General features: G+C 40.0%; 57 protein-coding genes and 1 other RNA gene (2 of these 58 only partly in view). 28 read left to right on the top strand and 30 right to left on the bottom strand.

The genetic code is table 11. The features are described 5' to 3' along the window. The 3 genes from alr to AC1M86_RS11680 form a co-directional block, all read left to right on the top strand. Positions 1-356 carry the final stretch of an alanine racemase gene (alr, locus tag AC1M86_RS11690; protein WP_481608027.1) on the top strand. It extends 748 nt beyond the left edge of the window, so the window shows 356 of its 1104 coding nt (coding positions 749-1104); the start codon falls outside the window, past its left edge; the stop codon is at positions 354-356. Between the two features lie 56 nt (positions 357-412). Further along, complete coding sequence (locus AC1M86_RS11685) at positions 413-772, top strand: RidA family protein (RefSeq protein WP_035268302.1); 360 nt, start codon at positions 413-415, stop codon at positions 770-772. Positions 773-906: 134 nt separating this feature from the next. Further along, complete coding sequence (locus tag AC1M86_RS11680) at positions 907-2328, top strand: amino acid permease (RefSeq protein WP_092768649.1); 1422 nt, start codon at positions 907-909, stop codon at positions 2326-2328. Positions 2329-2381: 53 nt separating this feature from the next. Here the strand turns inward: AC1M86_RS11680 and AC1M86_RS11675 are convergent, their stop codons facing one another. Beyond that, entirely contained in the window at positions 2382-2834 is a 453-nt protein-coding gene (locus AC1M86_RS11675) for a CopD family protein (protein WP_481588043.1), read from the bottom strand. Between the two features lie 28 nt (positions 2835-2862). Continuing rightward, complete coding sequence (locus AC1M86_RS11670) at positions 2863-4092, bottom strand: beta-ketoacyl synthase N-terminal-like domain-containing protein (protein WP_035268310.1); 1230 nt, start codon at positions 4090-4092, stop codon at positions 2863-2865. Between the two features lie 275 nt (positions 4093-4367). On the opposite strand from AC1M86_RS11670, the gene AC1M86_RS11665 reads away from it, so the two are divergent. From AC1M86_RS11665 to rimI, 7 genes are all read left to right on the top strand, one after another. After that, complete coding sequence (locus tag AC1M86_RS11665; RefSeq protein ID WP_481608026.1) at positions 4368-5795, top strand: EcsC family protein; 1428 nt, start codon at positions 4368-4370, stop codon at positions 5793-5795. A gap of 171 nt (positions 5796-5966) precedes the next feature. Then, complete coding sequence (gene rpsL, locus AC1M86_RS11660; RefSeq protein ID WP_004648013.1) at positions 5967-6341, top strand: 30S ribosomal protein S12; 375 nt, start codon at positions 5967-5969, stop codon at positions 6339-6341. Positions 6342-6521: 180 nt separating this feature from the next. After that, entirely contained in the window at positions 6522-6992 is a 471-nt protein-coding gene (gene rpsG, locus AC1M86_RS11655) for a 30S ribosomal protein S7 (protein ID WP_004648014.1), read from the top strand. Positions 6993-7123: 131 nt separating this feature from the next. Further along, positions 7124-9259, top strand: a complete 2136-nt coding sequence (fusA, locus tag AC1M86_RS11650) for an elongation factor G (RefSeq protein ID WP_035268315.1) — start codon at positions 7124-7126, stop codon at positions 9257-9259. 92 nt (positions 9260-9351) lie between these two features. Next, entirely contained in the window at positions 9352-10542 is a 1191-nt protein-coding gene (gene tuf, locus AC1M86_RS11645) for an elongation factor Tu (protein WP_481592547.1), read from the top strand. Positions 10543-10750: 208 nt separating this feature from the next. Next, positions 10751-11632, top strand: a complete 882-nt coding sequence (locus tag AC1M86_RS11640) for a metal-dependent hydrolase (RefSeq protein ID WP_035267371.1) — start codon at positions 10751-10753, stop codon at positions 11630-11632. Between the two features lie 104 nt (positions 11633-11736). Beyond that, the gene (rimI, locus tag AC1M86_RS11635) at positions 11737-12195 is read left to right on the top strand and encodes a ribosomal protein S18-alanine N-acetyltransferase (protein ID WP_481591951.1); all 459 of its coding nucleotides are present in this window, start codon (positions 11737-11739) and stop codon (positions 12193-12195) included. 14 nt (positions 12196-12209) lie between these two features. On the opposite strand, the gene AC1M86_RS11630 is transcribed toward rimI, so the two are convergent. The 3 genes from AC1M86_RS11630 to trxB all read right to left on the bottom strand — a co-directional run bounded on the left by AC1M86_RS11630 (position 12210) and on the right by trxB (position 14837). Beyond that, positions 12210-13025, bottom strand: a complete 816-nt coding sequence (locus AC1M86_RS11630; protein WP_481608025.1) for an arginyltransferase — start codon at positions 13023-13025, stop codon at positions 12210-12212. Positions 13026-13042: 17 nt separating this feature from the next. Then, positions 13043-13774, bottom strand: coding sequence for a leucyl/phenylalanyl-tRNA--protein transferase (gene aat, locus AC1M86_RS11625; protein ID WP_481587889.1), 732 nt, complete (start codon positions 13772-13774; stop codon positions 13043-13045). Between the two features lie 115 nt (positions 13775-13889). Then, positions 13890-14837, bottom strand: coding sequence for a thioredoxin-disulfide reductase (trxB, locus tag AC1M86_RS11620; protein ID WP_035267378.1), 948 nt, complete (start codon positions 14835-14837; stop codon positions 13890-13892). Positions 14838-15098: 261 nt separating this feature from the next. Between trxB and AC1M86_RS11615 the strand changes: the two genes are divergently transcribed. Further along, positions 15099-18251 carry a DNA translocase FtsK 4TM domain-containing protein gene (locus AC1M86_RS11615; protein WP_481608024.1) on the top strand — a complete coding sequence of 1051 codons (3153 nt, stop codon included), beginning with the start codon at positions 15099-15101 and terminating at the stop codon, positions 18249-18251. 45 nt (positions 18252-18296) lie between these two features. On the opposite strand, the gene AC1M86_RS11610 is transcribed toward AC1M86_RS11615, so the two are convergent. Next, entirely contained in the window at positions 18297-19394 is a 1098-nt protein-coding gene (locus tag AC1M86_RS11610) for a helix-turn-helix transcriptional regulator (RefSeq protein ID WP_481589490.1), read from the bottom strand. Between the two features lie 239 nt (positions 19395-19633). Here AC1M86_RS11610 and AC1M86_RS11605 point away from each other — a divergent pair, with 239 nt between their 5' ends. Further along, positions 19634-22018: a YadA-like family protein gene (locus AC1M86_RS11605; RefSeq protein WP_481608023.1), complete on the top strand. Its 2385-nt coding sequence runs from the start codon at positions 19634-19636 to the stop codon at positions 22016-22018. Positions 22019-22130: 112 nt separating this feature from the next. On the opposite strand, the gene AC1M86_RS11600 is transcribed toward AC1M86_RS11605, so the two are convergent. The 6 genes from AC1M86_RS11600 to AC1M86_RS11575 form a co-directional block, all read right to left on the bottom strand. Then, positions 22131-22418 carry a PA4642 family protein gene (locus tag AC1M86_RS11600; RefSeq protein WP_035267385.1) on the bottom strand — a complete coding sequence of 96 codons (288 nt, stop codon included), beginning with the start codon at positions 22416-22418 and terminating at the stop codon, positions 22131-22133. Positions 22419-22606: 188 nt separating this feature from the next. Then, a complete protein-coding gene (minE, locus tag AC1M86_RS11595) occupies positions 22607-22879 on the bottom strand; it encodes a cell division topological specificity factor MinE (protein ID WP_035267388.1) in 273 nt (90 codons plus the stop codon). A gap of 2 nt (positions 22880-22881) precedes the next feature. Then, positions 22882-23694: a septum site-determining protein MinD gene (minD, locus tag AC1M86_RS11590; protein ID WP_035267390.1), complete on the bottom strand. Its 813-nt coding sequence runs from the start codon at positions 23692-23694 to the stop codon at positions 22882-22884. 61 nt (positions 23695-23755) lie between these two features. Beyond that, positions 23756-24469: a septum site-determining protein MinC gene (gene minC / locus AC1M86_RS11585; RefSeq protein ID WP_180000266.1), complete on the bottom strand. Its 714-nt coding sequence runs from the start codon at positions 24467-24469 to the stop codon at positions 23756-23758. 116 nt (positions 24470-24585) lie between these two features. Further along, positions 24586-25635: a preprotein translocase subunit SecA gene (locus tag AC1M86_RS11580; RefSeq protein ID WP_481608022.1), complete on the bottom strand. Its 1050-nt coding sequence runs from the start codon at positions 25633-25635 to the stop codon at positions 24586-24588. A gap of 23 nt (positions 25636-25658) precedes the next feature. Then, positions 25659-26588, bottom strand: coding sequence for an acyltransferase (locus tag AC1M86_RS11575; RefSeq protein ID WP_481608021.1), 930 nt, complete (start codon positions 26586-26588; stop codon positions 25659-25661). Positions 26589-26832: 244 nt separating this feature from the next. Between AC1M86_RS11575 and AC1M86_RS11570 the strand changes: the two genes are divergently transcribed. From AC1M86_RS11570 to AC1M86_RS11535, 8 genes are all read left to right on the top strand, one after another. Next, positions 26833-27486 carry a YiaD family glycine zipper/OmpA-like lipoprotein gene (locus tag AC1M86_RS11570; RefSeq protein WP_092768184.1) on the top strand — a complete coding sequence of 218 codons (654 nt, stop codon included), beginning with the start codon at positions 26833-26835 and terminating at the stop codon, positions 27484-27486. Between the two features lie 139 nt (positions 27487-27625). After that, positions 27626-29665 (top strand): UvrD-helicase domain-containing protein, encoded by a 2040-nt coding sequence (locus AC1M86_RS11565; RefSeq protein ID WP_035267404.1) that lies wholly within the window; start codon positions 27626-27628, stop codon positions 29663-29665. A gap of 24 nt (positions 29666-29689) precedes the next feature. Then, positions 29690-30142, top strand: coding sequence for a dUTP diphosphatase (gene dut, locus AC1M86_RS11560; protein WP_035267418.1), 453 nt, complete (start codon positions 29690-29692; stop codon positions 30140-30142). Positions 30143-30337: 195 nt separating this feature from the next. After that, positions 30338-31762 (top strand): phosphomannomutase/phosphoglucomutase, encoded by a 1425-nt coding sequence (locus AC1M86_RS11555; protein ID WP_481608020.1) that lies wholly within the window; start codon positions 30338-30340, stop codon positions 31760-31762. Positions 31763-31805: 43 nt separating this feature from the next. Beyond that, complete coding sequence (argB, locus tag AC1M86_RS11550; RefSeq protein ID WP_035267425.1) at positions 31806-32711, top strand: acetylglutamate kinase; 906 nt, start codon at positions 31806-31808, stop codon at positions 32709-32711. 172 nt (positions 32712-32883) lie between these two features. Next, on the top strand, positions 32884-33732 hold the full coding sequence (locus tag AC1M86_RS11545; RefSeq protein WP_035267429.1) for a class II glutamine amidotransferase: 849 nt from the start codon (positions 32884-32886) through the stop codon (positions 33730-33732). Between the two features lie 109 nt (positions 33733-33841). Beyond that, positions 33842-34924, top strand: a complete 1083-nt coding sequence (locus tag AC1M86_RS11540) for a hypothetical protein (RefSeq protein ID WP_481596562.1) — start codon at positions 33842-33844, stop codon at positions 34922-34924. Then, complete coding sequence (locus AC1M86_RS11535) at positions 34921-35244, top strand: RnfH family protein (RefSeq protein WP_481608019.1); 324 nt, start codon at positions 34921-34923, stop codon at positions 35242-35244. The genes AC1M86_RS11540 and AC1M86_RS11535 overlap by 4 nt, the downstream gene beginning before the upstream one ends. Positions 35245-35289: 45 nt before the next feature. On the opposite strand, the gene AC1M86_RS11530 is transcribed toward AC1M86_RS11535, so the two are convergent. Next, positions 35290-35688 carry an outer membrane protein assembly factor BamE gene (locus AC1M86_RS11530; RefSeq protein WP_092768200.1) on the bottom strand — a complete coding sequence of 133 codons (399 nt, stop codon included), beginning with the start codon at positions 35686-35688 and terminating at the stop codon, positions 35290-35292. A gap of 112 nt (positions 35689-35800) precedes the next feature. On the opposite strand from AC1M86_RS11530, the gene fur reads away from it, so the two are divergent. Continuing rightward, positions 35801-36238, top strand: a complete 438-nt coding sequence (fur, locus tag AC1M86_RS11525) for a ferric iron uptake transcriptional regulator (protein WP_035267453.1) — start codon at positions 35801-35803, stop codon at positions 36236-36238. Between the two features lie 55 nt (positions 36239-36293). Here the strand turns inward: fur and AC1M86_RS11520 are convergent, their stop codons facing one another. Together AC1M86_RS11520 and AC1M86_RS11515 are read right to left on the bottom strand one after the other, a co-directional pair. Beyond that, complete coding sequence (locus AC1M86_RS11520) at positions 36294-37418, bottom strand: PilT/PilU family type 4a pilus ATPase (RefSeq protein WP_481587875.1); 1125 nt, start codon at positions 37416-37418, stop codon at positions 36294-36296. 34 nt (positions 37419-37452) lie between these two features. Further along, positions 37453-38490, bottom strand: a complete 1038-nt coding sequence (locus tag AC1M86_RS11515) for a type IV pilus twitching motility protein PilT (RefSeq protein WP_092768204.1) — start codon at positions 38488-38490, stop codon at positions 37453-37455. A gap of 122 nt (positions 38491-38612) precedes the next feature. Between AC1M86_RS11515 and AC1M86_RS11510 the strand changes: the two genes are divergently transcribed. Continuing rightward, the gene (locus AC1M86_RS11510; RefSeq protein ID WP_180028751.1) at positions 38613-39299 is read left to right on the top strand and encodes a YggS family pyridoxal phosphate-dependent enzyme; all 687 of its coding nucleotides are present in this window, start codon (positions 38613-38615) and stop codon (positions 39297-39299) included. A gap of 116 nt (positions 39300-39415) precedes the next feature. Continuing rightward, on the top strand, positions 39416-40213 hold the full coding sequence (locus AC1M86_RS11505; protein WP_180028750.1) for a thioesterase family protein: 798 nt from the start codon (positions 39416-39418) through the stop codon (positions 40211-40213). A gap of 44 nt (positions 40214-40257) precedes the next feature. Here AC1M86_RS11505 and AC1M86_RS11500 read toward each other — a convergent pair whose 3' ends face one another. The 3 genes from AC1M86_RS11500 to AC1M86_RS11490 all read right to left on the bottom strand — a co-directional run bounded on the left by AC1M86_RS11500 (position 40258) and on the right by AC1M86_RS11490 (position 46344). Further along, positions 40258-43857, bottom strand: coding sequence for an AAA family ATPase (locus AC1M86_RS11500; protein ID WP_481608018.1), 3600 nt, complete (start codon positions 43855-43857; stop codon positions 40258-40260). A 9-nt stretch (positions 43858-43866) separates the two neighbouring features. Then, the gene (locus AC1M86_RS11495; protein WP_481608017.1) at positions 43867-45114 is read right to left on the bottom strand and encodes an exonuclease SbcCD subunit D; all 1248 of its coding nucleotides are present in this window, start codon (positions 45112-45114) and stop codon (positions 43867-43869) included. 225 nt (positions 45115-45339) lie between these two features. Then, the gene (locus AC1M86_RS11490; protein ID WP_481608016.1) at positions 45340-46344 is read right to left on the bottom strand and encodes a hypothetical protein; all 1005 of its coding nucleotides are present in this window, start codon (positions 46342-46344) and stop codon (positions 45340-45342) included. Positions 46345-46708: 364 nt separating this feature from the next. Between AC1M86_RS11490 and AC1M86_RS11485 the strand changes: the two genes are divergently transcribed. Both AC1M86_RS11485 and AC1M86_RS11480 read left to right on the top strand, forming a co-directional pair. After that, complete coding sequence (locus AC1M86_RS11485) at positions 46709-47161, top strand: ABZJ_00895 family protein (RefSeq protein ID WP_481587870.1); 453 nt, start codon at positions 46709-46711, stop codon at positions 47159-47161. Between the two features lie 64 nt (positions 47162-47225). Next, the gene (locus AC1M86_RS11480; protein ID WP_481608015.1) at positions 47226-48137 is read left to right on the top strand and encodes a TIGR01777 family oxidoreductase; all 912 of its coding nucleotides are present in this window, start codon (positions 47226-47228) and stop codon (positions 48135-48137) included. Here the strand turns inward: AC1M86_RS11480 and thiO are convergent. Both thiO and hemB read right to left on the bottom strand, forming a co-directional pair. Further along, positions 48134-49240: a glycine oxidase ThiO gene (gene thiO, locus AC1M86_RS11475; RefSeq protein WP_481587868.1), complete on the bottom strand. Its 1107-nt coding sequence runs from the start codon at positions 49238-49240 to the stop codon at positions 48134-48136. The genes AC1M86_RS11480 and thiO overlap by 4 nt on opposite strands. A 200-nt stretch (positions 49241-49440) precedes the next feature. Continuing rightward, on the bottom strand, positions 49441-50451 hold the full coding sequence (gene hemB, locus AC1M86_RS11470) for a porphobilinogen synthase (RefSeq protein WP_180000234.1): 1011 nt from the start codon (positions 50449-50451) through the stop codon (positions 49441-49443). Between the two features lie 108 nt (positions 50452-50559). Here hemB and AC1M86_RS11465 point away from each other — a divergent pair, with 108 nt between their 5' ends. After that, positions 50560-51057: a thioesterase family protein gene (locus AC1M86_RS11465; protein WP_035266285.1), complete on the top strand. Its 498-nt coding sequence runs from the start codon at positions 50560-50562 to the stop codon at positions 51055-51057. 52 nt (positions 51058-51109) lie between these two features. On the opposite strand, the gene glpK is transcribed toward AC1M86_RS11465, so the two are convergent. After that, positions 51110-52594 (bottom strand): glycerol kinase GlpK, encoded by a 1485-nt coding sequence (gene glpK / locus AC1M86_RS11460; RefSeq protein WP_481587867.1) that lies wholly within the window; start codon positions 52592-52594, stop codon positions 51110-51112. Positions 52595-52726: 132 nt separating this feature from the next. On the opposite strand from glpK, the gene ssrA reads away from it, so the two are divergent. Continuing rightward, positions 52727-53087: a transfer-messenger RNA gene (gene ssrA / locus AC1M86_RS11455) on the top strand. Positions 53088-53284: 197 nt separating this feature from the next. After that, on the top strand, positions 53285-54430 hold the full coding sequence (locus tag AC1M86_RS11450) for a tyrosine-type recombinase/integrase (RefSeq protein WP_481608014.1): 1146 nt from the start codon (positions 53285-53287) through the stop codon (positions 54428-54430). Here the strand turns inward: AC1M86_RS11450 and AC1M86_RS11445 are convergent. The 9 genes from AC1M86_RS11445 to AC1M86_RS11405 all read right to left on the bottom strand — a co-directional run. Further along, the gene (locus tag AC1M86_RS11445; protein ID WP_481608039.1) at positions 54427-54684 is read right to left on the bottom strand and encodes a DUF551 domain-containing protein; all 258 of its coding nucleotides are present in this window, start codon (positions 54682-54684) and stop codon (positions 54427-54429) included. The two genes, AC1M86_RS11450 and AC1M86_RS11445, sit on opposite strands and share 4 nt — an antisense overlap. Beyond that, positions 54684-54857, bottom strand: a complete 174-nt coding sequence (locus AC1M86_RS11440) for a hypothetical protein (protein ID WP_481608013.1) — start codon at positions 54855-54857, stop codon at positions 54684-54686. Before AC1M86_RS11440 ends, AC1M86_RS11445 begins: the two co-directional genes overlap by 1 nt. After that, on the bottom strand, positions 54854-55162 hold the full coding sequence (locus AC1M86_RS11435) for a hypothetical protein (protein ID WP_481608012.1): 309 nt from the start codon (positions 55160-55162) through the stop codon (positions 54854-54856). Before AC1M86_RS11435 ends, AC1M86_RS11440 begins: the two co-directional genes overlap by 4 nt. After that, a complete protein-coding gene (locus tag AC1M86_RS11430; protein ID WP_481608011.1) occupies positions 55162-55362 on the bottom strand; it encodes a hypothetical protein in 201 nt (66 codons plus the stop codon). Before AC1M86_RS11430 ends, AC1M86_RS11435 begins: the two co-directional genes overlap by 1 nt. Continuing rightward, complete coding sequence (locus AC1M86_RS11425; RefSeq protein ID WP_481608010.1) at positions 55355-55579, bottom strand: hypothetical protein; 225 nt, start codon at positions 55577-55579, stop codon at positions 55355-55357. Before AC1M86_RS11425 ends, AC1M86_RS11430 begins: the two co-directional genes overlap by 8 nt. Then, entirely contained in the window at positions 55576-55974 is a 399-nt protein-coding gene (locus AC1M86_RS11420) for a hypothetical protein (protein ID WP_481608009.1), read from the bottom strand. The genes AC1M86_RS11425 and AC1M86_RS11420 overlap by 4 nt, the downstream gene beginning before the upstream one ends. Continuing rightward, a complete protein-coding gene (locus tag AC1M86_RS11415; RefSeq protein WP_481588325.1) occupies positions 55974-56213 on the bottom strand; it encodes a hypothetical protein in 240 nt (79 codons plus the stop codon). Before AC1M86_RS11415 ends, AC1M86_RS11420 begins: the two co-directional genes overlap by 1 nt. Before the next feature lie 130 nt (positions 56214-56343). After that, positions 56344-56961: a lambda exonuclease family protein gene (locus tag AC1M86_RS11410; protein WP_481608008.1), complete on the bottom strand. Its 618-nt coding sequence runs from the start codon at positions 56959-56961 to the stop codon at positions 56344-56346. After that, positions 56942-57671: the 3' portion of a RecT family recombinase gene (locus AC1M86_RS11405; RefSeq protein ID WP_481608007.1), read on the bottom strand. The gene runs 110 nt beyond the window's last position; the window shows 730 of its 840 coding nt (coding positions 111-840); the start codon falls outside the window, past its right edge — the gene reads right to left on this strand; it ends in the stop codon at positions 56942-56944. Before AC1M86_RS11405 ends, AC1M86_RS11410 begins: the two co-directional genes overlap by 20 nt.

Below are 57671 nucleotides of genomic sequence, written 5' to 3'. Positions count from 1 at the left end.
TTAATCCTCAGCAAAGTATTGGCTATGGATCGACATTTTTTGCAGAACAAGCTATGAAAATTGGCATTGTCGCTTGTGGATATGCAGATGGATATCAACGGATTACTCAATCTGGCACAACAGTGCTTGTGAATGGACAAAAAACTTCTTTGATTGGTCGTGTAAGTATGGACATGCTAGCTGTTGATATCACGCATATTGAAGATGCAAAAATTGGCAGTGAAGTCGTACTGTGGGGCGTCTCAAAGTACGGAAGTTTGTTACCGATTGATGAGGTCGCTGCAGGAGCGAGTACTGTGGGATATGAGTTAATGTGTGGCGTAACGACGCGGGTTCCATTTGTTGTAGAAATTTAATGTTAAAAATTCAACGATCAACACTAGGATCGATACTGAGTAATCAAGGAATTAATATGCAAAATCAGGATATTCAAAAATTCAATAGTAATGGCGTGATGAGTGCAGTTACAGTCTTTAATCAAGTGGCTTATCTTTCTGGTCAAGTACCTAAGATTACGACGCCTGATATCGCCTTACAAACGAAAGATGTGCTGAATACGATCGACGCTCTTTTGGCTCAAGTAGGCACAGATAAATCTCGTTTATTGTCAGCACAAGTTTTCGTGAAGAATCTGGAAGATTTTCAAATCTTCAATCAAATTTGGATTGAATGGATGGAGGATTCAATACCACCATCACGAGCAACCATTCAGGCTGACCTCGTTAATCCAGAATGGTTAATTGAAATCGCAGTGATTGCTGCATTGAAATAACTGAATATAAGTAAGACTTCACGAGGAAGAGTCATTTATGGCTCCTCTCATAATAACAAAATCTCTCGAATCTCAGTTTGAAGCGGAATTTAGGCTGATCGATTAGATTAGATGGTGTAAAAGGATGTTGAATAATGACAACCACAAATATTGATGAACAATCATCTCCCAATGAATTACAGCGTAAGCTTTCAAATCGACATTTACAACTCATCGCCATCGGTGGAGCGATTGGTACAGGGTTGTTTATGGGCTCAGGAAAAACGATTTCACTTGCAGGACCTTCAATCATCATCATTTATATGATTATTGGTGCCATGTTTTTTTTCTTGATGCGTGCCCTTGGTGAAATTCTTTTATCTAATCTGCACTACAAATCATTTATTGATATGGCACATGATCTCATTGGACCAGGTGCAGGGTATTATATTGGTTGGTCCTATTGGCTGGGATGGATTTTGGTCGGTATTGCTGATTTAGCAGCAATTATCAATTATCTCAGTTTTTGGTTACCTCCAGATCAAATGTTTACCCCAATGGGGCAAGCAGCGATTAGTGCAGGATGTGTCTTATTCATACTCGCAATTAACTTAGTCACTGTAAAACTTTTTGGTGAAATTGAGTTTTGGTTTGCATTAATCAAAATTCTAGCCATTATTGGATTGATCTTGGTGGGTGCCTTCATGGTGTTTACGAGTTTTCAGTCACCAAGTGGTGCTGTTGCAAGCTTCAGTAACATTTGGTCTCATGGTGGAATGTTCCCGAAAGGAACCATGGGCTTTTTGGCAGGCTTTCAAATCGCAATGTTTGCCTTTGTTGGTGTAGAGTTACTCGGGACGATGGCTGCGGAAACCAAAGATCCTGAAAAAAATTTACCAAAAGCGGTTAATGCTATTCCGACACGTATTATTATTTTCTATGTGCTTTCGTTGATCATGATTATGTCTGTGACACCTTGGATCAATATCCCAGCAGATCAAAGTCCATTTGTCACATTATTCTTATTTGCGGGTATTGGTTCAGCTGCTGTGATTATGAACCTAGTGGTTTTGTCTTCTGTGATGTCTTCCATGAACAGTGGTGTCTTTTCTACCAGTCGAATGTTATTTGGATTGGCCCGTGACGGCCAAGCCCCTCAAAAGCTAGCAGAACTTTCAAGTCGTGCCGTACCTGCTAAGGGATTAATCTTTTCATGTACATTTATTATGGCCGGTGCAGCATTTCAGTATTTTGTGCCAAATACGATGGAAGCTTTTACATTAGCAAGTTCGCTGTGTGTGATTCTTTTCATTAGTATTTGGGCGATTATCATGGTGTGCTATATACGCTACCGTAAATTGCGACCTGAGCTACATGAAAAGTCGAATTTTAAAATGCCGGGTGGAGTGGCAATGTCATACGTTGTATTGGCATTTTTGCTATTTGCATTAATCATTTTAAGTTTAGAGCCAGACACGCTTAAAGCTTTGATGATTAGCCCAATCTGGTTGATTCTGTTAGCTGTAACATACCGTGTTCTTTATAAACCACGTATGCGTAAGCGTAACCATAATTAATTTTTAGAGAAAGAAAAAACCTCCACGAATGGAGGTTTTTTTATATTCTTTAGTTAGAATGTAGGTTTGACCACAACTAAAATTACAACTGCGAATAAGATCAATGTGGGCATTTCGTTGAAATAGCGCCAGAACTTATGACTTTTATAGTGTGCATTATCAATGAGTTTTTTACGGTAATATCCACACACTAGGTGGTATATGACCAGTAATCCGACTAAACCAACTTTTAAATAAAACCATAAAGCTTCATGATAATGTCGAGTTGCATCACCCCAGTCCACTAAAAAATGTGCAGTGATCAATGTTGCGATCATCGCAGGCCACATAATGCCACGATAAAGCTTACGTTCCATGACTTCAAAGCGTTGATGACTTATGGCATCGTCACTCATCGCATGATAAACATAAAGCCGTGGTAGATAGAACAAAGCAGCGAACCAACATACCACAGCAATAATATGTAATGCTTTTACCCATAGGAAAGCATCTGAAGGAGCATCCATCTAATCACCCATTATGGGCGGAATTAAATTAGCCTTCCCATTTCTTGAAAATGAGGCAGGCATTTACGCCGCCGAAACCAAAACTGTTACTCATTACAGTATTCAGTTTTGTATCGCGTTTTTCAAGTACGATATCAAATGGTTTTGCACCTTCATCAAGCTCAGTAACGTTGATATTTGGTGCAATAAAGTCATTCTGCATCATGAGAATAGAGTAAATCGCTTCTTGTACACCTGCAGCGCCTAAGCTATGACCTGTCATAGATTTTGTTGAACTTAAAGGTGGTACTTGACCTTCACCGAATGCGCGTTCCATTGCTTTCAATTCAGTCACATCACCAGCTGGTGTAGATGTGCCGTGTGTATTTACATAATCAATTTTCTCAACACCATGCTGTTTTGCTTCATCAAGTGCCATCAAGATGCAACGTGTTGCACCTTCACCTGATGGTGCGACCATATCAGCACCATCAGAGTTGGCTGCATATGCAACGACTTCAGCAAGAATATTTGCACCGCGCGCTTGAGCATGCTCAAGAGATTCAAGTACCACGAAACCACCGCCGCCAGCAATGACAAAACCATCACGATCAGCAGAGTAAGGGCGAGAAGCGGTTTCTGGTGAGTCATTATATTTTGAGCATAAAGCACCCATTGCATCAAATAATAGACTTTGTGACCAATGGTCTTCTTCACCACCACCAGCGAGCATTAGATCCTGTTTGCCAAGTTGAATCAGGTTGTATGCGTAACCAATGGCATCAGCTGAGGTTGCACAAGCACTTGTAATAGAGTGAGCGATACCTTGTAATTTGAATGCCACACCAACGTTAGCTGTAATAGTATTTGACATATTGCGTGGAACAAAGAAAGGGCCAATTTTACGTGCGCCTTTCTCTTCAAGAAGTTCAATCATTTCAGCGACAGAAGCTGTAGAGTTGCCGCCTGAACCACCCGCAATACCATAACGAGGATTGCCCGCAAGATCTTCAGCGGTTAGACCCGCATTTTCAACCGCAGCGACTGCAGCGTTATAGGCATACATCGCACATACACCCATAAAGCGTTTCAGTTTACGGTCAATACCGTCAAAATTTTGTTCTGCTGCAGCACTAACATGACTTTTAAAATTAAGTTCAGCATAAGTTGGGTTAAAACGTGTGCCTGAAATACCATTTTGTAAGGCATGATTTACATCTTCTAATGTATTACCAATGCATGAGTTAATGCCCATACCAGTGATTACAACACGTTTCATTTACAATTCCCTATTATGGTGAAGTCATTTTATGGAAAAATTCACATCGATGATTTGATTGGATGTAAAAGTCCATAAGATCTTGTCAAAAATTCGTATCATGATATCAGAATCTATTTTAAATTCTTATGGCAAATCAATATCGCAGCGTTAAAACGCTTATTGGCAGATATGTTCACTATATTGCAACCGAATAAAACACGATAAAGTTGAGATAACTCTTGACTGCGCATAGAATTTTAAACATAAGTGATAAATGCGAAGGAGGGTTGTAAATGGCAAATTCTAATAATAAGCAATCTAGCGGACTGGTATTAAAAGCATTTGGAGTGGCTAAAAAGCTCAGTGCAACTGGATTTGAACTGGCACAACATGTTGCACCAGGATCAATTGCGAAATTGACGCAACAACCTGATCCACAAAAAATTATTGACATAACTTTAGATGAGAGAAAAATGACTGAACAAAAAAAGTACGAAACCCCTCAACAATTATTTCGTGATCATGTCCCTCAAGTTTCTCAAAAAATTTTTGGTCGTCATTACAGTAAATTAAATAATGTTGCTTCTTTTATCTCTCCGGACTTAAACAACAAAGTTGCAGATTATTTTTTTGATAAATTGAATGATTTTGTTTCTGAGTTAAGTTCAGTTGAGCATGTATTAAAGGAAGTTGGTGCAAAAAGCTTGGATGAACTTAAATCAAGCCCTGATCGTGCGAATCGTATCGGTGAAGCATTAGCCAATCAAAATAAGTTGATTGCAGCGGTTCAGGGGGCAGTGTCTGGTGCGACAGGCGTAGTTGGTACGGCCATCGATATTCCTTTCTCGTTGGCATTTACGTTGCGTAGTATTTACCAAGAAGGGCGCGCGCACGGTTTTGAACTTAATCATCGTCAAGAGCAAGAGATCGTTGAGTATGTATTCAAACAAGTCGATTTAGGTGTTATTGCGGAAAAGCAAACACTTTTAGTGGCATTAAGAACAGTCGCAAATTTATTGGAAACACAAGATACTCATCAGCTACAAACCCTATTGGGCTCTAGTAACGACTTCACGGCTTTAAAAAATTGGCTGAGTAATCCTGAAGGTGGTTATAAATGGAATTGGTTGAATCAGATTCCTCAAATTTCAATTTTATCTAAATTAGCACCTTTGGCTGGTGCTGGTATTGGTGCAGTATATAGCTGGCGTTTGGTGGAAGAGGCTCATACTAAAGCTAGAGCTGTTTTTTCAGGAGCACAGAAGTACATTCTCCAACATCCAGATGAGCAGGTATCTGTTCAGGAGGCCTTTGAGCGCGGTACAGAATTATTAAAGCAATCTTCACTCGCATTGAATTCCGCAGTGTCAATCAATAATGAGTTAGTGGTTGAGGTTGAAGAGTTTGCAAAAAAACTTGAAGGAGAAGAGTCTATTCAAGTTGATGAGTCTGCAGTTCATAATGATTCAATTTCAGCAATTAAAATTGAAGCAAAATCTACCGAGTCTGAAAAAGAAGAAGTGGTCAGTGTTGAGGATGGTCTTAAGGCCTTAGCTGAAAAACATGTGGAATCGGCTTCTAATGAAAGTGTTCAAGACGCTGATAAAGACCAGCCTCAAGGCGAACCTATTGTGCAGGTAAAAGTGCCCCCTAAGCGTCGTAATTCAAAAAAGAAAGACGAAGCAGCAAACTCACTACCTACTTCACAGAAAAAACAATAAATTTAGTTATGAATGGTTGATCAAATCATTCTGAAAATTTCGTTGTAAGCACACAATGGTCAATATTTGATGTCATGTTGAATGTTGACCATTTTTACTTCTTGGCTTACAATTGCATGCCCTCAAAAAGTAGTATTTTTTGGGGCTTTTTATTAACGGGAGAATTGCCACATGGCAACAACAAATCAGTTGATCCGTAAGGGTCGTACGACTTTGATTGAAAAATCAAAAGTTCCTGCGTTGAAGGCTTGTCCACAACGTCGTGGTGTTTGTACACGTGTTTACACAACTACACCTAAAAAACCTAACTCAGCAATGCGTAAAGTTTGCCGTGTTCGCTTAACTTCAGGTTTTGAAGTATCTAGCTATATCGGTGGTGAAGGCCATAACCTACAAGAGCACAGTGTTGTTCTTATCCGTGGTGGTCGTGTTAAAGACTTACCAGGTGTACGTTACCATACCGTTCGTGGTTCTTTAGACTGTGCTGGTGTTAAAGATCGTAACCAGTCTCGTTCTAAATACGGTACTAAGCGTCCTAAGAAATAATCTAACTAGATCATTTTCTTAAACGTATAGAACTGCAATCCTTTATCGTCTCGCTTGTCTGATTTCTGCATTTAATTTTGTGAAATTCAAGCGACGTGTAGTAAGGCCAGCGAATAGTACATGACACTTTGTACTGCTGCTGGATAAACCTGAAGTGTCATATTTATAGGTAGTATTAAAATGCCAAGACGTCGCGTAGTCGCTGCTCGTGAAATCCTTCCGGATCCTAAGTTCGGCAGCCAAACAATCGCTAAGTTCATGAACCACGTAATGCAAGATGGTAAAAAATCTATTGCTGAAAGTATCGTTTACGGTGCTTTAGACCGCGTTCAAGAAAAATCTAAAGTAGACCCAGTTGAATTTTTCGAGACTACTCTTGAAAAAGTTCGTCCTATGGTCGAAGTAAAAGCACGCCGTGTTGGTGGTGCTACATACCAAGTTCCTATGGAAGTACGCCCATCCCGTCGTACTGCTTTAGCGATGCGTTGGTTAGTAGATGCTGCTGCTAAGCGTTCTGAAAAAACTATGGCGTTACGCCTTGCTGGTGAGTTGCTTGACGCAGCTGAAGGTAAAGGTTCAGCGATCAAGAAACGTGAAGATGTGCATCGTATGGCTGAAGCCAACAAAGCCTTCTCTCACTACCGTTTCTAAGCGGATAAAACAGCCCCTATTCAGGAGGGTGGTAAGTCGGGTTTCACTGATTTGTCATCGAATCGCTTTAAGCTGCTCAGCAGCTTAAAGCGTCCTGTTTTAAACAACAAAATTTAGGAATGCAAGAAATCATGGCTCGTCAAACCCCAATTTCTCGTTACCGTAACATTGGTATCTCAGCACACATTGATGCTGGTAAAACAACGACTTCTGAACGTATTTTGTTCTACACAGGTGAGAGCCACAAACTAGGTGAAACTCACGAAGGTTCAGCAACAACTGACTGGATGGAACAAGAGCAAGAACGTGGTATTACTATTACTTCAGCAGCAGTAACTTGCTTCTGGAAAGGTATGGGTAACCAGTTCGAACAACACCGTATTAACGTAATTGACACACCGGGACACGTTGACTTCACGATCGAAGTTGAGCGTTCTATGCGTGTTCTTGACGGCGCGTGCATGGTTTACTGTGCTGTAGGTGGTGTACAACCTCAGTCAGAAACTGTATGGCGTCAAGCAAATAAATATAAAGTACCTCGTATTGCGTTCGTTAACAAAATGGACCGTACTGGTGCAAACTTCTTCCGTGCTGTTGAACAAGTGAAAACACGTCTTGGTGGTAATCCAGTGCCAATCGTGATTCCTGTTGGCGCAGAAGAAAACTTCCAAGGTGTAGTAGACCTTATCGAAATGAAAGCGATTATCTGGGATGAAGCATCTCAAGGTATGAAGTTTGAATACGGTGAAATTCCTGCTGACCTTGTTGAGCTTGCTCAAGAATGGCGTACGAACATGGTTGAAGCTGCTGCAGAAGCATCAGAAGAACTCATGGATAAGTACCTAGAAGAAGGTGATTTGACTAAAGAAGAAATCATCGGTGGTCTTCGTGCACGTACATTGTTGAATGAAATTCAACCAATGCTTTGTGGTTCAGCATTCAAAAACAAAGGTGTTCAACGTATGTTGGATGCTGTTATTGAATTCTTACCAGCACCTACTGACGTTGAAGCAATTAAAGGTATCTTAGACGACAAAGATGAGACAGAAGGTTCTCGTGAAGCGTCTGATGAAGCACCGTTTGCTGCGCTTGCGTTCAAAATTATGAACGACAAATTCGTTGGTAACTTGACATTCGTTCGTGTTTACTCAGGTGTTCTAAAAGCTGGTAGTGCAGTTTATAACCCTGTTAAATCTAAACGTGAACGTGTTGGCCGTATTGTACAGATGCACGCTAATGACCGTCATGACATCGAAGAAATTCGTGCGGGCGATATCGCGGCATGTGTAGGTCTTAAAGATACGACTACAGGTGATACACTTTGTGATGAAAACAACGTGATCACATTGGAGCGTATGGAATTCCCAGAGCCAGTAATTGCACTTGCAGTTGAACCTAAAACTAAAGCTGACCAAGAAAAAATGTCAGTTGCTTTGGGTCGCTTGGCGAAAGAAGATCCATCATTCCGCGTTCGTACTGATGAAGAATCTGGTCAGACTATTATTGCTGGTATGGGTGAGCTTCACCTTGACATCATCGTTGACCGTATGAAGCGTGAATTCGGTGTTGAAGCGAACATTGGTAAACCAATGGTTGCTTACCGCGAAACGATTAAAAAATCTGTTGAGCAAGAAGGTAAGTTTGTTCGTCAAACTGGTGGTAAAGGTAAATTCGGTCACGTATATGTACGTTTAGAGCCAATGGATCCTGAAGCTGGTAAAGACTACGAGTTCGCTGAAGAAGTTGTTGGTGGTGTTGTACCTAAAGAATTCTTTGGTGCTGTAGACAAAGGTATTCAAGAACGTATGAAGAATGGTGTCCTAGCTGGTTACCCAGTTGTTGGCATCAAAGCGACATTGTTCGATGGTTCTTACCATGATGTCGACTCTGACGAATTATCGTTCAAAATGGCGGGTTCTTACGCATTCCGTGATGGTTTCATGAAAGCAGATCCTGTTCTTCTTGAACCTATCATGAAAGTTGAAGTAGAAACTCCAGAAGACTACATGGGCGATATCATGGGTGACTTAAACCGTCGTCGTGGTATGGTTCAAGGTATGGACGATTTACCTGGCGGTACTAAAGCAATCCGTGCTGAAGTTCCACTTTCTGAGATGTTCGGTTACGCAACACACATGCGTTCTATGTCTCAAGGTCGTGCGACTTACTCTATGGAATTTGCTAAATATGCTGAAACTCCACGTAACGTGGCTGAAGGCATCATTGCTAAGTTCCAAGCTGGTGGTAAAAAAGGTGACGACGAGTAATCTTTCGATTACTATAAGCCCAACTAATTCATAGTTTAAAACCAAGTGCTCATGGAGTGATCCTCCATGAGTAGTTTAAAAAGGAAGATCTCATGGCTAAGGCTAAGTTTGAACGTAATAAGCCACACGTTAACGTGGGCACAATCGGTCACGTTGACCATGGTAAAACAACTTTAACTGCTGCTATCGCAACTGTATGTGCGAAGAAATTCGGTGGTGAAGCGAAAGACTACGCTGCAATCGACTCTGCACCAGAAGAAAAAGCACGTGGTATTACAATTAATACATCACACGTAGAATACGATTCTCCAACTCGTCACTACGCTCACGTAGACTGCCCGGGCCACGCCGATTATGTTAAAAACATGATTACTGGTGCTGCTCAAATGGACGGCGCGATCCTTGTATGTGCTGCGACTGATGGTCCAATGCCACAAACTCGTGAACACATCCTTCTTTCTCGCCAAGTAGGTGTTCCATACATCGTTGTATTCTTAAACAAATGTGACCTTGTAGACGACGAAGAGCTTCTTGAGCTGGTTGAAATGGAAGTTCGTGAACTTCTTTCTACTTATGACTTCCCAGGTGATGACACTCCAGTTATCCGTGGTTCTGCTCTTGCTGCACTTAACGGTGAAGCTGGTCAGTTCGGTGAAGATGCAGTTGTTGCTCTTGTTGAAGCGCTTGACACTTACATCCCAGAGCCAGAGCGTGCTATTGATAAAGCATTCTTAATGCCAATCGAAGACGTATTCTCGATTTCTGGTCGTGGTACAGTAGTAACTGGTCGTGTAGAAGCTGGTATCGTGAAAGTAGGCGAAGAAGTTGAAATCGTAGGTATCAAAGACACAGTTAAAACTACAGTAACTGGCGTTGAAATGTTCCGTAAACTTCTAGACGAAGGTCGTGCGGGCGAGAACTGTGGTATCTTATTACGTGGTACTAAGCGTGAAGACGTACAACGTGGTCAAGTACTTTCTAAACCAGGTGCGATCAAGCCACACACTAAATTTGATGCAGAAGTATACGTACTTTCTAAAGAAGAAGGTGGTCGTCACACTCCATTCCTTAACGGTTACCGTCCACAGTTCTACTTCCGTACAACTGACGTAACTGGCGCGATTCAATTGCAAGAAGGCGTTGAAATGGTTATGCCTGGTGACAACGTAGAAATGTCAGTAGAATTAATCCACCCAATCGCAATGGACCCAGGTCTACGTTTTGCGATCCGTGAAGGTGGTCGTACAGTTGGTGCTGGTGTTGTTGCTAAAGTAACTGCATAAGTATTGATTGTGTGAAAGAAACGCCCCTTTGGGGCGTTTTTTTTATGGAATCTATAAAATTGTTAGACAATAAGAGTTGTAAGCTGTCCTTAACTGATAATGATGTGACCTATAAGGCATTTATCATAAAAATAATAAATCACTAAGATGAAGTAATGAAAAGAATCATAAAACTAGATTTGGATAGATCCCGAATAGGAGTCCAGCAATGAATGCTAAAGTAAATATTACAAATCGTGCCGGTGCATCATTTCCAGTACGTCGTATGCAATTTGATTTTGATCACGTACCAGAATATTGGATGAATGGTTCAGCAGGATTAACTCATTTCATGACAGCGTTATCTGCATTATTTCCTGCAGGTGAAAAATTCTTTATCGATTCAGTGCGTGCAGTTCGCCAACATCCAGCCATTAAAGATAATGAAGATCTCCAAAAAGAGATTTCAGCATTTATTGGTCAGGAAGCAATGCATACACATGAGCATGCTGGCTTTAATGCATCAGCACAAAAATTTGGTCATGATGTTGCTGCACTTGAAAAAGCCACAGATACGGTCATTCAAACTTTTCGCAAGTCAGCTAGCACCGTTATGAAACCATTTGGTATTTCACAAGAAATGATCGATCTGATGGGAACGACTGCGCTAGAACATTTTACAGCAACCATTGCCTCAGAATTATTGCGTAACGAACATATTCAAGCATTAATGACTGATGAAACAATGGCGACGATGTGGGCTTGGCATGCCATTGAAGAAAATGAGCATAAGGCTGTCGCATATGATGTATTTGAAGGTGTGTTCGGTAAAGGAATCAAATCTTATCTTGCTCGAACATCTTCTTTAGTGGCAGCAATGGTTGTGCTATTCATGGTGCAGACTTATTTTGTAGCGCGTTTATTGAAAGACGATAAACAGTTAAATATTGCATCTTTGAAAGATATTTATACCTATGGATATAGTCCATCTAAAGGCATTATTTCTGGTATGGGTAAGGAAATGTTGGCTTATTTTAAACCAGGCTTCCATCCGAATGATTTGGATACCGTGGGTTTATTGGCAACATGGAAAGCAAAACTCGGTTTTTAAGTATTTACTTTTGTGCATTCGGGCAGCGTAAGCTGCCTTTTTTTATTTCATTTATTTTCGAACTTTCTATAATGTACTAACTTAAAAAATGCAATGTAATGATTATGATTCGACCGATGCTGACATCAGATGTTGAGGTGGTATATGAAATTGAAAGTTTGGGGCAGACGCATCCTTGGACAAAAAAACAATTTTCAGAAGCGGTTGATTCATATCAATCCACAGTGATTGAATACCAGAATCGTGTTGTTGGTTTTTGTATTTTACAGCCTGTATTGGATGAAGCAAATTTGCTGTTGATGGCAGTTCATCCGAAAATGCGTGGAAAAGGGTTGGGATATCAATTGCTTGAAGCTTCAATGGCTCAACTCAATAATGATCCCGTACAAATCTTTTTAGAGGTCCGAGAAAGTAATAAGGCTGCGATTGCACTATATGAGAAATCCGGATTTCATCAAATTGATATGCGTAAAAACTATTATCCAACATTAGATGGTGGAAAAGAGCATGCCATCATTATGGTAAAGGCATGCAGTGATAATTTTGCAGATTTATTCAAGTGACAAAATTCAATACCCTACTTTACAATAAAGTTATTCCATTCAGAGGGAAGTGTCGTCATCAGCATATGACCTAATTGATCGATTTCTTCGTTGCTGAGCATTTTATTAACACGTCGCCATTGACCATCCAGTAATAATTCAAAAGGCGCATATTGGGACTTATAGTTCATTTTGAATGAATGGGGTACCCAATATCCTAAATATACAAACTCTTGATTGTGCTGCTTTACATATTCAATTTGCTTAAGGACTGCAAAAACACCTAAAGAACGTTTGGATTCATCTGGATCAAAAAATGTATAGACGGCGGATACTCCATCATCTAATACATCGCAGGTTGAGACACAAATGAGTCGATTATCTTTCCAAAGTTCTATAAAGAAACTATTGCTACAACTGTGAATCAAAAACTTCTCGAATTGATCATAGCTAGGGGGGAACATATCTCCATCTGAATGACGCTCATTGATGTAACGTTCATAGAGTTGATAGTGTAAATCAGTAGCATCTTGAGTTTGGGTTATTCTAACTTCTAAGTCTTGATTACGTTTCCAAGCTTTCTTTTGTTGACTGTTCATTTTAAAATCATCAACAGGTACACGACATGAAAGGCATTGTCGACACAAATGACATTCAGGTCGATAGACAAAATCTCCGCTTCTTCGAAATCCTACACGAGACAATTCTGATAAAGTTACAACGTCGATTTTATGAGCAGGATCTAAAAAGACCATCCGTGCTGATTTCTCGGGAAGATAACTGCAGTCATGCGGTGGTGTAATGTAATACTGCAGTTCATTTAATAGGGACTGGGGTTGATAAGAATTCATATTGTCCCTCCTATTTCTCAATCCATGAGTCGTTGATCAAATGCTATTGTTTTACTTGAAAATACACCGTCTTTATACTTTTGCCAATCAATCTGAGGCTGTTTTATCACATCTTGTAACGAATTAAGGTAGTCTTGGCGAGAAATTGTGCAAGCACCTAAGCTCATGAGATGATCATTCACCAATTGACAGTCAACCCAGGGTGCCTGGTTTTCAAGGCTGATCAACATGAGGGTATAAAAAGCCATTTTTGAAACATCAGTCTCTCGACTAAACATGGATTCACCAAAAATACCCTGACCTATAGAGACACCATACAGCCCGCCGACAATCGAATTTTCTCTGCGTACTTCGACACTATATGCATAGCCTGACTCAAATAATGAACAGTAACCCTGAATGATATCTTCATTAATCCATGTTTCATTGGCATAACTTCGTGGTAATGAGCAAGAACGTATCACATGTTCAAAATCACGGTTAATGGTAATCGTATAATCATGTTTTTTCATGTTACGAATGAGTGATTTACTTGGATGGTATGACGAAGGGTAGATAATGCAGCGAGGTTCTGGACTCCACCAGCAGATCGGCTCACCTTCGGAAAACCAAGGAAATAAACCATGTGTATAAGCTTCAAATAATGTAGAAGGGGAGAGGTCAGCACCTATACAGATTAGTCCTTGACCTTCGGGATCGGATTCAATTGGATTAGGGAAAATAAATTCAGAAGGAGGGAGCATAGGGATTAAGTTCTAAAAATAATAATGAAAAACCGAAGATAAAAATGTTTAAAATGATTATGCCAAGTTGAAAGAATAAAAAAACCACCCGAAGGTGGTTTTTTGGGTTTTTAAATAAATATTAGTTGTCTAAATATTTCTCAGCGTCTAAAGCAGCCATACAACCTGAACCTGCTGATGTAATTGCTTGGCGGTAGATATTGTCTGCAACATCACCTGCAGCAAATACGCCTTCAACAGAAGTCGCAGTTGCATTACCACGTGTACCACTTTGAACTTGGATATAACCATCACGTAGTTCAAGCTGACCTTCAAACATTGCAGTATTAGGTTTGTGACCTATAGCGACGAACAATCCAGTCACTTCAACGTTTTGTGTTGTAGTATCAGTTGTAGATTTCAAACGAACACTAGTAACGCCATCTTGAGGGTTACCAAGTACTTCTTCAACTTCATGGTTCCAGATGATGCTGATTTTGCCTTCTTTCTCTTTTGCAAAAAGATGATCTTGAAGGATTTTTTCAGAACGTAATTTATCGCGACGATGTACAAGTGTTACATGTGAAGCAATGTTTGATAAATAAAGCGCTTCTTCAACCGCAGTGTTACCACCACCGACAACCATGACTTTTTGATTTTTATAGAAGAAACCATCACAAGTTGCACACGCACTCACACCTTGACCCATATAAGCAGCTTCGGATTCTAATCCTAAGTATTGAGCCGTAGCGCCTGTTGCAATGATCAAAGCATCACACGTGTATTCTTCCATATCACCTTTTAAAACGAATGGACGTACATTTAAGTCAACTTCGTTAATGTGATCGTAAACCAATTCAGTACCAAAACGTTCTGCGTGAGCTTGCATACGCTCCATTAAAGCAGGACCTGTTAAGCCTTCAGGATCACCTGGCCAGTTATCAACTTCTGTAGTTGTGGTGAGCTGACCACCCAATTGCATACCAGCGATCAAAGTTGGTTTTAAATTTGCTCGTGCAGCATATACAGCTGCGCTATAACCTGCAGGACCAGAACCTAAAATAATCAATCTTGAGTGACGAGCGCTCATGTATAAGCATCCTTTTAATTTGATATATCGATTTACTGAAAATTATACGTGAAACTTCACCACAGTTGTGTGGAATGAATGTGGATTATATTGATCAACTAAATCGAATTGAGCTATATAGTTAAAAGTGTTAACAAGGAAACCTTAGAAAGCTGCACCTTTTTTTAATGAACAGGTGCATAATAGTAAGTTTTCTATAATGAAGAAATTGTTCCATTTCAACATTAGAACATTAATGAATAATCGTTTACAGGAAAGTATATGACTGCGGTGTCGAGTGTATATGCACAGCGCTTAGTTTTAACATTCTTCTTAATATCATTTGGTATTTATCTGTTTTTAGCAACAGTGACTTATACGCCATTTGATCCGGGTTGGATGCATATTTCGAGTGATACTCAACAAGTTTCAAATGCAAGTGGTGTCGCAGGTGCTTGGATTGCAGATCTCTTATTTGGATTTCTGGGCTGGGCAAGTTTACTGATTCCAATTTATTTATTCATTGAAGCGATTCAAGTGTGGTGGCCAAGAAGTTTTTTGAGTCGTCCATTTCGTTTTGCTGCTCAATTTTTCATTTTACTTACCGTCGCGAGTTTGTTTTATTTACTTTGGTCAGTGCCTGCAGATACGCTTGCTAATGCTTCAGGTGGAATCATTGGTTACGAATTGGGTGAGAGTTTAAAACAGCTTTTGACGATTTATGGCGCCGTTTTTTTTCTGATCGTACTTAGTATCGTTCTAATCACACTGGCTTTTGGTATTCAGTGGAACAAGACATGGTCTACTCTGAAGGCGACACCCACTTATTTGCAAGATTTGTTCTATAAAAATGTACCTGAGACTGAATCAGCTTATGATTTGACGACTCAGCCAAAAGCGAAAAAAGAAATTGAACCTAATCTAAAAGGTTCAGCTCAAGTCCCTCATCAAGCTGAGCTCAATAATGTCGATCATTTAGAAGAGAAAGATCAATTACAAGCGCGTCATGAACGTACTGCTGAAAAACTATTTGAAGATATGCGTTTCCAAGAGTCTCAACAAAATCATCGTTTTGATGAAGATGATGAGGCAGAGCTCGAGCGTACCATCGCGAAAGCGCATGAGTTAGAGCGTGAGAGTCAACGTATTGTTCCAACGGGTGAAGTTTGGAAAGCCTTGCATAGCGATGAAGATCATAAAAGAGAAATTGATGAGCTTTTGCGCGCAGCAGAGGAGGATCAGGTTGATCAACGTACTTCAGAAATTAATGATTTAAGTAAAAACGTTCGAGTAGAGCAGCGCTCAATTGTTCAAGATACTGCTTTGGACTGGAATGATGATCAAATCTTTGATGAATTGCTTGAAGTTGTTCCACAAGGACAGCATGCCAAAGATATTCATACTCCTTTTCATCATCAAACAAATCCTTCAGGTCAATCTGCTGATGATCAAAATACAGCATCCCTAATCCAAAATACCTCAGCTATTGGCGCAAGTGCTCTATACGCAAGTCAATCGAGCGCAGCTGCGGAAGCGATCACTAAAGCAGATCTGTTAGCTTCTGAGCTTGATGGTCTTGCATCACTTGCGGATGAAGCAGAAGCTTTGTCTAATTCAGAGGTCAAGCGTCCAAATTTGGTGACGCCAAATATTAAATTTATGACTTCACCTAAGTCAGATACAGTCGCGGAATATGAATCAGAGCAAGACACTATTGCCCCATCACCACAAAACATTGTTGAGCAAGAGGGATCATCAATTCCTGTTACTAAAGTGAGTGATGAGGAAAAACAACGTATATCTTCAGATAAAGATGCTTTTAGAGAAGCTTGGCAAGAAACGGTAGGTAAGCCTGAAGTTGAAGAGGATGAGTTTGATTTCGATGCGCCATTAACAGATGCTGCTGGTCGTCCAATGTCTCGTGCAATGCAAGTTGCGGAGCGCCGTAAAGATTTATCACCACTTCCTGGTTTAGATTTACTTGATGAAGTAGACCCAAACAAAAAAGTAAACTTCACTGCAGAACAATTATCAAGATTATCAGAACTGTTAGAAATTAAATTACAAGAATTTAATGTCAAAGCGAAAGTGATTGAAGCTCAACCGGGTCCAGTCGTGACCAGATTTGAACTGGATCTTGCGCCTGGTGTGAAAGCCTCGAAAGTAACTAATATTTCTCGTGACTTAGCACGATCAATGTCGATGGCATCAGTACGTGTGGTTGAGGTGATCCCTGGAAAACCTTACATTGGAATTGAAGTTCCGAATAGCATACGTGAGATGGTGCGCCTGATTGAATTGGTACAAATTCCAAAATTTAAGGATCCAGATGGAATCTTATCCATGGCCATGGGTAAAGACATTTCTGGTAACCCAGTCATTACTGAGTTGGGCAAGGCACCACATATGTTGGTTGCGGGTACCACAGGTTCAGGTAAATCTGTTGCTGTAAACTCGATGATTCTATCGATGCTTTTAAAATATACGCCAGATCAATTGCGCCTTATTTTGATTGATCCTAAACAACTTGAATTGGCGAACTATAACGATATTCCGCATTTACTCACGCCTGTTGTGACTGACATGAAAGATGCAGTCAGTGCTTTAAATTGGTGTGTGAATGAGATGGAGCGTCGTTATAAGCTGATGTCGTTCTTAAAAATACGTAAATTGAGTGACTATAACCGTAAAGTTGAAGAAGCAATTGCCAATGGTGAAGATCTATTTGATCCAACTTGGAAAGCCAGTGAGTCAGTTGCTGGAGAACGTGCACCTAGACTTACACCATTGCCTTCGATTGTGATTGTTGCAGATGAATTCGCAGATATGATCATGCAGGTGGGTAAGAAAGCGGAAGAAATGATCACTCGTTTAGCTCAAAAATCACGTGCTGCTGGCATTCATTTATTACTTGCGACACAGCGTCCATCCGTCGATGTAATCACGGGCTTAATTAAGGCGAATATACCGACGCGTGTTGCGCTACGTGTAAACTCTAAAATTGACTCGCGTACGATTTTGGATGCGGGTGGTGCAGAAGATTTGCTTGGACATGGTGATATGCTGTTCTTAGGACCAGGTAAAATTGAGCCTGAGCGTGTGCATGGTGCATTTATTGCCGATGACGAAGTGAACCGTATTTGTGATGCATGGCGTGAGCGTGGTGCACCAAACTATGTGGATGAAATTCTCACCCCATTTGATGAAGAGCCAGCATCACGTGGCTTTGAGGATGGTGATGGTGCTTCTGACCGTGACGCACTTTATGATCAATGTGTTGCTTTTGTTTTAGAAACCCGCAAAGCATCCACTTCATCTTTACAGCGTAAGTTTAGTCTGGGTTATAATCGTGCCGCACGTATTATTGACCAAATGGAAGAAAACGGTATCGTGAGTGCAATGGGCGCAAATGGTAAACGTGAAATTTTAGTTTAACGAAGACTGACTCAGAAAAAGCAACCATAGGTTGCTTTTTTTTATTTAACTCAAAAAAGTGTTGTTTTTGGGGGTAGTCCATTGGCTGGCAAATGTGATCAGTTCACTCACAGAGTGAACATTCAAGCTTTGATAAACTGACTTGACACAATCTTTAAATACCGCAGGGCTAATGGATAATTTTTGTAAAATTTCACTTTTATTCATGCCTGTAATTAACGAAAAAGCCACTTGGCATTCTCGGGGGGATAGATCAAGTGCTTCTAGTTTTTTTAAAATAATGAGGGAGCGTGGTAATGAGCGCTTTAAGTATAAGGCGATATTTGTATCGGTTGTATTTTGACTACTTAACCATTCAGCACGAAGGGTTAATATTCCATTAGGAATGGTCAAACTAAGCTTGGGGATTTGTTGCCCATATTTAAGCTCATTGATGACTTGATAGCATGATTTTGGCAACGCTTTATATGGTTCCCAAAATTCATAATGTATCGGGAAGAGATTCAGTAAATCCTTTGCAGCATCAGTCATCATGACTAAATCATTTTGAGAATTCACGATTAACAACGCTTGATCTGATTCAATTACATCGTCGCCATCCTCCATTTGATTGTTAAGCGCATATTCGATATAGACACCAGCTTGTTCTAATAAACGATGATCTTGTAATTGGAAGGGTTGTGACATACGCCTATAGAGGGTAATACCTCCTGCAGGAATATGATTGCGTTCTAATCTTAGATCTAGTGTATGGTGAAGACCGCTTTGGCGCACAATCATCTGGTAGGTTAAGCTATGAAAATACGGATCATCTGGGCGTAAAAGATTTCCGACTTTGGGTAACATAGGGCAGTTGAGCCAGCGGATATGGCTTTCGGTTTTTAAGTTTAAGAATAATTCAGTATTTTCTTGGACATACCTCATCGACTGAGGGTTAAGATTTTTGTAATACAGTATATAAGGTTCACCATTTGGATAGGTCAGTGCCATACCGTAGGCATCATGTGGAATCAAAAAATTCAAATAGTCAAAAATACTGGGCGCAATGGTAAGGAGCGGAAGTTGAGTACAGCAAAGATTTCTCAGGCGATGGAGGGTGCCGAGCCTTGTTCGATCACTTTTACGAAAACTTATTGAATTCATCTTCGACTGAACTGTTTTGATTATAACAAATTCAAATTATAGATTTTTTTAAAAAAATTGAGATAAAAAAGTAAATATTAATCATTTTTTCACAAAAATATTTTTTTCATCCCCCCTTAAAGGGGGGCTTCTAGATTATCAGCTTTATGGTTTGATTTTCCTCATTATAAAAGGTCTTTCTTGCAAACTATGGAAAACCTGCAAGTGACATGACCATGTCAAAAACTAAGGGGAATTACATGAACCATATATACCGAGTTATCCGTAATCGTAATGGAAAATTAGTCGTAACAGGGGAACTTGGACGTACACGTTTTACACAATCTTTAAAAAATATTGGAATGACGACAGGTTATCTGATTTTAATTGGGGCATTAACCGCAATGACGAGTCAGGTGCAAGCTGATGAATGTGAGGGTTCAACAGGCACAGCGACGAATTCAGACACTACATCTTTCATCTGTGGTGAAAATAACTCAGTGGTTGCACCGAACAGTGTGGTTATGGGACAAAGCAATAACGTCAATATTGGGATGAATCATACTGTTTTTGGTTTGAATAATACGGTGACACCAAACGCTGTAACGACAACGCAAAATAATGTGGTCATTGGAAATCAAAACACAACGCATCATACAAGTAATATTGCCATTGGTAATAATCAAGTGGTTAAGGGGGAAGGGAGTATTGCGATCGGTAGTTCAAATACTGCTGAAGGGGGTATCTCTATAGGTATTTCAAATTTAAACTCGTCTGTAAAATCTGTTGTTGTTGGTATGAATAATATTCACGACGTCAACACTAATGGCTCGATGATTTTTGGTGGATTTAATGAGGTTGGTGCGACGAGTTCTCATATATTTGCCTCCAACAGTAATGTGCAAGGTCACACTAATGTGGCTGTCGGTGGTTCTATTATTATTCGACCAGGACCAAATTATACATCCGTAAGAGAGTCAGTAGCGATAGGTGAGCTGAGTCAGGTTTATGCGAGCAACTCTGTTGCTTTAGGTAGTGCATCGGTTGCAGATCGAGAGAATGTTATTTCAGTCGGTAGTGATCAATTAAAACGCCGAATCATGAACTTAGCATGGGGATTAGATACTCATGATGCTATTAATGTTGATCAATTGACAGCCAGTTTACAAAGAATTCTGGGTACTGGGGTGACTATGTTTCAGGGGAATGTGATGCCCCTTTCATTTGAAATGCAAGGCTCTACATACCAAAACGTAAATCAAACAATTAGAGGGATTGATATTGAATTTACAGCGTTAAAAGACCGTGTCTCTGCACTCGAAAATAATGGTGTTGGTGGTGAAACAGGTACAGGTACCATTGGACCAGCTGGACCAAGTGCGTACGAGGTTGCTGTGAGTAATGGATTTGACGGCTCTGAAACAGATTGGCTTACATCATTAAAAGGTGAAAAAGGCGATAAGGGAGATAAAGGTGATCAAGGTCCACAAGGATTGAAAGGTGACAAAGGGGATCAAGGTATACCAGGTACAAGCGGTGGACCTGTTGGCGGTGTAGGACCACAAGGTGATAGTGCTTACCAAGTGGCGGTGAATAATGGATTTGTAGGAACAGAGCAAGATTGGCTGACGTCACTCAAAGGAGATAAAGGTGACCAAGGTCCTCAAGGATTGAAAGGTGATAAGGGAGATCAAGGTGATCAAGGACTTCAAGGCTTAAAAGGCGACAAGGGCGATAAAGGTGATCAAGGACTTCAAGGCTTAAAAGGTGATCAAGGATTTAGTGCTTTTGAGATTGCTGTACAAAATGGCTTTAATGGCACCGAACAACAGTGGCTAACGTCTTTGGCTAGTGGTGGAACTGTCGCAATATCTGTTGGAACAAATCCTAGTGAAAATGCAATATTACCAAATGCAACAGGTGAAGATGCTCTTGCAATCGGAAGTTCATCAGTAGCATCGGGTCGTGAGAGTATTGTAATTGGGGCTGAATCACAAGTCGCTGGTGAACATGCAACAGCTTTAGGAAATCACAATACGGTTACGGGTGAAAATACGCATTCAGTTGGTAATTTCAACAATATTTCAGGAAATAGTACTGTAGCTCTTGGGAATAATATAACGTCTGACGCAAATAATGCTGTTCTTTTAGGAAATGCTTCGTCTACCGATCGGGACAATACGGTTTCAGTGGGTTCCTCTACGCAACAGCGCCAAATTGTTAATGTGGCAGCAGGTACAGCGGATACCGACGCAGTCAATGTAAAACAAATGCGTCAAGCAGATCAGCAAGTTTTGAGCGATGCACAGGAATATACGAATATACGAACCAATGAAATATTGAATCAGGCCAATGAGTATACTAGTCGACGTGTAAATGCTTTAGAACAGAGTTTTGCCGATGAACGACGTGACACTCGAGCAGCTATTGCAGCATCTTTGGCTGTCGCTTCATTACCCCAGCCAACTTATGCTGGTGCAAGTATGTTCAGTGCAGCTGCTGGTACATGGGATGGTGAGCAAGGTATTGCCATTGGATTTAGTGGGGTTTCTGAAACGAATCGCTTTGTCTATAAAGCATCTGGAACCGCAAGTTCACAAGGTGATGTTGGTGGTGCTATTGCATTGGGTTGGCAATGGAAATAATCTAAGTTTCACCCAAACGTAAAAGTAACCTTAATACGAAACTATTTTTTAACAGGTATAAGATAGATTTAAATCAAAAAAGCCTGCTCAAGCAGGCTTTTTTATCTGTTTTTTAGGCAAATTTTGCTAAAACAGCAAGGAATTCTGCACTTTGGCGTGGGAATTCTGCGATCACATCATGAATACGTTTGCCTTCAGGATTTTGAGCGTTAAGATCACGACCATCTGCTATAAATTTAGTGAGTAAACGCTCATAGTCATTAGCACGCATATGTTTAAAAGCATGATAGAGAACATGAAAATCAGCGTTTACACCTTCAGGAGGTAACTGATTTAAATAGGCAAAAACACGCTCGTCTGACCATTCTTCATTGAACGTGGCTGGCTGTGATAATGCCATCACAATCTCCTTGGTATTTTTAATCAATAAAAAAGGGCAAAATATGAGACTAGATGAGCAAAGCACTGCTTTGTCTAGTCGCAAGACTTGAAGCTCTGCTTCAAGTGGGCGGAATATAGCTAATAGCCTATTTCTGCCACTCTCATATTTTGCCCTGATTCAATTTGCTTGACTAATCAAAAATCAGATTAACGTTCTTCAGGCAAATTGATATTCATTTCTAGCATTTCGATATTTGCTTCTGAGCGAACCGACATTTGTATATGCTGTTCATCTACACCACGCACATAACGATTCACAACTTGCATGATTTCTTTTTTCATTAAATCAATTTTATCTTGGCTTAAACGCTTACCTAGACCATTTTCAGATGCCACGATAACTTTTAAGCGATCTTTAGCTGTTTGTGCACTTGATGGTTTGTCATCACTACTAAAAAGTTTACTCCAGAATCCTGCCATCTTTATGCTCCAAATAAACGTGCTAACCAGCCTTTCGGCTTCACAGAGATGTGACGATATGGACGTTCTTCACCAAGGAAGCGTGCAACAAGATCGTCATAAGCTTGTCCAGCTGCTTCTTCAGTATAAAGAATAACAGGCTTACCTTCATTCGAAGCTTGTAACACGCTTTTACATTCAGGAATTACACCGAGCGTTGGCACGCGAAGGATATCTTTAGAAATATCATCGACTGTTAACATTTCTTGCTTGTCAGCACGTTCAGGGTTGAAGCGTGTGATACAAAGATGCTTACGAATACGACCTTCGTTATTTTCTACTTTCTTCGTTTTACTGTCCAACATACCAATAATACGATCGGAATCTCGGACAGATGAAATTTCAGGGTTCGTTACAATGATTGCTTCATCAGCATGGTACATTGCTAAAATCGCACCACGTTCAATACCTGCAGGAGAGTCACAAATGATGTAGTCGAACTCTTGAGAAAGTTCGTCCATAACACGTGCAACACCTTCATCGGTCAACGCATCTTTATCACGGGTTTGTGATGCAGGTAAAATATATAGATTTTCGATTTCTTTATCGCGAATAAGTGCTTGTTGTAATCTCGCTTCGTTATTTAATACATTCACAAAATCATAAACAACACGACGCTCACAACCCATGATAAGGTCGAGGTTACGTAAACCTACGTCAAAATCGATTACAACAGTTTTGTGGCCACGAAGGGCTAAACCTGTTGCAAAAGATGCACTGGTAGTTGTTTTACCTACGCCACCTTTACCTGATGTTACGACAACAATTTTCGCCACCGAATCCACTCCTGTTATGTTTATCCCCAATACTATAGGGGTTCTCATGTTTAGTTATACATTAAAATTCGAGTGCTTCAAAGACAAGCTCTTGAGCATCATTTAAATAGATATGTACTGACTTTTTTAGCATATGTGGTGGAATATCATCTGCAACACAATATGTTCCTGCGATAGATACTAATTCAGCTTCTAAAACATGACAGAAAATTCGTGCTGCTGTATTGCCACCGGCGCCGGCGATGACTCTACCACGAGCAGAGCCATAAATATGTATATTTCCTGAAGCGATGATTTCAGAGCCACTATTAATTCCAGCAGTTAAAATAATATCGCCGTGATCTTGTACCAGACATTGTCCTGTTCTAAGCACTTCATCGTGATACGAAGTTTTATGTGTGGTTGCAGGAGCTATGTGTGTTGGAGCCTTCTCAGCTTCAGGGGTATTTGCTGGGGCTTCTACCACTTGTTCTTTTGTTGCTTTGATGCGCTGCAAAGGACGATCAGCCGCAAGAACTGGGAATTGGATCGCACGTGCTTCATCACCCATTAAACCATCAACGACAGCCATTGGCTGTAACCCTAAACTGATGACCAATTGAATGAGTCCAATGAGTTCTTGTTCAACGGTTGTGTCTAGAATGACAAGCGCACCTTCATAAGAGGTTTCACTCATCATGGCACTTAATTGTTGGCGGATAACATTATGATCATTGGTGTCAAAGGTAATTCGGGTAAAATTCACCATTCTACCGGTAATCCGAATATCTGCCATATTCATTCCTTGCTTGCTTCGCGCTTTATAATCGAAGTAAAAATTGTTAATTGTGCAAATGCTAGTTCAATTCTCAAGAATTCTCTAGCGGATATATTAAATTAATAGAGAAATGATCATTCCTTGACTTGATTGTTTTTTGATAACTCTATTTGCCATTGTTTTACTGCCACCTGTTTTCTTAAAGACTCAAGACTTTCATAAACGACAGATTCAACGAGTTGTTCTAATGCATGATTATCAATATTGAGCTGGCTAATTTTTTCAGCAATGAGTTGATAATGCTCATTCGGTTTATCAATGGTTCCAGAAATAAAAGGTTCAACTAAACCGTCGGTAATATTTTCACCTAATCGTCGACCAATGTTGTGGATTTGCTGTTCTATACGACCACCCACCAATGGAATCAGCTTTAAGAGCTGTGTTAGTTCTGGTGTGTCTTCAATAGCTTTAATGACAATGTGACCAACGCCTTGCGAGATATTATCTTTTTGAAGTTTTAATTCGGTTGCTAAAGATTCTTGTAAGACTTGCGCTAATGTCGTGGCAAACATGTCTCGATGGTGATTCACCAGATCATGAATGATTTTTTTATGGGTCGAGCTAGTGTCTAACTCTTTTTTTACACTATCAATGACAGTAATCACCACACGATCAGAGAGCTCTTCCATGATCACGTTATAGTAAAAATTAAGACGTCTGAACCATTTATTAGGTATGACTTTATAGCCTAGCTCATGCAGTCTATAGGCAATCACTCCGACGCGAATTAAACGTAAAAAGCGAAGGTAAGGGATAATGGCTAATATTTCATACCAATGAATGAAGGGAAAGAAAAACCAACGCTGATGATGTTTATTGACGATTGCAATCAGCCATCTTACAGCGAGTTCAACAATTAAAAATGTGATAAACCAACTTTCAGTAATGATGACCCATGGGTGAAGCTCGGATTTATAAAACTCCAGAATTTGAGGTAATTGAACCGTGTCAAATACCCATGAGCCAAAATTACTCATTAAAAATGCATTGGCACATAGACAAAACAAATTGACTAAAATAATGAGCATCATAAAGATGTCATAAATCAGGAACATCTTCCAAAATAAAGTGTCATGACGCTGTGGACGGAAAGTTTTTCGAGGATTAGTCATGCGATCTGTCATATGCAATACATTCTGAGGACAGCTTAATTTACAGATTCAGCTTGAAGCTGTTGTTTTAACTGTGTAATTAACTGATCTTTTTCTGTCCAAAGCTCATCAACCCATTTTTGGAAACGAGCGCGATAGTTGGCATCATCCTCATAATTGCCGCCATGAACCCAAGCAGGAATTTCAATTTTTCTTAAATTGACGGCAATTTGAGAAACTTCTCCTAACCAAAAATCTCCATAACCTGGCACACCATCTGGATAGACAATGGTCATATCGACTAGCGCATCAATTTCACTTCCTAGAATATTTAGGGCAAGTGCTAAACCACCTGCTTTGGGCCTAAGTAAATTTTTATACGGAGATTTTTGTTGGGCGTGTTTTTCAGGGGTATAGCGTGTACCTTCTAAATAATTTAATAAGGTAAAAGGTTGGCTGAGCAGTTGTTCACACGATTTACGCGCTTCTTCCATATCACGATATTTCAGCGCAGGATTTTTTTCGATTTGCGCTTTGGTATGACGTTTCATCATAGGAAAACCAAGGATCTTGAATGCTTGCCCAACAAAAGGAATAAAAATGAGTTCCCATTTCGTAAAAAAACGTGTGAGCGGCATACGTTTAAGACCAAAATATTGAGTAACAGTTGTATCCACCCAGCTTTGGTGATTACAGGTCATGATGTAACGACCTTGTAGATTGAGATCTAGATCTTCATCAATCGTGATGTGCCATTTAAGCTCAGGGAGAACTTTTTCAATGAGCCAGTTATTCGTACCAATCCAACCATTGGCGATATTGATATTGGTTTCATCGATTTTTGATGATTTTTTTACGAGTTTAGTCAAACCTAATGCAAGAATAGGTGGGCCACGAAAAAATGTACTTCCTGTGATCACAGAACCTACGGTTAAACCCTTAGAAATTTTTTTTAAAATAGGTTGTTTCTGCTTCTCTGCTGCCATTGCACAGTCCTAAAAAGTGATTGCATGTGATTGAAATTTTTAAAACACTATAAATCGAGTCGCTCAAATCACAAAGCCCGTTTTCTTAACTATGTATAAAATATGATGAAGCATTAACGAAAGATGCTACAAAAGATTACATATTGTTAATAAACTGTTTATTATTAACAAAATAGTAATGGTTAAATTGTTTCTAACAAATCATTATTCATCACATACAAAAACATATAAAAGGAGTCATCCCATGCGTGCATTAGCTATTTCAGCTGCAGTGGTTGGGGCAATGGTACTTTCTGGTTGTCAAACAACTGGTAACAATATTGGTGGCGTCGAGTATGACAAAACTGCATTGGGTGCTTTAATTGGTGCAGCAGCTGGTTACGGTGTTTCTAAAGGTAATGCGAACACTAGCCGTCAAAATAACCGTGCAGCAGCGATTGGTGCTGTATTAGGTGGTGCTGCAGGCGTATATCTCGACAATAAAGAGAAAAAATTACGCCAAGCAACTGCTGGTACAGGTATTGATGTAAACCGTAATCCAGATGGCTCTATTAACTTAGTAATGCCAGGTGCTATCACGTTTGATACAAATAAATCAAATATCAAGCCAAACTTCTATGACACTTTAAACCGTGTTGCACAAGTTTTAACTGAAGACAACAAGAGCGGTATCCTTGTAACTGGTTATACTGATAGTTCAGGTAATGATGCGATTAACATCCCATTGTCACAAGCACGTGCTCAATCTGTTGCTAGCTATTTAGCATCTAAGGGTGTTTCTACAGCACGTATTAATGCTCAAGGTTTAGGTTCTTCTAACCCAATTGCTGATAACACAACTGCCGCAGGTAAAGAACAAAACCGTCGTGTAGAGATTGCTGTTTACGCAGTTCAATAATACATGATCTTAAAAAAGCCACCTTCGGGTGGTTTTTTTATGTCTGAAATTTATTCAAATATACCTTCATTAAATTTAACGTTAGTCATATTCGAAGCAGATGACTATAATCGAGCGCTGAAGGAAAAGAGGAAAGAATATGTCATCAGCCAGTCATTTGAACGACAAGCAACTTGAAGCCATGAAATACACTCAAGGACCCTTGTTAGTACTTGCTGGGGCAGGCTCAGGTAAGACCTCTGTAATCACACAGAAAATTGCATATTTAGTCAAAAAATGCGGTATACCAGCACATCGTATTACTGCGATGACTTTTACCAACAAAGCTGCACGAGAGATGAAAGAGCGTGTCGGTAAATTGCTTGGTAAAGAGGATGGAAAGGGTTTATCTGTTTCTACCTTTCACACCTTTGGCTTGAATTTATTAAGACTAGAATTGAAACATACGCCACTTAAAGCAAACTTTTCCATTTTAGATGCTGATGATTGTAAGCGAATTTTAATGGATTTAATGCACCGAGATAATTTGTCTGGTGCAGAAAGTAAAGAGCTGATCGCAAAAGCGATGAAGATGATCTCAGATTGGAAAAACGATCTAATTTTGCCTGAGCAAGCACATACGACTTGTGAAACGGCTGAAGATGTTCAATTTGCACATCTCTATCAACTTTATGAGCGTAATCTACGTGCCTATAATGCGGTAGATTTTGACGATTTAATCGTAATGCCGACACGTCTTCTTCAAGAAAATGCTGAAGTCCGTGATAAATGGCAAAACCGTGTACGTTATTTGTTGGTTGATGAATATCAGGATACCAATACCGCCCAATATATCTTGGTCAAACTACTTGTCGGTGTCATGGGGCAATTTACGGCTGTAGGGGATGATGACCAATCAATTTATGCTTGGCGGGGGGCAAAGCCAGAAAATATGGCATTGTTGAAGGAAGATTTCCCCAATTTAAAAGTCATTAAGCTTGAGCAAAACTATCGTTCAACCAGTCGTATTTTAAAAGCTGCAAACCATGTGATTGAGAATAACCCACATATTTTTGATAAAAAATTGTGGAGTGATAAAGGTCATGGTGAGGTGATCCGCATTATTACTTGTCGTAATGATGATGATGAAGCGGAACGCGTTGTTAAAGATTTGCTGACTCATAAATTGATGAATGGCAAAAATTGGAAAGATTACGCCGTGTTATACCGTGGAAACTTCCAAGCACGTGTTTTAGAAACACAACTTCGTCAGATGCAGATTCCCTACAAACTTTCTGGTGGTCAGTCGTTCTTTGGTCGTGCTGAAATCAAGGATATTATGAGCTATCTACGTCTCATTATTAACCCTGAAGATGACAGTGCTTTCTTACGCATTATTAACACACCTAAACGTGCCATAGGACCTGTGACTTTAGAAAAACTAGGTTTATTTGCGCAAGAGAATAATCTTTCTTTACTAGGTGCCGCGAATGATCAGCGCCTAAGTATGGTATTACCGAAGAAGGCGACATCTCAATTGGCTGAGTTTGCTGATTTTATCGAAGGTTTTACGCGTGAACTGTTAGATGATGATGAACCTGTGCCTAAAGTCCGCCAAATGATGGTTGAGGCAGGATATATCGACTACATCAAAGAAACGGCAGCGACGCCAGCACAAGAAAAAACTAAAATTGACAATATTGAAGTGCTTTATAGCAGTATTCAAAGTTTGATCAATCGTGCTGAAGATGTCGATGAAAAAAATATCGAAAGTGTCATTCGTAAGATGGTGTTGCTGGATATGTTGGAGCAACAGCAAGAAGATGAAGATATCGATAAAGTAAACTTACTGACTTTGCATGCTTCTAAAGGCCTGGAATTCCCATTTGTTTATATTATGGGGCTTGAGGAAGAGTTGCTTCCGCACAAGAATTCAATTGTGGCTGATACCATCGAAGAAGAACGTCGACTGATGTACGTTGGTATTACCCGTGCCAAACAAGGTCTGACTTTGACGCTTGCAGAACAGCGTAAAAATGGCGGTCAGATGAAACAAATGACACCAAGTCGCTTCTTGGATGAATTGCCACAAGATGAAGTCGATTGGCTAGGTCGAAAAAAGAAATTGGCTGAAAATATCGATCCAAAATTACAGGCACAGCATTATCTGCAAAATCTGAAAGCTTTACTCAAACGTTAATTACATTTTAAAACAGGATTGAATATGAAAGTTCAAGTGAAAGTACTCGACCAACGACTTGGTCAAGAATGGCCATTACCTACTTATGCAACAACAGGATCGGCAGGTTTAGATTTACGTGCATGTGTAGATGAAGCGATCACTATTGAGCCTGGTCAGACTGTTTTAGTTAAAACAGGTATGGCAATTTATATCGAAGACCCAAGTTATGCGGGTTTGATTTTGCCTCGTTCTGGCTTAGGTCATAAACACGGGATTGTATTAGGAAATCTCGTCGGTCTAATTGATTCAGATTATCAAGGTGAATTAATGGTTTCAGTTTGGAACCGCAGTCAAAATGCATTTACATTAGAGCCGGGTGAGCGATTGGCTCAATACGTATTGGTTCCTGTTTTACAAGCTGAATTTGATTTAGTTGACGAATTCAAGGCAAGTGAGCGAGGAGCTGGTGGATTCGGACACACTGGAAAACAATAGTATTTTGGATAAAAGCCTGTAAAATCAGGCTTTTATTTATATGTTGCAAAATATTAACAAAGATTATATAAATTGAAATTGGTACACGTTATATAAAGAATAACGATATTTTTTATTACTCAATATATTCAAAATTTATTTGGATCAACTCTCATCACGCTGTTCTGACTCAGCAGTCAACGGTGTTAATTAAGAATGAATACCCAATCACTTATTTTTCCAAGACAAATTTTCCGCGCTTATGATATTCGCGGAAAAGTCAGTCAATTGGATACAAGAACAATTTATGCGATTGCGCATGGGCTCGCTGCTCAGTATCAATCACGTGGCCAGAAAAGTATTGTGCTAGGTTACGATGCTCGATTGACTGGGCCTACTTTTGCTTGGATTATTGAATCAGTCTTCAAAAACCAAGGGATGAATGTCGAGAACATTGGATGTTGTTCAACCCCACAAATGTATTTTGCTGCTCGACATAAAAATGGCAATGGCATCATGGTGACCGCGAGTCATAACCCTAAACATGATAATGGGATTAAATGGATTATTGAATACGAACCACCTTGTCCAGACATGATTCAAAATGTTGGGGAGTATGCAGAATGTTTCTATTTTCAACATGATCACTTTCCAACGCCACCTCAACTGACACATCAGATTAAATCAGAGTATTGCTTGGCTTATCAGCATGCTTTGCTCAAGGATATTCAATTAAAGCGTCCACTCAAGGTTGTATTAGATGGTATGCATGGTGCCGCTGGGCGTTGTGCTGATTTAGTACTACAAAAAATGGGATGTGAAGTCATTTCAATACGTTGTCGTGAAAATGGAGAGTTTCCTGATCATCCTCCAGACCCTTCTCAAGCGAAGCATTTGACGCAGCTAAAAGAAAAAATTTTGTTGCATCAGGCGGATTTGGGGATTGCTCTTGATGGTGATGGTGATCGTGCCGTCATTTTGGATGAGAATGCTCACATTGTGTCTGCTGATCGCTTGTTAGCATTATTCGCATCATTGTGTTTAGCTCAGCATCCGCATCATGAAATTGTTTATGACGTAAAATGTTCAACGATGGTGTCAAAAACCATTGAACAATTACAAGGCATCGCAAAAATGATTCGTACTGGCAGCAGTTTCATGCGCCGTTATATTTCCCAATCCAAAGGTCGAGCTGTTTTTGGGGGAGAATATGCGGGTCATTATGTCTTCAATGATGGTCGTGGTTTTGGTTACGATGATGGTATCTATGCAGCATTACGGGTCATGGAGTCATTGAGTCAACTTAATATCACGCTATCTGAATATCTCGCTCAATTCCCAGATCGCTTTGGTACTGAAGATACCTATATTGAAACGCAAGATGCAAATCCGCAAGACGTCCTAGCCTTGATAGAGCAGAATTGTAAAAGTACTGGGGCTAAAATGAGTAAAATCGATGGTATTCGCCTTGATTTTGACTACGGATTTGGCATTATGCGAGCATCAAATACTGGTGAATACTTCACGGTACGGTTTGATGCAGATAGCCCATCGAAACTTTATGAAATTCGCCAGCATTTTGTAAAAATTTTAAATGAAAAATATCCTGTGCTTGCTCAAAGTATTTTGAATGCACACTAAAGTATTTTGAATGCACACTAATGTAGGAATGAAGGAGAGGCGAATGCCACACCAACAAACTGGCATCGACAAAGCTCAAATTTTGACAGAAGCTTTGCCATACATCCAAAGATTTACAGGTAAAACACTTGTAGTGAAATATGGCGGCAATGCAATGACTGATCCTGCATTAGAAAGTTCGTTTGCCCGTGATATCGTGCTATTGAAAACAGTTGGTCTTAATCCGATTGTGGTTCATGGTGGTGGTCCTCAAGTCGATTCGTTTTTGAAACAACTTGGGCGTGAATCAGACCGTATTGATGGAATGCGTGTAACTGATCCTGCAACTATGGAAGTTGTAGAAATGGTGTTGGGCGGAAGTGTAAATAAGTCTATTGTGAATTTGATCAATCAACATGGTGGTCGTGCAATTGGATTAACGGGTAAAGACGGTAACTTAATTCGTGCTCAAAAGTTGTTGATGGAAAAAACCCAAGAGGATGGATCTGTTCAACAAATTGATCTTGGGTTAGTGGGTGAAGTGGTCGGTGTAAAAACTGACGTTCTGGAAATGTTCACTCAAAGTGATTTTATTCCAGTGATTGCTCCACTTGGTGTTGATGAGGAAGGTAATACTTACAATATCAATGCAGATTTAGTTGCTGGTAAAGTTGCTGAAGCTTTGGGTGCAGAAAAGTTAATTCTTCTTACGAATATCAGTGGTGTATTGGATGAGAATAAAAACCTACTCACTGGACTAACAACACAAGAAGTCGATCGCTTGATCGATACAGGTGTGATCTACGGCGGTATGATTCCGAAAGTGGGATGTGCGCTTGATGCGGTGAAAGGTGGTGTAGTGAGCGCGCATATTGTGGATGGTCGTGTTCCACATGCGACTTTGTTGGAAATTTTTACGGATCACGGTGTTGGAACATTGATTACCAATCGTTCTAAGTCGGCGCACTAATTCATAATCACATAATAAAAAGTCACTTCGGTGGCTTTTTTTGTTTGATAAGAATAATCGTTTTATGTCCCATATATCCAGCATAAAACATATTCAATTGCCATATTCATATTTGCAACATCTATAAGGCTGATGCACAATAAAACTGATAACTAAAGAAAAATGAAAGATTATGTGCCAACTACTTGGAATGAATTGTGCCACCCCTACGGATATTACGTTTTCTTTTCGTGGTTTTTCTCAGCGTGCTGGAATAACGTCAGATCACTCAGATGGTTTTGGCATCGCTTTCTTTGAGGATAAGGCATGTCGCTTATTTGTTGATAACCAATCTGCAGTCGAGTCTCCAATTGCAGAATTCGTTCGTAATTACCCGATTAAATCGCGTAATGTCATTGCCCATATTCGTAAAGCAACACAGGGAAAAATTACTTTAGAAAATTCTCATCCATTTATTCGTGAATTGTGGGGGAGACAATGGATTTTCGCGCATAATGGCGATCTGCATAATTTTCATCCAAGGTTGTCGGGACAGTTCACACCAGTAGGTAATACAGATAGTGAGCTTGCATTTTGCTATTTATTAGAACATCTCGTACAAAAGTTTGGTTATGTAGAGCCAAGTGTCCACGATGTATTTCATGCATTAGAAGAAATTTCACCAACAATAGCAGAGCATGGGACATTCAATTTTTGTTTATCAAATGGACAGGCTTTGTATAGTTATGCGACCACAAAATTACACTGGATTGTTCGCGAATATCCATTTCAACCTGCACGATTAATTGATATTGATGTTGAAGTCGATTTTAGTCAGGTCACGACACCTGAAGATCGTGTGGCTGTGATTACGACAGAACCATTAACAGATAATGAAGCTTGGTTTGCATATACGCCCGGCGAAATGATTTTATTTCAGGATGGTAAGCCAACATTACGTACCATAACTCACGTTGAGCGATTGGTCAGAGAAGCCCGTGACCCAAGCTTGAAGCGTGTTACTCGCGCGGATCAATATTAAAAATTTAATTTGAAGTGGCTAAGATCTACACTTACTTTTTTAACGCCAGACTTTGATTTTAATGATTGAGCTAGGCAAAATAGCGTAAAACTTTTTAATGGAATACCTCATGCAGGACACCGCTATGTCACGATGGTTATCGCCGCTGATGGCATTTTGTTTATCATTTATCATTATTGTGGGTCTGGCACCAAGCTTAGGCTTGCAAATTGATCGACAACTCGATTTTTGGTTACTTTGGTTTGCAACGATGTTGTTTTTAGCGTTGCCAATTATTTATTTAGAAATTGGATTGGCGAAACGAGCTCAAACTTCAGCGCTGAACGCATTATCAAAATTGACCCGTGAAGCCGATGCAAACCAACGTTGGAGAGTAGTGGGCTGGCTTGCTGTTATTTTTATTCCATTCTTAGCAGGCGGTATATTACTTAATACTTCTAATGCTGTAGCACAACAAAATGATTTTGGTATTGGTTCAAATATTTTGATGGGTATCGCAGCATTCATTGCATTTGGTTTATCATTTCTTCAACGTTCTGTATTGGTTGTACTTACTGCGATTGCAACGATTGCAAGTTTAATCGCGGCTCAGGTTTTTGGTGTCCAAGTCAATGATTGGCAGCTGACTCCTGTTGAGTTTAAAGAGTGGGGTAATGCAACTATTCTCGCTTTAGTAGCTTCAGGTCTCGGGCTTGGATTATATTGGCAGACAAATCTCAATCAAGAGAAACAAGATGCTGCAACGCCAAAAACTTTACCGATTTGGCTAGCGCAACTGGTGGCTGTGGCTGGATTTGGATATTTTGCAATTAGTGCTGCAATTCCAGCATATATCGTTTTAATCGCGACAATATTTGCAGTAGCTTTACTCCTGCAACTTGGGAAGGAACAACTCGCACATCGTGGATTAGCACAAGCGGTGCAATATTTTTTATTGCTTGCACCACTTTTAATTTGGGTATTCCCTGCAGCCGATCTATTTTTAACTCCGATTTTAATGCTTTGGGGATTAAGCATTTGTTTAATCTATGCAATTTTCGTGGGTTGGATCATGAAAATTAGTCATTTACGTAAAGCGCTGAATTTTAGTAATGAAGCTTTTTATAATATCTGGCGTGTGGCTGTACGTATTGTGACACCTTTAGCAATTGTGGCTGCAATGATTTCTTACTTAGGTCAATTGTTACCATGATCCAAAATGCAAAAGTTTGGGTTGCTTATGCTGCTGTAGACCAGCAGTTTCACATTGAACTTGAATTTGTGGAAGGCATGTCTGTTGCGGATGCTATTACACAAAGTGGTATCGCGTTGTGTACGCAGTTGCCAGACGAGTATGCTGTTGGAATTTTTGGGACGAAAGTACAAGATCAATCGCATGTTTTGCAAGCAGGTGATCGGGTGGAAATCTATCGGGCATTAACGATTAATCCAAAAGATATACGCCGTAAGCGAGCGGCAGCGAATCCAGTTGGGCGCTATTGTCGTGGCAATCGCTTTAAACAATTGAAATGATATGAAAAACCCCTCTTTGAGGGGTTTTCTTTTATGTCTAATTCTTTATAGTGGTGGCGCGTTCAAAATCGCATCTTTCGAACCTGGTAAACCAGGTTGAGTTTCTGGGATAGTTTCTAAACCTTCGATTTTATTCACGACGCCAGAACCATCGAAATATACTTTTAGATGCTGACCTTGAGTTGCAGGAATATTTGCTTTTTTAGCATATGTACCTGGGGTATAATTGTAGATGTAATCCCAACGTAAAGGATTCAAAGGATCTGAAATGGTTGGGCTACCAAGTAAAAAACGAACTTGTTGGTAAGTCATCCCGACTTGAATTTTTGAAGCTTGCGCTTGGGTTAATGGTGTTCCTTGAGGAATATCAACTTTGTATACACCAAAGACAGAACAACCACCCAGTAAAGAAGCGACGAATAACGTCAGCATGATTTTTTGCATTTTGCTACACTATCCCAAATTAATTATGATGCAATTGATCCAAGGATAGATCATACTGCATCTCAACTCTGTTGCATATTCCAACTTAAAATTTGTTGAGAGACCTTTTTATATGCCTATTTCAAATCAAGATTTACGCAAAGCTGGACTTAAAGTTACCCTTCCACGAATCAAGATTTTGGAATTATTAGAAAATTCAAGACAGCATCATTTGAGCGCGGAAGATATCTATAAGACCTTACTTGAGCAGGGCGAAGATGTCGGTCTAGCAACTGTATATCGTGTGTTAACTCAGTTTGAAGCTGCTGGTATTATCCAACGTCATCATTTCGAGAATAATCACTCTGTATTCGAAATCATGCAAGATGATCACCACGATCATATGGTCTGCCAGAACTGCAACAAAGTTGTTGAATTCCACAATGATTTGATTGAACAAGAACAACATAATGTTGCTGAACAACTTGGTTTTGTTTTAACAGGTCACTCTTTGAATTTATATGGTTATTGCGATGCGCCTGAATGCCAAGAAGCATACCGTAAAAAATAAATCTTGATTGCATTAAAAAAGGAGCAATGATTGCTCCTTTTTTATTCACTGTTGATTAATCATCTTGACCATCAAAAGTGAGGCGGGGGCCAGAATTCAACAGATAGTTTGGATCTTCTTCAGAGAGTTTGATTTGTAAGCGTAAATCGTTGGCAGAGTCAGCATGACGTAATGCTTCGTCATAAGTGATTTTCTCAGCTTTATATAAGTCAAATAGCGCTTGATCAAACGTCTGCATTCCAATTTCACGGGAACGCTTCATGACTTCCTTAATTTCATGAACTTCGCCTTTACGCACTAAGTCTGAAATCAGTGGAGAATTGATTAAGATTTCAATTGCAGGATGACGTGATTTTTTATCAGGAGTCGCAATTAACTGTTGTGCAATGATCGCCTTCAAGTTCAGTGAGAGGTCCATAAACAGTTGGCTGTGACGATCTGTCTCAAAGAAATGAATAATACGATCTAAGGCTTGGTTGGCATTATTGGCATGTAAGGTCGCAAATACTAAATGTCCTGTTTCAGCAAAACTAATCGCATAGTTCATGGTTTCACGTGAGCGAATTTCACCAATAAGAATGACATCAGGTGCTTGGCGGAGTGTGTTTTTCAGTGCAATTTCAAAGGAGTCTGTATCAATGCCAACTTCACGTTGAGTAATGATACAGCCTTGATGTTGATGAATAAATTCGATTGGGTCTTCAATGGTAATGATATGACCTTTAGAATTTTGATTACGATGACCGATCATTGCTGCAAGCGAAGTCGATTTACCTGTACCAGTAGCACCTACAAATAAGATGATCCCGCGCTTAGTCATTGCTAAATCTTTAAGTACGGGTGGTAGTTTCAGCTCATCAATACTTGGAATGACAGTTTCAATCCGACGTAAGACCATGCCAGGTTGATCACGTTGCTGAAAAGCACTGACACGAAAACGTGCAGTTTTATCACGATTGGCAATAGCAAAATTACATTCGTGTGTTGCAGCAAATTCAATTCGTTGTCTTTCACTCATAATCGAGTGAATCAATTGACCTATGATTTCACCAGTGAGTTTTGTTTTAACTACAGGCACAATTTCACCATTAATTTTCATTGATGGTTCAATATCTGCACTGATAAATAAATCTGAAGCCTTGCGCGCAATCATCATGTCGAGCAGGTCATTAAAATCCATTTTGATTCCCCTAAATCAAATGACGTTCACTTTTTTATAAAAATGATTCTGGTTGTTTAGCCGCAGTACGTGCAACTTGCGGGGTAATAATGCCTTTCGCGACAAGATTTTTGAGACTTTGATCGAGAGTGGTCATGCCATAATTTGCACCGGTTTGTATTGCAGAATACATTTGTGCAACTTTGTTCTCACGGATGAGATTTCGAATCGCTGGAATTCCAATCATAATTTCGTGAGCAGCTACCCGACCGCCACCTGTTTTCTTCAAAAGTGTTTGAGAGATGACGGCTTGAAGCGATTCAGAAAGCATGGCACGAACCATGTCTTTCTCATCGGCAGGAAACACGTCGATAATACGGTCAATTGTTTTTGCGGCAGATGTGGTATGCAGTGTTCCAAACACCAAGTGACCAGTTTCCGCAGCAGTGAGTGCAAGTCGAATGGTTTCGAGGTCACGCATTTCACCGACGAGAATAATATCTGGATCTTCACGCAGTGCAGAGCGTAGCGCCTCATTAAAACCGTGTGTGTCACGATGCACTTCACGCTGGTTAATCAAACACTTTTTGGATTGGTGCACGAATTCAATTGGATCTTCGACGGTTAAAATATGGTCGTAACGGTTGTCGTTAATGTAATCCATCATCGCCGCAAGCGTAGTCGATTTACCTGAACCCGTTGGTCCTGTGACTAAAACAATTCCTCGTGGATAGGCGCAAATGTCTTTGAAAATTTGCCCCATGCCCAAGTCTTCCATAGAAATCACTTGAGAAGGAATGGTACGGAATACCGCGCCAGCGCCACGATTTTGGTTGAATGCGTTGACACGGAAGCGTGCTACACCGGGTACTTCAAATGAGAAATCGGTTTCTAATTTTTCTTCATAATCGCGACGTTGTTTATCATTCATGATGTCGTAGATTAAGCGGTGTACTTCTTTGTGTTCTAAGGCTGGTAAGTTAATACGACGAACTTCACCATCAACACGAATCATCGGTGGCATTCCTGCAGAAAGGTGCAAGTCAGACGCCCCGTTTTTCACTGAAAATGCCAGTAATTCTGTAATATCCATAAATTCCCCGAACGCATTAAAATCGTAATTATTTTGATAGAATAATAAGGCTTTCCTACAGCTTAACCAACAGTTAGCGTGCAAGAAAGTAAAAAAAGATAAATTAACTGAGATAGCTATACATGATGAGTCTAGAGCAAGCGAGAAATAGTGTTATTCGACAAATTGAACAAGCCTGTGAAGTTGCTCAACGACAATCTAACGAGGTTAAACTCCTTGCTGTTTCCAAAACGCATCCAGCAGATATTTTGAGAGAAATGTATCAGACTGGTCAACGAGCATTTGGTGAGAATTACCTGCAAGAAGCATTAGATAAAATCAAAGCGCTGAATGATTTAGACATCGAATGGCATTTTATTGGTCATGTACAACGCAATAAAACCAAACAGTTGGCTGAACAATTTGCATGGGTGCATGGGGTTGATCGCTTTATTATCGCAGAGCGACTCTCTAATCAACGCACAATCGAACAGGAGCCTATCAATATTTGTCTTCAAGTGAATATTGATGCTCAAGAAAGCAAAGATGGTTGTGCAGTTTCAGAGGTCGAAGATCTGGTTGCTCAAATGAGCATATTACCTCGACTTCGATTACGAGGATTAATGGTCATTCCAGCGCCTGGCAATGTAGATGCACTCTATGATGCCAAGACACTTTTTGATCAGATGAAAGAGCATCATGCACATCCTTCTGATTGGGATACCTTGAGTATGGGAATGTCGGGTGATTTACAAGATGCGATTAGCGCTGGATCGACTATGGTTCGCATAGGGACGGCCTTATTTGGGGCGCGAGATTACTCAAAATGATTGGATTCAGTCTGCACTGAACTTTCGGGTTCAGTCACTGTTATTGTAAATACAACTTTTTATGTATAAAAATAAACCAATATATTTCACATAATCATAAAACAGGGAAGAATTGGATGAGTTCGTATTATCAGCTTTTAGAACGAAAAGTGTGTGATGATGGATCAGTACTGGCTAAGTATAAGTCGACTATACATGCTCAAGGCGCATGGAATGCGCACGAACAGCATATGGCGCCCGCAACAGGGATTATTTGTGCAGAGTTGGATCACTTTTCTGCTCGGTCTGACCTACGGATTGGACGTATAAGTTTAGATATTTTGGGCCTGATACCCGCTGGGGAGTTTCAAATTGAAACTCGAATTATTCGACCTGGAAAAACCATTGAATTGATCGAGTCGACCATGTCTGCACATGGTAAAAGCTGCATTCAGGCACGTACTTGGCGAATGATGATGAGTGATACTCAGGCAGTCGCAGGATTAGAAGATCAAAAAGTTGCTGATCCTGACGAGGGGATCTTATGGGAAGAAATTAGAAACTGGCCTGGAGGCTATATTCAATCACTTGAGGCACGTCGTTTAGATCGACGGGCAGGCAAGGGAATTGTATGGCTAACCAATCCTTATGACATGGTTGAAGGACAAATACATTCAGACTTTGTGAAGTTGATGGGAATGGTCGATACAGCGAATGGAATTGTCACACGACAAGGTTGGCCGTTTAACTATACTTTCCCGAATTTAGATTTACAGATACATCTCTATCGTATGCCAATAGGTAAGTGGCTAGGTCTGGAAACAGTGCAACAATATGGTGATGACGGTATCGGGTTAACTTCATCTATTCTTCATGATCTGAACGGACCTTTTGGACGAGCTGAGCAAATTTTAACTTTAAGAAAACTGGCTTAGATTAAAGCCATCATTTGACGGCTTCAACTTATTATCATTAACCATTAACCGACAATATTAATGGTACTCGCACCTGCACCTACAGGTTTGACTTGAATCTGTACAGGAATACGTTCATGCATTTCTTGTACATGAGAGATGAGCACGACCTTACGACCTTGGCTTTGTAAATGATCGAGGGCATTCATGACCATATGTAAGGATGCCGGGTCGAGCGTACCAAAGCCTTCATCAATAAACAGTGATTCAAGTTTCATTGAACCTGATGCCATGTTAGCAATCGCTAAAGCAAGGGCTAAAGACACTAAGAAAGTTTCACCACCTGATAACGACAACACAGGTCGAACTTCGCTGTTCATATCTAAGTCAATAATGGCCAAACTTAAACTGTCATGAATACGATGCAACTGATAACGTGGCGCAAGCGGCTGTAATTGCTGATTGGCATATTCCACCAAAATATCTAAATGATGCTCTTGAGCAATCTTTTTAAACTTGGTGCCTTCCTTATGCCCAATCAAATCGTAGATACGTCCCCAACGATATTCTTCTGCTTTAATTTGCTCAATTTGGCTTTGATACTTAGCATAGTTGGTTTGATTAGCAGCATTCATGCGTAACTGAGTTTCTGTATCGGTGAGCGCTTCTTGTTGAGCGAGCTTTTCCGTTTGCAAGTTCTCAAGTTGCTGCTCGAGCATGCTGAGATCATGTTCAGGCTGATGTTTTAAATGGGCTTGATAACGTTCTTCTAAAACTTGCCAAGCGGTTTTGGCATTCTCTAAAAGTTGTCGCTGCGTATTTAACTCATGGCGTATTTGTTGATGTTGGGCTAAATCAATGCTTAACCATGTTGTGATTTGATCTGTGGTCACGGTCGGATGGCTCAGTTGCCATTGCTGAATAGCCTGTTGTACTTGCTGTAATGCCTGTTCAATATGATGTAAATCACTGAGCAACTGCTGCTGTTGTAAATTGGCTGCATTCAGCTGTTGTTCAGCATGTGCAGTTTTACTGCGTTGTGCATGAACCTCATTGGCATGGGCGACAGCAGTTTCCTCTAAATGTTTTTGCCAATCCGCAGCATAACGGTAGCTTTGACCGGCATAGTCTTGGGTCAGTTCCGCAAGTTTCGAGCGTAACATTTTGCCTTGCTCAATCAGTTGTTCAATCTGGTGAGTCAGGTGTTGTTCGTGCTTTTGCGCTGCTTCAAAGCGCAGCGTCATTTTTTCAAGTTCCTGCTGTGCTTGCAGCAGTGATGTCTCTACCTGTTTTTGCATGGTGAGCAATGCAACACGTTGCTGTAGCTGCTGTTGTAATTCAGCCACCCAATGTATTGGCATGTCTTGCTGATAGCGAGCAGGCAGTAACTGCACAATGGGTTGAATACCTTGATCAAGTTGCACACGACGTTGAATATTCAATTGTAATTGCTGTTGTTGCTGTTGCTCCTTACGCCATTGCTCAAGCAATTGACTAAGTTCTTGTTCTTGCACCTGTTGTTGTTCAATGTGCGATTGCAGTGTTTCGATCTGCTGCATTATGCGCTGCTGCAACTGAATCGGGTCTGCCGTGTCGAGATTTGAACCCAGTTGTTGTAATGCTGCTTGAATGTGCTCGAGCTGTTGCTGAGTGAATTGCGTGAGCTGTTCCATACGCTGTTGTTGCTGTTCAAGTAAGGTCTGTACTTTGGATTGCTCAATCTGTGCTTGCTGTACCTCATGATTGACCTGTTCCAATTGTTGACGAGCCTCTTGCAATTGGTGCTCGTGTAGTTGCAATAAACCTTGTTCTAAGCGTTGATGATGGTCTAAAAACGGATGTTCATGGCTACCACAGACCATACACGGTTGATTGGCTTTGAGCTGTTCACGTAAATGCTGCACGTTTTCGCTATGTAATAGACGCTGTGCCTCCAAGATGCGTTGTAGTTGAGTATAAGCAGCTTCTTGTGTGGCTTTTTCGCTCAGGCGTTTTTCAAGGGTCTGTTGAATAATCTGCAGTTGCTTTTGTTGTTCAGCGATTGAGCCTGTCAGGTCGTGTGTTTCGCTGATATGGGTAATGACTTGATCAAGCTGCTGCTGTTGATGTTGCAGTCGTAATACCGTACTTTGCTGATGTTCACGCTGTTGTTGGATGTTTTTTAGCGATTGTGTCAAAGCGTCAAGACTTTCATGTTGAGCCACATAGCTTTGCAGACGTTGTACAATGGTTTGCTGTTGCTGTTCTAAAGTTGCAAAGGATTGTTGTAATAGTTCTGGCTCTTGTTGATGAAGCAACTGATATTGCTCGACATAATGTTGTAGCGCCTGCAAAGTACTTTGTGGTTCTTGGTCAAAGCATTGTAAAAATTGGCTTTGGGTTAACTCAAAGTTGATTTGTTGCTGTTTGTTTTGCCAAGCCAATACGCTGGTCTGTTGTTGTTCAACAGCATGTTTTGACGGTTCTAATTCATTGAGAACAAGCTGATCTTTATCTGCACTGAGTTTTTTATACTGTTCAGAAATACTGTGAATGTCATGATCCAAATTTAAGCCTTGTTCAAGATGAGGCTTAATATCCAAACGTTGCTGCTCAAATTGCGCTTGGGCATGTTCATAGGCTTTTAAGCGCTGTTGTTCAGTAGTAGCTTGTTGTTGTAAAGAGACAAACTCAGCTTGAAAGGCCAGTTGTTTTTGTTGCACCTCAAGTTTTTGTGGTTCTAAACGTGCACGCTGTACATATTGTTCACGAATGGCTTGAAATGCATCAAGCTGTTGTAGCAATTGTTGTTGTGCTGCGGATTTATTTACGGCATCAAGCTGAACTTCATAAATCTCTTTTTTGCCATGGACTTCAGCATACAATTGATCACGCTCAAGATACCATTTACGTTCATTTTCAAGCAGCTTTTCTGATTGTGCCAAATGTACGAGTTGTTGTTTTAACTGCTGATGTTGTTGATTTAAGGCTGCAAGTTGTTCTTCACTCAGAATATCAATATGACCGAGTTGCTTTTCTAAATCAGTACGTTGCTGTTTAATTTCACTAAATTTATCAGCGGCTTTTTTACTGACTTCACTAAAAATTTGCGAATTGGTTAAATATTCGAGTAAGTCTGCACGTTCATGGTCTTTGGCTTTTAAAAATGCACCGACTTCAGACTGTGCTAACAGGACTGCACGGGTAAATTGCTCAAAACTGAGACCAATCAGCTTTTCAATCAGTGGCGTCACTTCCGAGATTTTTTGCGTTAAGGTCGCGCCATCATCTAAACATTGAACAAAGCGCTCGACTTTTAAATTGCCATCAACTTTTTTACGCGCACGGCTAATGTCCCACCGCGCCAAATAGCGTTTACCATCAAGGGCAAGAAATTCAAGTTCAGCAAAACCAGCGGTGGTACCACGACGCAGAATATTCTTCGAATCTTTAATTGAAATGTCTTTACCGCCTACATCTTTCATGCTGCCAGCTGCGCCACGTAAACGTGGGATTTCATCGTACAAAGCTAAACACATGGCATCGAGCAGCGTCGATTTTCCTGCACCTGTTTTACCAGTAATGGCAATCAGACCTGCCTGAGCCAATGGCGCTTGTTCAAAATGGATATGTTGTTCACCGGCTAAAGAGGCCAAGTTGTTTAAACTGAGTCGAATAATTTTCATGACCTGTCCTTAGTGCGCTTTTTGATCCAAATCGTGTTGTGCCGCTTCAAGCAAAGTTAAGAAATCACGCTTCACCGATTCATCCTGCTCATAGCCCATTTTTTCCCACAAGCTTAAAAATAATTTTTCAGGGGTGGGGGGCGCTAAATCGACTTTGTGACTTTCATCGTTTTGCTCCGTTGCTTTTTGATAAATTCGAGCTATACGCAGTAAACGATAACGATTTGGTGGCAGTGCCAGTTCAATCTGCTGACGTAAGTCTACAGGCGGTGGGGCATCTGTCGTATATTCAATCTCTAGAAAATGTCGTGCATTGAGATTGTCAATTTCGCCTTTTGACAGGGCATGTACCGTAGTGATTAATTCAGACAAGGGTTCACGAATTCGAATCAAATCCACGGTACGTGGAATAATGTGCGCTTGATATTGAAAATGATTTTGTTCATCAGCTTCGGGGTCAATGGTGACTTCAACCACTTGATGTTTATAGTTGCGTTCACTAAAAGACAGTGGAATAGGTGAGCCACTGTAGCGAATATGTTCCTGTCCAACTTTTTGCGGTTTATGCAAATGACCGAGTGCCACATAATCAATCACATCATCAAATAATGCAGTGGATAAAGCCTCTTCGTTACCAATCACAATTGGACGTTCGGAATCTGAGGTTTCACCGCCTTGCATATGGGCATGTGACATCAAAATTAAGGCTTGATTGGGTTGTTTACGCGCTTTAGCTTCCGCAATAAGTTGTTGGTGTAAATAGGCAATCGCATTTTGGCTGTTGGTGGTATTTTCATTTAAGCCTGTAATTTCGGCACTGCGTAAATAAGGCAGGGTTAAGCACCAAGCAACGATATTTTTATCAGCATCATAAATAGGTACCAACAAACGATCGAGATCAAATTCACCATCCTGTTTGCCAATAATACCGACCGCTTTGGCATTGAATTTCGCTAGAAAAGGTTCAACCTGTTCAATGCGGTAACCGGAATCATGATTACCTGCGATCATTAAGGTTTGCATATGCGGGGCAATGGCATGGGCATCGGTGAGAAACTGGTATAACTGTTTTTGAGCAGATGATGCAGGATTGACCACATCAAAAATATCACCGGCAATCAGCAGGGCATTCGGTTGTTTTTGTTGAATTTGCGCAAGTAGCCAGTTTAAAAATTGTGTGTGTTCATAGTCACGATCATGATTGTGAAAAAATTGCCCCAAATGCCAATCTGAAGTATGAAAAAAACGCACTGCCATTACCGAACCCCAAAACATCTCAATTGTCATCTTATCCAATATCGGACTTTAAAACATCGAAATTTTTAACATCTCTATAAGACAGCTTTTAATCGCTATTTTTTATTCGATTTACTCTTTTTTCGTCTTTTTCTCTTTTTTCTATTTTTGATTCTCGAGTTGATCGAGATTTGCTTATGAGAAGAGGATGCATGCAGTTTAGCTGCTGTTAACGATTGATCTATTTTATGATGAAAAAAAAGATTGGATGACTAAGGGTACCAATAGAATGCTTAGCCAAATACTCATATTGATGGGAATTATTTGATAGATATAATTTAAAGAATAGACTGAAACCGTAAAAATGAGTGCAAACCAAGCTTCTGTTTTAGAAATTTGATCTTCTGCAAAACGTTTGATATGGATCAGCGTATTTTGTTTGACATCTGAAAAATAAGAACGCGTGTATTTATTGGGAAAATAGCTGAGAAGCAGCATTAAGTTTTGAAAAAGATATAAAGACGATATACCGAGTAAAAAATATCGAAATAATAAAATTAAACGCTCAACCCAACGATGCTCAGATGTAATATCGCCCTGTGAATAAAGTTCTATAATTTGATCAATAGACAAAATTAAAATTGAACAACAAGTAAAGAAACTCAGTAGAAAACGGCTTAAATGATGATGCTTAATTTCAAAAAAGGCATGTACAATCGAATAAAGTAAAAATATTAACAAGATTATTGTGATAAATGTCGATAATACTGTATCAACACCAAGCATCTGTTTTTCGAAAAACCAATAGCAAATTCCAAGTGCGAATAAAAAACTAAGACCTTCACCAAAAGGTGTGGTTAAACTCTGATGATGCTCTACAGAAAAAACTATTAAGTAAGCACCAAGATAGAAATAGACCCAAATTATTAATGGATTCGAGCTATTACTCTGTATAGAAATAAATGAAAGTGCACTCAAAAATAGGCTTAAAATTGAATAAATTAAGATTTTTTCTTTGTTTCTAATGATTTGATAACTTTGATAAAAAACACCACAGAGTAAACTGATGATTGTAAGCGGTATGTGAAATTGATGATTAATAAATGCTTTAATAAAAACAAAGCAATAGCAAACTAATACGATACTGATAAGAAAGCGATTGAATGGATAATTCAATACATCCCAAAAGTCTGATTTAAAATTTAGACGTTTTTTTAGACTAATTTTATGTTTAATTTTTTCTTTATACATTGCGACTAGGATTTATTCTGATTGTTATCTCATCTTTATGGATAAAAGTATATTTAGAAAATTTATTAAGTTCAAAAATAAAGCCGACGATTCGAGTGATGTGAAATCGTCGGCCAAAATACTTCAGTCATTCAAATTTAGGCTGCTAAACTAAATTTTCTGCAAGAAGCATGATTTATAGGTCTCATTGGGGTATAAGGTCACCGTGTATCATTGCGGATGCCGGTGCAATGACTACGCGGTTGCTACTGACCTTGTACCTTATATAACGCATAAGGTTGTGATTCGGTTGACAAGAAAATTAAAAATATTTGATTTATTTTCGGTTATGCTTTGTGACAGGAATTTATTGCGTCTGAGAGTTATGGTTTCTTTAAGAAAATATTTTTTATGGTTCTTTTTACTTTGCTTAGGATTAACGCTGGTTGCAGGTATTTTGGCAGCGTTATTGCCTTCGGCAATTGCAGGAATAGTCACTGCACTTCCATATTTAATTGCGATGATTGTTGTTTTATATAAATTTATTGATCAACAACAACGTGCACCTTCGGATCAAGAACGTAAAAAATTCACATTAGGCTTTACATTGATTTTTTGGGGCTATAACTTTCTTGGTGTTTTTTTAAGTATTTTATTTTTCTCGAGAAAAGACCCTGAAATTTGGCAGAACTTTTTAATCTATGTCCAAAATTCCAGTTTCTTAAGTCTCAGTGCAATTATGATTTTGATGCTGGCGATCCCATTATATTTAATTACCTTTTGGTTTTATGGTCCACAAGCGAAGCGCATGGCGAATAAATTGGTGGTAAATAAGTAATCATGAATTGAGCTCAAAGGCATCTTTCACCATGATAGAGGGATCAGATCATAAGAGTATTTCCATGTATCATCCTTGCGTTTTAGTTACTGGTGCAACAGGTTTTATTGGATCTTATTTGGTTGCATATCTGCTAGATCAAGATTATCAGGTGATTGGTTTAAGCCGACAGTCCAATCCCAAAATGAAGCATCCACGTTTGACATGGGTTCAATCTTTCGATGATATTCAACACGCTCAAATTGATTATGTTATTAACTTAGCGGGTGAAAGTATTGGTGATGGTCGCTGGACACAAAGGCGAAAACAAAAACTCATCGACAGTCGGGTGAAGACGACCGATGCATTATTTCATTATCTGCTGACCCATCAGCAACATCCCAAGCGAATTATTTCTGGTTCTGCTGTGGGGTATTATGGTATTGATCCTGATCAAGAATGGTCAGAAAAAAACAATGAGCAGGGATCATCTCAACCGATCTTTATGTCCGAACTTTGCCAAGAGTGGGAGAGGTCGGCGCTCCAATACAAAAATCAGTTTGATATTAAGGTCATTCGTTTAGGCGTGGTGTTTGGGCATGGCGGAGGAATTTTACAACAATTACTCTTACCGATTCGATTTAATCTGTTAGGTAAAATTGGTTCAGGTCAGCAGCCCTTAGCATGGATTCATATTCAGGACGTGATTAAGGCGATTGAATTTCTGATGTTGAATGACACTCCAAACGAAGTTTTTAATTTCGTTGCTCCTGAACAAACGAATCAGGTGTATTTTGTTCGCACCGCAGCAAAAATTTTAAACAAGAAACCGCTTTTAAGTCTGCCTGATTCATTGTTTAAAATCATGTTAGGTGAGCAGTCTCAATTGATTTTAAATGGACAATACGTTATACCAGAAGCACTTATTCAAGCAGGTTATACATTTCAGTATCCAGAACTCAAAATGGCGTTGGAGCAACTACTTTCATCACATTAAACTTGAAACTTCAAAGATGGGTCATAGGGTCTAGGATCAACGAGGGTGGTCTGATTCAGCATGAGCTGTCGTAGTAACTGCGCTGCAGCTGGCCCCATGCATAAACCATTCCTAAAGTGACCAAAATTCGCCCATAAGTTTTTCATTTCAGGCATTAAACCGATATATGGAATTCCATCAGGTGAGCTAGGTCTCAAGCCTGCCCATTGTTGCACAATCGGGAAATTTTTAAGTTCAGGTATGAGTTGAATGCATGCTTGGTAAATGGATTGTTGTGTTTTCAAATTTGGGCGATGTTCAAAACCTAATTCCGCCATACTGGAACCACAGACGATATGGCCATCTCGACGTGGAATCATATACATGACCTTGTACATACACATCGTGGGTAGCCAGTTTTCAGGGGTTTTGAATAGGATCATCTGCCCCTGAACAGGTTGAACAGGGATATTGAAATCGAGTTGTGATGCCCAATGTGCCGACCAAGCTCCAGTAGCGATAACATACTGATCAGCTTTAATTTGATGTCGATCATGCAGAACAATGGATTGAACTTGCTGATTTTGAATCAGTAATTTTTCTACCCACTTATGCTCGATAATCTTTACTTTTGAATGTGATTTAAGATAAGTCAGAATAGACTTTAAAAGACGAGGATTACGAACATTAGACAATTGTGGAAAATGCAAAGCCTGCTTGAAAGTATTAGAAACTCGTGGATTCAGATTTCTTAATTGAGTCTCGTCGAGTAAATCGCAATGCTGCATCGGCTCGTTATATTGCGCCTTATAACTGAGTCCAATCTCAAAATCATCTTCATCAAAAATTAACATGCCTGAATCGTGAATTTCGAAATCAATGCCACTCAATGGTTGAATTTTTTGATTCCAAGATTGATATAACGATTTACCAAGTTGTGCCAATTGATTGACTGCTTTGGGATAACGCCAAGGATACATAGGTGACAAAATACCACCACCTGCCCAAGATGCAGCTTTAGCTGCTTGTTTTTGATCAATGAGGGTAATTTCACAACCTTGTTCGAGTAATTCAAGCGCTGTTAGTAAGCCGCTAATTCCACATCCAATGATGGCAACGTGCATTTTTATCCACCTTCAAAATGACGGGGTGTATTAGACCATATTCAAGCTCTAATCGTGCAAATAATCTCAATGATGAAAAGAGATCGATGAGATGTAAGATGTTAAATGAGTGAGTTAAAAGTTGGGTCTCGAATACAATGATGATGATTGTAGTAGAAAAAAAGCGCTTTATGTAAAAGCGCTTTTGATTCAATAGTGTATTACAGATCTTTAAGCATTTTTGCAGCATCTTCAGCAAAATAGGTCCAAATTCCATCTGCACCAGCACGACGACAGCTCATCAATGATTCTAAAATCACACTTTCAGAAAGCCAGCCGTTTTGGATTGCTGCTGCCAACATGGCATATTCACCACTCACTTGATAAACAAATGTTGGAATGCCAAATGTGTCTTTAACTTCACGTACAATATCTAGATATGGCATCCCTGGTTTTACGATCACCATGTCTGCACCTTCTTGAATATCTAGTGCAATTTCGTGAAGAGCTTCAGCTCGGTTTCCTACATCCATTTGGTAGTTATACTTATTACCACCTTTTAAATTAGATGCTGAACCCACTGCATCACGGAAAGGACCATAGAAGCTTGATGCATATTTGGCAGAATAAGCCATGATATTGGTATAAATATGACCATTTGCTTCAAATGCTTGACGAATCGCAGCAATACGACCATCCATCATATCACTCGGTGCGAAAACATCGGCTCCTGCTTCTGCATGGCTTAAACCTTGTTTAATCAGACACTCAACAGTTTCATCATTCAGGACATAACCTGTTTCATCTATGATGCCATCCTGACCGTGTGTTGTATAAGGGTCTAAAGCGCCATCAGTGATGAGTACCATTTCTGGTAATTCTTTTTTTAGAAGACGGACAGTGCTTTGAACTAAACCATCATCTCTCCATGCTGCTTCAGCAGTTAAACTTTTGTCTTCTTGTGGGGTAACTGGGAATAAAGCTAATTTAGATACACCTAATTCTAAAAGTTTTTCAGCTTTGTTTAACAACAAATCAGCTGAAAGACGGTGAATATTTGGCATACTAGGTATTTCTTGGGTTTGATTTTGACCTGGTAGAACAAATACCGGATAAATGAGATGTTCAGCAGAAAGATGTGTTTCTCTCACCATCGCTCTGAGTTTGTCATTTTTTCGAATACGGCGCATGCGTGTTGCAGGAAAAGCAGGGCGATTAAACGTATAAGTCATCACAATCTCGATGTTTGGTATTTTACTTGGGTCTAATTGTAGCCCCCTTAAGGCGGTTTTTGGGAAAATGCTGATGGTTTTTTCTCATGATGTTAATTTGAGTTTTGTATGAACGATTCCCAAAAAAAATGGATGGGTAACCTCCATTTAGGTGCTAAACCAGATCTTGAAGTGGTATTAAATCAACTCACTCAAGTATTTAATACCTCTCCTTATTTCGCTTACAACGAAATGCAAATGCGTGTCGTAGAAGGTGAAATCCAAGGTTATATTGAGATGAAACCTAATCTCATTGGTAATATTTCTTTCCAAATTTTGCATGGCGGTGTAGCAGCAACATTACTCGATAGTATTGGCGGGATTGTTGCAATGGGCGAGCTTTACAAGCGTGCAGAGCCTGATATGTTGCCTGAAACTTTAAAGAAAGTTTCACGTTTAGCAACAGTGGATATGCGAGTGGATTATTTATCACCAGGGCGCGGAAAGTATTTTATTGCCACTGCTGAAGTCCTACGCATGGGTCGCAAAGGTTGTACGATGCGCATGAATATGGTGAATGATGAAGGTAAAGCAATTGCAACAGGTATTGCTTCATACGCATATTGAAAAATCTATGTATCTCTTATAAGAAAACCGCCCTTGTAGGCGGTTTTTTATACTAAACATCTGATCTTGAACGTTTTAACGCACTATTCCATTGATGTAAATGAAATTGACGTTGATCTTCAGACATTGTTGGCTCAAAGGCTTTTTCCAATTTCCATGATGCCGCAATATCAGACGGATTTTTAAATACACCTGCAGTTAAACCTGCCATTGCCGCAGCTCCCCAAGCCGTTGACTCCAAAAGTTGCGGTCTTAATACAGGAACATTCAGTAAGTCGGCTTGAAACTGCATCAACATATCATTTTGACTCGCACCACCATCTACACGTAATTCTTTTAAAGGGTTTCGAATATCAGATTGCATGGCATTCAAAACGTCAGCGACTTGAAATGCGATTGATTCGAGAGCTGCTCGCGCAATATGTGCTTTATTTGTCCCTCTAGACATACCGCATAATAATGCGCGGGCATCCGTATCCCAATGAGGTGCTCCTAAGCCTGTAAAGGCAGGAACAAGTACGACACCATCGGTATTGTTAACTTGACACGCCAATTGTTCAACTTCTTGGCTACTTTGAATAATTCCTAGTCCATCACGTAACCATTGCACAATCGCACCAGCCATAAAAACACTACCTTCAAGCGCATACGAGGTGTGTTCTTTGCATTGCCAAGCTAAAGTGGAGAGAAGCTGATTCTGACTCAGTTGAATTTGATCACCTGTATTGAATAACATAAAGCAGCCAGTACCATAGGTATTTTTAGCTGAGCCTACGTCAAAACATGATTGACCAAATAACGCTGATTGTTGATCACCTAAAATCCCTGTAATTGGAATTTCTGCACCTAAGAGACCTTTTGCTGTATTGGCAATATGGCAATCAGAAGCCACGATTTTGGGTAGTATTGCTTTTGGGATATTAAATAGTGCGAGTAATTCGTCATCCCATTGCTGGGTATGCAGATTCATTAACATGGTTCTTGAAGCATTCGAGACTTCAATCACGTGTTCAGCACCTTGAGTGAGATTCCAAACTAGCCAGCTATCAATGGTTCCAAAAGCCACTTCGCCTTGTTCCGCACGAGCTCTTAAACCATCAATATTTTCAAGTAACCACACTAATTTTCCAGCACTGAAATAAGGATCAATGCGGAGTCCTGTGGTGTAATTTATCTTGTTTTGTAAGTCTTGTTGAATGAGGGAATTACACCAATCACTTGCTCTGCGATCTTGCCAAATAATCGCAGGGGCTAGAGGTTCACCAGTTTTTTTATCCCAAATCACTGTCGTTTCGCGTTGATTGGTTAGGCCTAAAGCTTTGATATCTTTAGGCAGTAATCGTGCATCAGCAATTGCTTGCTGCACTACTGTGATTTGTGAACTCCAAATCTCTTGTGCATTTTGCTCTACCCAGCCTGACTGTGGTGTTCGTATTTTAGTTTCTCTTTGAGCTGTTGCATGAACGTTTCCATGTTCATCAAAAATGATCGCACGACTTGACGTCGTCCCTTGATCCAGTGCAAGTAAATAACTCATAAAATATGCAATTTTGAACTTGAAAAAAGGGATTTTATCTCAATTATTGAAATAAGCGCATGTGTATGTGTAATTGTTGTGAAATTTGAGGTCGTATTTTCAAACTTTTATGCTATGATTGCGTTGTACTTTGGGGATGTTCCTGGCTTCGACGCTGGTGATGAAACTCATAGATGCATGCCGAGAGCGCATTTTCTCTCGTAAATAAAATTTGCATTTTAAATAGTCGCAAACGACGAATCTTACGCTCTAGCTGCCTAAGGGCAGCTTGTCCGCATCTCTGAATACTTGTGGTTAGAGATCCCGACTGAAGCGCACGCACACAAGTCCGTATAACATCAAGCCTTGGGGTGTTGTACTAAACTTAAAGGATCGCTCTCTTAACCCTGTTCGTCGGGTCTTTGAGGGTTAAAACAATAGACGATATCTAAGCATGTAGTAATCTCGAGTGTAGTGCTTGCGGACGCGGGTTCGACTCCCGCCATCTCCACCAATATACTTTATCAAGCTTGATCAATCTTAATTAATCTCGATCAAATTTGACCTAAAAGCCTTAAGTTATAATGACTTAGGGCTTTTTTATCGCCTGATGTTTCTGTCAATCTTGATCAGTCTTAATCATTGTTAATCAGACTTAATCACGATACAGTGTTACACAGGTGTGACACGCGTGTAACAGGGGTTTAAAAAGTGCTATCCGACTCTCAAGTAAAAAGCTTAAAACCAAAAGAAAAAAGATATTCGATTGCGGACGGTGAGGGATTGTCGGTTGATGTGTTGCCATCGGGTAAAAAGACATGGGTTTTATCTTATCGAGTTCATGGTAAACAGACTCGTAAGCAATTAGGCGTTTATCCTGATGTTGGGTGCAAAGAAGCTCGCCAGCTTGCGCGACAATATAAAGCTGAAGCACAAGGCAAAGTCTTGGATTCACCGATGGTTAAGGAGGTGATTGCTGAATGGGTCAAAATGATGACGCCGCGTTGGTCCAATGAAAAATACATCAATACAGTTACTTATCGACTCAACTATATTTCAGAAGATTTTGCACACACTCCAATTGATGAATTAGAAAGAAAACAGGTCGTTAAGAAAGTTAAGGAAATGGTGGGTAAAGGCACGCTTGAGACTGCAAAGCGCTCACTCAGACTTTTAAATGAAGTGTGTAACTTTGCGATTGCATCTGATTACACTCAAAAGAATCCATGTGCATTGGTGAGTGATGTGATCCCACAGCAAGTCGTTCGCAATATGCCTTCGCTTGAATCTGCTCAAATGCCTGAGTTTTGGAAAAGATTACATTCAGGTATCACAACTCAATCGGTGTTACACGCAGCGAAGCTTGCATGTTACACAGCGGTTCGTATTTCTGAGTTATTAAAAGCGCGATGGGATACTGGTGAGGTTGATTTTGAAAATGATGTGTGGGTAATTCCTGCATCACGTATGAAAATGCGTCGGGATCATGCAGTGCCACTCACTAAGCGCACCAAACAATTATTTTTAGACTTATATAATAATCGTGAAGATGATGGGTATATCTTTAAAAATAGTCGTCGTTTAGGTCATCACATGCCGTCAGATTCAGTATTAGCGTTGATTAAACGAAACGGCTATGGCGGTCAGATGGTAACCCATGGCTTCCGATCACTATTTTCAACACACGCCAACAACTCTAAAAAGTTTCGCTCTGATGCAATTGAATACCAGATTGCACACGTTCCCAAGGATCGTATTCGTGGCATTTACAACCGTGCTGAATACTGGGAGGAAAGGGTTGAGTTAATGGAATGGTATTCTGACGAGGTTGATAGTTGGATGAAAGGCGCTAATTAAGCGCCTTTTGGTGGTTCTGGAAGTGGTTGCCAGTGGGTTATTTTGGCGTTTATTTCATAGTACTCATGATCCTTTTTACTAAAACAATCAACAACAAATTCAGACCAATATTTCGTATCAACATCTGCACCTTCCACATCATGCATGTACCTAGCTCTGTAAACATTACCTAAAGAGCACACTACTGCACAAACTACACCATCAGTATTAGGCTCAACTTCAGGCAATCTATCCTCAACACTAATCCATCCCATCACGCCTCTCCCAAAATTTCAGCTTTCATTTTCAATAAGGTGTTTTCCGTGTAACCCTTATAAGTCGGGGTGTCACGATCAGGAGGATACTTTTCAAGATAGTGCTTTTTGAAAGTATTCACACTCCCAAAGCCAAGCATTTTGGATACTTGGCTCATTGAGTACCATTTCATAACACCTCCAATCTTTTACCTGCTTCTATTTCTTCATCATTAAATTCATCCTTGGTCATGGTTCCAAGAAATGATACCGACAAAACAAAACATTCCAGTAGCTCATCATTAATGAGCCCACATTGTTCACTGGCAGTTTTTTTTATGAAACTTAAATCGCTCTTGGTGATATTTGTTGATTGACCTTCATCTAAAACACCGTGAGTGAAGGAGCCAGTTCCACTTATTTCTCTACGCTTAAATGAATAGGCGACCAGTAGCCAATGATATTTTTGGGTTTTAGTTGGTAGAACATTCACATTCATCAGCTCACTTCTCCCAACGACTCCACCACACTTTCGGGTAAATCATGTTCAAATAACCACTCTTGAACGATGTGATATAGAGCGCCTAATTCACCATCTGTTAATGTGCCTTGAATACCTGTTCCATTTCCCACACGTGGACCAATCAATTCAAGAAAGCTCTTTGCAAAATCAATGTTTGTGCGTTGAATTTCAGTCATTGGTTGGCTCCTTGATATCTTCAGTTGTATAGCACTTTGGTAAGACTTCGCATGATTCCCGGTCTCCAAAGTCCCAATCAATATCTTCAAGTTCAGGTTTTATGTAATAATCTTCATTGTTAATCTTCTCCAGAGCTTCCTCATAACTTGAAGCAACAACTGAGAAAGATGCTTGACCTGACACAGGTACCGTAAAATTAAAAATTTTTTCAGTCATTTGGCTGGCTCCTGTGCTTCGATCATGGCTTTATAGTCACGCCACAAATCCCATTTCTTTCTTAAAAGACTATCTCTATAAGACCTTTCCGATATCTCAATCCATACAGGATCGGTCTCCCCGAAAGGCTTAGGAACACGTTCTAGTGCCATGGCTTCAGCAATAGTCTCAGGAAGCTCTTTCGATACCAAAACAAACCCTTCCGCCACACTCGCTTTGGCTGTTTTCCATGCCTCAAAAGAGAGTTTAGCTTCATGTAGCAAGAACCCGCCTTCTTTATTTAATTGAAAGAAGCATTCAAAATCACCCTGAAAGTTCTTCTCCAAATTTTTCAAGAAATAGTGGTTTCTTGATATCTCAGACTTAAATTGATCTATATCTCTTTGAATATCCATCACGCCACCTTCGCTAATTTCACATCCAATGGACTCACCAAATGGACTTTGAATTCTTCATACAACTTCTGACATGCAGAGTTGCCACTCATCTTTGAATCAATAAGCACATAATCCAACTTTGTGCCTTTGCCTTTAAATGTCGCGCCACCGTCAGCAAGGTCTTTCTGTACATACCCGAGCAGTACAAGCCATATTTTGAAGGCTTGAAGGTCGCGCTGTTTTATTCTAAAAATCATCTATACCCCCACGTGCTCACAAAATCTTTGATGCATGACTCAATCCCGAATAGATTGATATCTCTATAAGTTTTAACTCTGCCTCTGCATGTGATTTCAACTGTGCGAGTTTGACTGTTGTATGTGTAGCTCATGCTGCCACCTCGAAAGCCTGTAGCTGCTTTAAGGCAATATCGACAGTGCGATTAAAAGCAATCACTTCATTTTCAACACCCTGAATATCTAAGTCCTTTGCATAAACTCTTTTAATAAAAAGCTGTAAATGTTCAGGTAGGCGAGGGTCGTAACTCACAAAATCACACCACGCTCGACGAGTACAAGCCAACTGCCATGTGATCTGTGGAATATGTTCAGCAGGCACCTCATCCATTAAAATGGTGTTCAAGTGTATAGTTGTGGATGGGCATTTAATTTCTAATTGACCATCTTTACCAACCAAGCCATCTGGGCTCGCCCCACTCATTTCAATAGCAGGGTGGTCAACCAACCCCACGTTTGAAACAATCGCACCACGCTCATTTTCATAAGCAGTAATTGCAAAAGGTTCTTGATCAATTCCCCATTGCATTGCTGTTGTAGGCTTTGATTCCTCCTGAACGCCAGTGATGCGCTCAGAAAGAATAGTCAGTGTTAAGGCGTTATACCTCTTACCTTTGGTTGGCTTAGCACCCATGTCTTTTATGCGCGATGCGGTAACTTTTCCGCATCTTTGAGCATGCCAATCATCATTACGCTGGAGAATGTTCATAAGTCTCTCCTTGGCGTGATAGGGCTTGATCTGCAAGCTCAGCAACTTGTTTTAAAGCAACTGAGTGAGTGGTCCAGAAGATACGCTTATGTTCACTCTTAGGTAGGCTTGCATATACCGCTTGCAATCGCTCAGATCCGTACTGCGCTTCATTCTGAAAATTAGGTAAGTGCTCAGCTTCAAAAGCCAGGTATTCAGCATTATTTTCAGCAGGACTTACATCCATCATTGGCGCGTGATCCAGTAATTCATCTTCTGTATACACACCCAGAATCACATCAGGAAAGTGCAGTCGAGCCAGTTTCTTGGTTGCCAAATATGCGATTTGCTGCTTTGGATCGTTCACCCATAAAGGCGAATTACGCACGGTGCCAACCTGAGCAAATGAAACATCAAGCACACGTGGATTTGAATCGCCTTTAATGGTTACCCATGTGCGGACGCCAATGTCATGAGCTTTGCAAGTCTTGCCGTCCACCTTTGACCAGTCGCCATACCACCCATAGTTGGGACGGCCAACAATAGGGGCTTTAGAGATGATGACCGCGTTAATTAACTGAGCCTCATAACCAAGGTTTCCATTCACAATATGAGTTTTCTGAGCCACCGCAAAAGGGTTCATGTCCCATTGCATGGCCTGCATAGTTACTGCCAGACAATCACCTGGCTGACCCTGCAAATGTTTCGGCACGGTGATAGTTGCCTTACTC

Source organism: Acinetobacter sp. ANC_7654, assembly GCF_056779855.1.
Note: the sequence above shows the minus strand (reverse complement) of the source record. Positions and strands in the feature narration are given on the sequence as shown.

Excerpts from the sequence above, each read along its gene's own strand:
- AC1M86_RS11640 (WP_035267371.1), top strand. The coding sequence starts at position 10,751 with ATGAATGCTAAAGTAAATATTACAAATCGTGCCGGTGCATCATTTCCA.
- argB (WP_035267425.1), top strand. The coding sequence starts at position 31,806 with ATGCCACACCAACAAACTGGCATCGACAAAGCTCAAATTTTGACAGAA.
- AC1M86_RS11445 (WP_481608039.1), bottom strand. The coding sequence starts at position 54,684 with ATGGGATGGATTAGTGTTGAGGATAGATTGCCTGAAGTTGAGCCTAAT.
- AC1M86_RS11580 (WP_481608022.1), bottom strand. The coding sequence starts at position 25,635 with ATGACAGATCGCATGACTAATCCTCGAAAAACTTTCCGTCCACAGCGT.
- AC1M86_RS11500 (WP_481608018.1), bottom strand. The coding sequence starts at position 43,857 with ATGAAAATTATTCGACTCAGTTTAAACAACTTGGCCTCTTTAGCCGGT.
- AC1M86_RS11480 (WP_481608015.1), top strand. The coding sequence starts at position 47,226 with ATGTATCATCCTTGCGTTTTAGTTACTGGTGCAACAGGTTTTATTGGA.
- AC1M86_RS11410 (WP_481608008.1), bottom strand. The coding sequence starts at position 56,961 with ATGAACATTCTCCAGCGTAATGATGATTGGCATGCTCAAAGATGCGGA.
- AC1M86_RS11545 (WP_035267429.1), top strand. The coding sequence starts at position 32,884 with ATGTGCCAACTACTTGGAATGAATTGTGCCACCCCTACGGATATTACG.
- AC1M86_RS11505 (WP_180028750.1), top strand. The coding sequence starts at position 39,416 with ATGAGTTCGTATTATCAGCTTTTAGAACGAAAAGTGTGTGATGATGGA.
- AC1M86_RS11675 (WP_481588043.1), bottom strand. The coding sequence starts at position 2,834 with ATGGATGCTCCTTCAGATGCTTTCCTATGGGTAAAAGCATTACATATT.
- AC1M86_RS11685 (WP_035268302.1), top strand. The coding sequence starts at position 413 with ATGCAAAATCAGGATATTCAAAAATTCAATAGTAATGGCGTGATGAGT.
- fusA (WP_035268315.1), top strand. The coding sequence starts at position 7,124 with ATGGCTCGTCAAACCCCAATTTCTCGTTACCGTAACATTGGTATCTCA.
- AC1M86_RS11465 (WP_035266285.1), top strand. The coding sequence starts at position 50,560 with ATGAACGATTCCCAAAAAAAATGGATGGGTAACCTCCATTTAGGTGCT.
- fur (WP_035267453.1), top strand. The coding sequence starts at position 35,801 with ATGCCTATTTCAAATCAAGATTTACGCAAAGCTGGACTTAAAGTTACC.
- dut (WP_035267418.1), top strand. The coding sequence starts at position 29,690 with ATGAAAGTTCAAGTGAAAGTACTCGACCAACGACTTGGTCAAGAATGG.
- rpsL (WP_004648013.1), top strand. The coding sequence starts at position 5,967 with ATGGCAACAACAAATCAGTTGATCCGTAAGGGTCGTACGACTTTGATT.
- AC1M86_RS11665 (WP_481608026.1), top strand. The coding sequence starts at position 4,368 with ATGGCAAATTCTAATAATAAGCAATCTAGCGGACTGGTATTAAAAGCA.
- hemB (WP_180000234.1), bottom strand. The coding sequence starts at position 50,451 with ATGACTTATACGTTTAATCGCCCTGCTTTTCCTGCAACACGCATGCGC.
- AC1M86_RS11610 (WP_481589490.1), bottom strand. The coding sequence starts at position 19,394 with ATGAATTCAATAAGTTTTCGTAAAAGTGATCGAACAAGGCTCGGCACC.
- AC1M86_RS11440 (WP_481608013.1), bottom strand. The coding sequence starts at position 54,857 with ATGAAATGGTACTCAATGAGCCAAGTATCCAAAATGCTTGGCTTTGGG.
- AC1M86_RS11540 (WP_481596562.1), top strand. The coding sequence starts at position 33,842 with ATGCAGGACACCGCTATGTCACGATGGTTATCGCCGCTGATGGCATTT.
- AC1M86_RS11425 (WP_481608010.1), bottom strand. The coding sequence starts at position 55,579 with ATGACTGAAAAAATTTTTAATTTTACGGTACCTGTGTCAGGTCAAGCA.
- glpK (WP_481587867.1), bottom strand. The coding sequence starts at position 52,594 with ATGAGTTATTTACTTGCACTGGATCAAGGGACGACGTCAAGTCGTGCG.
- tuf (WP_481592547.1), top strand. The coding sequence starts at position 9,352 with ATGGCTAAGGCTAAGTTTGAACGTAATAAGCCACACGTTAACGTGGGC.
- AC1M86_RS11605 (WP_481608023.1), top strand. The coding sequence starts at position 19,634 with ATGAACCATATATACCGAGTTATCCGTAATCGTAATGGAAAATTAGTC.
- AC1M86_RS11415 (WP_481588325.1), bottom strand. The coding sequence starts at position 56,213 with ATGATTTTTAGAATAAAACAGCGCGACCTTCAAGCCTTCAAAATATGG.
- AC1M86_RS11680 (WP_092768649.1), top strand. The coding sequence starts at position 907 with ATGACAACCACAAATATTGATGAACAATCATCTCCCAATGAATTACAG.
- AC1M86_RS11430 (WP_481608011.1), bottom strand. The coding sequence starts at position 55,362 with ATGACTGAAATTCAACGCACAAACATTGATTTTGCAAAGAGCTTTCTT.
- AC1M86_RS11485 (WP_481587870.1), top strand. The coding sequence starts at position 46,709 with ATGGTTTCTTTAAGAAAATATTTTTTATGGTTCTTTTTACTTTGCTTA.
- AC1M86_RS11600 (WP_035267385.1), bottom strand. The coding sequence starts at position 22,418 with ATGGCATTATCACAGCCAGCCACGTTCAATGAAGAATGGTCAGACGAG.
- AC1M86_RS11555 (WP_481608020.1), top strand. The coding sequence starts at position 30,338 with ATGAATACCCAATCACTTATTTTTCCAAGACAAATTTTCCGCGCTTAT.
- AC1M86_RS11575 (WP_481608021.1), bottom strand. The coding sequence starts at position 26,588 with ATGGCAGCAGAGAAGCAGAAACAACCTATTTTAAAAAAAATTTCTAAG.
- AC1M86_RS11490 (WP_481608016.1), bottom strand. The coding sequence starts at position 46,344 with ATGTATAAAGAAAAAATTAAACATAAAATTAGTCTAAAAAAACGTCTA.
- AC1M86_RS11570 (WP_092768184.1), top strand. The coding sequence starts at position 26,833 with ATGCGTGCATTAGCTATTTCAGCTGCAGTGGTTGGGGCAATGGTACTT.
- AC1M86_RS11510 (WP_180028751.1), top strand. The coding sequence starts at position 38,613 with ATGATGAGTCTAGAGCAAGCGAGAAATAGTGTTATTCGACAAATTGAA.
- AC1M86_RS11495 (WP_481608017.1), bottom strand. The coding sequence starts at position 45,114 with ATGGCAGTGCGTTTTTTTCATACTTCAGATTGGCATTTGGGGCAATTT.
- AC1M86_RS11435 (WP_481608012.1), bottom strand. The coding sequence starts at position 55,162 with ATGAATGTGAATGTTCTACCAACTAAAACCCAAAAATATCATTGGCTA.
- AC1M86_RS11615 (WP_481608024.1), top strand. The coding sequence starts at position 15,099 with ATGACTGCGGTGTCGAGTGTATATGCACAGCGCTTAGTTTTAACATTC.
- AC1M86_RS11565 (WP_035267404.1), top strand. The coding sequence starts at position 27,626 with ATGTCATCAGCCAGTCATTTGAACGACAAGCAACTTGAAGCCATGAAA.
- AC1M86_RS11520 (WP_481587875.1), bottom strand. The coding sequence starts at position 37,418 with ATGGATTTTAATGACCTGCTCGACATGATGATTGCGCGCAAGGCTTCA.
- AC1M86_RS11530 (WP_092768200.1), bottom strand. The coding sequence starts at position 35,688 with ATGCAAAAAATCATGCTGACGTTATTCGTCGCTTCTTTACTGGGTGGT.
- thiO (WP_481587868.1), bottom strand. The coding sequence starts at position 49,240 with ATGCACGTTGCCATCATTGGATGTGGAATTAGCGGCTTACTAACAGCG.
- minE (WP_035267388.1), bottom strand. The coding sequence starts at position 22,879 with ATGGCAGGATTCTGGAGTAAACTTTTTAGTAGTGATGACAAACCATCA.
- rpsG (WP_004648014.1), top strand. The coding sequence starts at position 6,522 with ATGCCAAGACGTCGCGTAGTCGCTGCTCGTGAAATCCTTCCGGATCCT.
- AC1M86_RS11515 (WP_092768204.1), bottom strand. The coding sequence starts at position 38,490 with ATGGATATTACAGAATTACTGGCATTTTCAGTGAAAAACGGGGCGTCT.
- AC1M86_RS11535 (WP_481608019.1), top strand. The coding sequence starts at position 34,921 with ATGATCCAAAATGCAAAAGTTTGGGTTGCTTATGCTGCTGTAGACCAG.
- AC1M86_RS11630 (WP_481608025.1), bottom strand. The coding sequence starts at position 13,025 with ATGAATTCTTATCAACCCCAGTCCCTATTAAATGAACTGCAGTATTAC.
- AC1M86_RS11670 (WP_035268310.1), bottom strand. The coding sequence starts at position 4,092 with ATGAAACGTGTTGTAATCACTGGTATGGGCATTAACTCATGCATTGGT.
- trxB (WP_035267378.1), bottom strand. The coding sequence starts at position 14,837 with ATGAGCGCTCGTCACTCAAGATTGATTATTTTAGGTTCTGGTCCTGCA.
- AC1M86_RS11420 (WP_481608009.1), bottom strand. The coding sequence starts at position 55,974 with ATGGATATTCAAAGAGATATAGATCAATTTAAGTCTGAGATATCAAGA.
- minC (WP_180000266.1), bottom strand. The coding sequence starts at position 24,469 with ATGGCAGATATTCGGATTACCGGTAGAATGGTGAATTTTACCCGAATT.
- rimI (WP_481591951.1), top strand. The coding sequence starts at position 11,737 with ATGATTCGACCGATGCTGACATCAGATGTTGAGGTGGTATATGAAATT.